Here is a 57,108-nt window from a genome sequence, read left to right on the forward strand (position 1 = left end):
AGCGCATCAAGGCCGAGGGCGAAAACGCCACCGCCGATTTGCTGCTGACCGTCGACGCCGGCAACCTCTGGCAAGCCGAGCAGATGGGCATCCTGCAACCGTTCACCTCGAAAACCATTGATGCCAACATTCCGTTGCAGTACCGCGCTTCTTCTCACGCCTGGACCGGTCTGAGCCTGCGGGCGCGGACCATCGCTTATTCCACTGCTCGGGTGAAGCCGGGCGAGCTGACCACTTATGAAGGGCTGGCCGACAAGAACTGGGAAGGCCGCTTGTGTCTGCGCACGGCGAAGAAGGTCTACAACCAGTCCCTGACGGCCACCATGATCGAAGTGCATGGCGCCGACAAAACCGAGCAAATTCTCAAGGGCTGGGTGAGTAACCTGTCCACCGACGTATTCTCCGATGACATCGCGGTACTGGAAGCGATCAACGCGGGTCAGTGCGACGTCGGCATCGTCAACACGTACTACTACGGCCGTCTACACAAGCAGAAACCTGATTTGGGCGTGAAGCTGTTCTGGCCGAACCAGGGCGACCGTGGCGTGCACGTCAATTTGTCGGGCATCGGCCTGACCAGGCACGCGCCGCACCCGGAAGCAGCCAAGGCACTGGTTGAGTGGATGACCACTCCTGAAGCGCAGAAGATATTCGCTGACGTGAACCAGGAGTTCCCCGCCAACCCTGCTGTTCAGCCCTCCGCTGAAGTGGCGAGTTGGGGCAAATTTGTGGCCGATACACTGCCAGTGGAAATTGCTGGCAAGCGTCAGGCTGAAGCGATTCGCATGATGGATCGGGCGGGCTGGAACTAAAGATCAAAAGATCGTCCGAACGCGGCACCGAACCTGCGGCAGCTCCTACATTGGGAGGGTGAACACCCTGTAGGAGCTGCCGCAGGCTGCGATCTTTTGCGTTTGACGTAGATTCCGCTGATGTTCCTTAGAGAGTTTTCCTTGGCCCACCCCGCCCAACGCCGCTGGTATCCCTTGGTCTTCGCCATCGCTGCGCTGGTCCTGCTGCCGCTTAGCGTCTTGCTGCTCTCCTGGCAAACCATCGACTATCAAATCTGGTCCCACCTCTGGGGCACCCAGATGCCACGCCTGCTGGGCAATACCCTGACGCTGGTGCTCGGCGTCGGCGTCGGCGTAACGCTCTTGGGCGTCAGCCTGGCCTGGCTCACCAGCCTCTGTGAATTCCCTGGTCGGCGCTGGCTGGACTGGGCGCTGATGCTGCCCTTCGCGATTCCAGCCTACGTGCTGGCCTTTGTCTTCGTCGGACTGCTGGATTTCGCAGGCCCCGTGCAAACCTTGATGCGCGAATGGTTTGGCACCGGCCTGCGGTTGCCGCGAGTGCGATCTACCGGTGGCGTTATTCTCGTTTTGGTGCTGGTCTTTTATCCCTACGTTTACCTGTTGGCGCGCACTGCGTTCCTCGCTCAGGGCAAAGGCCTGATGGAAGCGGCGCGCGTCTTGGGGCAATCCCCATGGCAGGCATTCTGGCGAGTTGCCTTGCCCATGGCGCGCCCGGCCATCGGCGCGGGCGTGGCGTTGGCGCTGATGGAAACCCTTGCGGATTTCGGTGCGGTGTCGGTGTTCAACTTCGACACGTTCACGACCGCTATCTACAAAACCTGGTACGGCTTTTTCAGCCTTTCAACCGCGGCGCAACTGGCCAGCCTGCTGCTGTTGGTGGTCATGGTTGTGCTGTACGGCGAGCGCCGCGCCCGGGGTGCCAGCCGTGTCAGCAACGAACGACCACGGATCAAGGCGCTGTATCACCTGCGGGGATTCAAAGCGCTGGCGGCCATGAGTTGGTGTGGTCTGGTGTTCGCCTGCGCCTTCGTCATTCCGATGCTGCAATTGGTGGTGTGGTTCTGGCAGCGGGGGCGCTTCGATCTGGATGAGCGTTACAGCGGACTGATCATCCACACCTTATACCTGGGCGGCATGGCGGCGCTGATCACCGTCAGTGTTGCCCTGGTGCTGGCGTTTGCCCGACGTCTGGCGCCGACCCGGGCGATCCGTTCCAGTGTCAGCCTGGCCAACCTCGGGTACGCCTTGCCAGGCTCGGTGCTGGCGGTGTCGATCATGCTGGCCTTCAGTTACCTGGACCGCGAACTGGTCATCCCAGTGTCGGGTTGGCTGGGTGGTGCTGGTAAACCGTTACTACTGGGCAGCCTCTCAGCGTTGTTGCTGGCTTACCTGGTGCGTTTTATCGCGGTTGCGTATGGGCCGCTGGAAAGCAGTCTGGCGCGAATACGGCCCTCTTTGCCCGAAGCAGCACGTAGTCTTGGCGTCAGTGGGCCACGACTGTTTTTCAAAGTGTATCTGCCGCTTTTGCTGCCGGGCACGTTGAGCGCTGCGTTGCTGGTGTTCGTCGACGTGCTCAAGGAAATGCCCGCCACCCTGCTGATGCGCCCGTTTGGCTGGGACACGCTGGCTGTGCGGATCTTTGAAATGACCAGCGAAGGCGAGTGGGCGCGGGCGTCGTTGCCGGCACTGACCCTGGTATTGGTGGGGCTTTTACCGGTCATCGGATTGATTCGACGTTCAGCGCATCAAAACGCCTAGGTGCCAGTCCTACACCTTGCGGCTACAATGCGCGGCATTCGGTGCGGTCCGTCTGACAGACCTGGTAGCTAAAATCGGCTGAAAGCCTTCAATTTCAAGGCGTTCACCCCGTGCAGCACCTGCCCGCACCTTCGCCACGCCCGGAAGGAGAAACCCATGGGACAGCGTACGCCTCTGTATGACCTTCATCTCGCCCTCGGCGCGAAGATGGTCGATTTTGGCGGTTGGGATATGCCTCTGCATTACGGCTCGCAGGTCGAGGAACACCATCAGGTGCGCCGTGATTGCGGGGTTTTCGATGTATCCCACATGACCGTGATCGATATCAGCGGCCCCCAGGCCAAGGCCTGGCTTCAGCATTTGCTGGCCAATGACGTCGAGCGCCTGCACAGCTCTGGCCGTGCCTTGTACAGCACCATGCTCAATGAGCGCGGCGGCATCGTCGACGACATGATTGTCTATCGTCTCGACGACGGCTATCGCCTGGTGGTCAACGCCTCAACCCGCAATCAGGATCTGGCGTGGATGCAGGCCCACCTCGATGGTTTCGATGTGCAGCTGCATGAACGCTCCGAATTGGCGATGTTGGCCATTCAAGGGCCTCTGGCCCGGCACAAAATCTGCGAACTCGTCACCCAATCCCGTGGCAACCTGATCCAGCTGCTCAAGCCTTTTGAAGGCCAGCCCGACGGTGACTGGTTCATCGCGCGTACCGGTTACACCGGCGAAGATGGTCTGGAAATCATTCTGCCGGCCAATCAGGCACCGGGATTTTTCAACGATCTGGTGGGGGCGGGCATCTCCCCAATCGGTCTTGGTGCTCGAGACACCCTGCGTGTCGAAGCCGGCATGAACCTTTACGGTCAGGACATTCATCAAGACGTTTCACCGCTGGCCTCCAACATGGCCTGGAGCATTGCCTGGGAACCGGCCACTCGTCAGTTCATTGGCCGCGACGCTCTTGAAGCCGAAAGGACTAACGGCATACAACACAAACTGGTGGGTCTGGTCCTTGAGGAGCGCGGGGTTTTACGCGCTCATCAAGTGGTCCGCATCGCCAATGTTGGCGAAGGGGAGATCACCAGTGGTAGTTTCTCTCCTACGCTTAGCAAGTCGATAGCACTGGCGCGCGTGCCGATGGCAACTGCCGACCGCGCTGAAGTGGAAATCCGTGGCAAGTGGTACCCGGTCCGAGTGGTCAAACCGACCTTCGTCCGCCATGGCAAAACCTTGATCTAACCTTTTTTGGCGGGCTACGACCGCTGACATTTTTCTTGAGGACACAGAACATGAGCGATATCCCTGCCGGCCTGCGTTTTGCCGAAAGTCACGAATGGGCTCGTCTGGAAGCCGATGGCACCGTCACGGTGGGCATCAGCGATCACGCTCAGGAAGCCTTGGGCGACGTGGTGTTCGTTGAACTGACCGAAGTCGGAAAAGTCTTCGCTGCCGGTGATCAATCCGGTGTGGTGGAGTCGGTTAAAGCCGCTTCGGATATCTATTCCCCGGTGGCCGGTGAAGTGATTGCGATCAACGAAGACCTGAGCGGTTCGCCAGAACTGCTCAACACCGACCCGTACGGCGCCTGGATCTTCAAGCTCAAGCCAAGCAACACGGCTGACCTGGACAAGCTGCTCGATGCGGCGGGTTACAAGGCCGCCATCGGCGAGTAATCCTCGCCCATGTAGGAGCTGCCGCAGGCTGCGATCTTTTGATCTTGGGAACGAAAATCAAAAGATCGCAGCCTTCGGCAGCTCCTACATATATGGGCGGTTTATGGCTTTAGAACGGCCTTCACCGCTGCCACCGAACGCTCGACGTCCGCTTTGCTCATGGCCGAAAACATCGGCAACGAAACAATCAGGCGACCCACCCGTTCCGCCACCGGGAACATGCCTTCCTTGAAACCGCGTTCACGGTAAAGGCTCAGCAGGTGAATCGGCGGGTAGTGATAACCGATGCCGATGCCCAATGCCTGCATCTGCTCCATGAACGTGGCCCGTGCCGGTTGGCCATCCTTACGTTCTGGCAGCACCAGCTGGAACAAATGCCAGTTGCTGTTCTGGAAGTCCGCCGGAGGCAGTTGAGCCCCGTACTGCGCTTCGAAGTCCTCGCCAAAGCAAGCAAAGTAGTGCCTGGCCAGCTCACGCCGATGAGCGGTGATCGATTCGATGTGTGCAAACTGCCCCAGACCAATGGCCGCTGCCACATCAGTCATGTTGAACTTGCCGCCCAGCACATCAACGTCCAGTCCATCGAAGCCGCTGCGGGTGACGCCCTGTAAACGGTACTTCTCCGCCAATCGCACTTCCTCGGCATTGTTCAATACCAGGCAACCGCCCTCTGACGAGGTGACGTTTTTGTTCGCCTGGAAACTGAAGGACACGAAGTCGCCGGTCGAGCCAATGCGCTGGCCGTTCCAGCTTGAGCCCAGCGCTTGGGCCGCATCTTCCACCACCCGCAGATCGTGCTTTTTCGCCAGTGCATACAGGTGCGTCATGTCTACTGGCAGCCCGGCGAGATACACCGGGATAATGGCTTTGGTGCGCGGGGTGATGGCGGCTTCGAGCTGTGCGAGGTCGATGTTGCGGGTCATCGGGTCGATGTCGGCAAACACTGGCGTGGCGCCGACCTCCAGAATGACGTTGGCGGTGGCGACCCAGGAAATCGGTGTGGTGATCACTTCATCGCCCGGCCCGATACCGGCAATGCGCAAGGCGATTTCCATGGTGCAGGTGCCGGAGTTGAAGGTGCGCACCGGGCGCCCGCCAAAATACTCCGAGAGTTGCGCTTCAAAGGCCTGGACCTTGGGGCCGCTGGTAATCCAGCCCGAGCGCAATACATCACCCACAGCGGCAATGGTGGCTTCGTCGATGGTTGGTTTGGAGAAAGGCAGGAAAGGCAGTTGGCTCATGAATTCAAAAACCCGATCAGCGGACATTAGGCAAGTGTCGAGCATGATGATCCGGATTGGTTCCCGGCGCCACGTCATCCGCTCGAGTATCGACTGCTATGCTGCTTTGACCGAGTTGCATCGACGCTGAGCGCCAGTCCAGAGAGAGCCCGTCATGTCCCAGTTGCCGTCCTTGAGCCAGTTACGCGACCCCAATGCCTTTCTTCGCCGCCACCTCGGCCCCGATGCCGCCGAGCAGCAGGCGATGCTCGACAGCCTCGGCCTCGGCAGCCGGGTAGAGCTGATCGAGCAGACGGTGCCGCCGGGAATCCGCCTGAACCGGGCGCTCGACCTGCCGCCCGCCCTCGACGAGGAAGCCGCGCTGGCCAAGCTTCGGGGTTACGCCGAGCAAAACCAGGTCTGGACCAGCCTGATTGGTATGGGTTATTACGGCACCCTGACGCCGGCGGTTATTCTGCGCAATGTGCTGGAAAATCCTGGTTGGTACACCGCCTACACACCTTATCAACCGGAAATCGCCCAAGGTCGGCTCGAAGCGCTGCTGAACTTCCAGCAGTTGACCATCGACCTCACAGGACTGGAACTGGCTAACGCATCGCTGCTGGATGAAGCCACTGCAGCGGCGGAAGCCATGGCGCTGGCCAAGCGAGTCGCCAAGTCCAAAAGCAATCTGTTCTTCGTCGACGAAAACTGTCATCCGCAAACCATTTCCGTGGTGCAGACCCGGGCTGAAGGGTTTGGGTTCGAGCTGATCGTCGACGCTGTGGATAACTTGAAACAGCACCAGGTGTTCGGCGCTCTGCTGCAATATCCCGACACCCACGGTGAGATCCGCGACCTTCGCCCATTGATCGATCACCTGCATGCCCAGCAAGCCCTGGCCTGTGTTGCGACTGACCTGCTGAGTCTGCTGTTGCTGACCCCGCCGGGGGAGTTGGGCGCCGATGTGGTATTTGGTTCGTCCCAGCGGTTTGGCGTACCCATGGGTTACGGTGGGCCGCATGCGGCGTTTTTCGCCAGCCGCGATGAGTACAAACGGGCGATTCCCGGGCGGATCATCGGTGTCTCGAAAGACGCTCGCGGCAACGTCGCCTTGCGCATGGCTCTGCAGACTCGCGAACAACATATCCGCCGGGAGAAGGCCAATTCGAACATCTGTACCGCTCAGGTGCTGCTGGCCAATATCGCCAGTTTCTACGCGGTCTACCACGGCCCCGAAGGGCTCAAGCGGATTGCCCAGCGTGTTCACCGGCTGACCTGCATCCTCGCCGAGGGCCTGGCGCGCCACGGCATCACCCGTCTCAATAAACACTTTTTCGACACGCTGACTCTGGAGGTCGGCGGTTCCCAGACGGCGATCATCGAAAGCGCCCAATCGGCTCAAATCAACTTGCGCATTCTCGGGCGCGGGCAACTGGGGCTGAGCCTCGACGAAACCTCTGACGAGGCCACCGTAGCGAAACTGTTCGATGTGTTCCTCGGTGCCGATCATGGACTGAACGTCGACGAACTGGACGCTGAAAGCCTGGTGTCCGGTATTCCTGGCGGGCTGCTGCGGACGACGCCGTATCTGCGTCACCCGGTGTTCAGCGCCCATCACAGCGAAACCGAGATGCTGCGCTACCTCAAGCAACTGGAGAACAAGGACCTGGCGCTCAACCAGTCGATGATCCCGCTGGGCTCCTGCACCATGAAACTCAACGCCACTAGCGAGATGATCCCGATCACCTGGCCGCAGTTCGCCAATCTGCACCCGTTTGTGCCGAAAGAGCAGGTGGTAGGTTATTCGCTGATGATCGACGAGTTGGAGCGCTGGCTCTGCGCGATCACCGGTTTCGATGCGATCTGCATGCAACCCAATTCCGGTGCCCAGGGTGAGTACGCCGGGTTGCTGGCGATCCGCAAATATCACGAGAGCCGCCATCAGGGCGCGCGGGATGTCTGCCTGATTCCGTCCTCGGCCCACGGCACCAACCCGGCTTCGGCGCAAATGGCGGGTATGCGGGTGGTGATCGTCGAGTGCGACGACGCGGGCAACGTCGATCTGGATGACCTGAAAGAAAAAGCCGCGCAGGCTGGGGAACAACTCGCCTGCCTGATGGCGACTTATCCTTCGACCCATGGCGTCTATGAGGAAGGTATCAGCGAAATCTGTGAAGTTATCCACAGCCATGGCGGCCAGGTGTACATGGATGGCGCCAACCTCAATGCCCAGGTCGGCCTGGCGCGGCCGGCGGACATTGGCGCCGACGTGTCCCACATGAACCTGCACAAGACGTTCTGCATTCCCCACGGCGGAGGCGGGCCGGGGATGGGGCCGATTGGCGTGAGGGCACATCTGGCACCCTTCGTCGCCAATCACCCGGTAGTACCGATTGAAGGACCGTTGGCGCAGAACGGCGCCGTCAGCGCAGCGCCTTGGGGCAGCGCCAGCATTCTACCGATCAGCTGGATGTACATCGCCATGATGGGGCCGCAACTGGCCGATGCCAGCGAAGTGGCGATCCTTGCCGCGAATTACCTGGCGCAGCACCTTTCCGGTGCGTTCCCGGTGCTCTACAGCGGGCGTAACGAGCGGGTGGCCCACGAATGCATTCTCGACCTGCGCCCACTCAAGGCGCTGACCGGGATCAGCGAAGAGGACGTTGCCAAGCGCCTGATGGACTACGGCTTCCATGCGCCGACCATGTCGTTTCCGGTGCCGGGCACTTTGATGGTCGAGCCGACCGAGAGTGAATCGAAGGCGGAACTGGACCGGTTTATCGGGGCGATGCTGAGCATCCGCGCGGAAATCACCGAGGTGCAAAACGGCAACTGGCCGGCCGAAGACAACCCGCTGAAGCGTTCGCCGCACACCCTTGCCGACATCACCGGCGTATGGGACCGGCCTTATAGCATTGAGCAGGCGGTTACGCCCGATGTACACACCAAGGCTCACAAGTATTGGCCGGTGGTGAATAGGGTGGACAATGTTTACGGTGACCGGAATCTGTTTTGTGCGTGTGTTCCGGTGGACGATTACCGCTGAAACAAACGTCCCCCTGTAGGAGCGAGCTTGCTCGCGATGGTATGTCAGCAACATTGACGTCGACTGACACACCATCGCGAGCAAGCTCGCTCCTACAAGGCGGCATTCTTCGCCAGGATTGCGTTCGCCAGTTCCATGTCCGTGGCCTGCAAGCCCGGGTTGTCGGCGCGGACTTTCTGCATCGCGGCTTCCAGGTAAGGACCGCGGATGCCGCCATCGGTGGCGACAAAGCTACTGGCATCGTCCTGGGCAGCGACCATCAGCTTATGATCCCTGGAGGTCAGGTAGGTCGAGCCGGTGGTGGCACCGGAGGATAAGACGTTACGCCAAAAGGTATCGGCCATCGCCGAACCGACTGGAAGGGACAACAGGGCGACGGTAGCGATAGCAAGTTTGAAACGCATGATTGGGTGACTCCACAGGGTTAACTACGGCCTTTGATTGCCAATCCCCCAGCCGAGTTCCATCACCGCTCACTGCGCCGGTTCGACCAGCAAAATGGCCCCTTGCTGCCCGATCACCCTGACGCGGCTACCGAGTGCTGCGTCTGGACCTCGGGCCATCCACACACCGTCGGCGACCTTGATCTTGCCGCGACCGTCGACAATCGCTTCATGCACCACGAAGGTTTTGCCGATCAATTCCTGGCCCCGCAGATTGAGATTGGGCTCGTCACTCTGGCGCACCGCGCTGCGCTGGCGTCTCCACCAGTACAAGGCAGTCGCGATCGAGAGCAGGCCGAACAGCAGAAACTGCAATTCCCAGGACATGTCCGGCACTGCAAAGGTCAGGACGCCAACGGCTGCGGCGGCCATGCCGATCCACAGCAGATAACCACCGGCACCGAACACTTCGAGAATCAGCAGCACGGTGCCCAGCGCCAGCCAGTCCCAGAATGATAAATGCTGCAGAAATGCCCACATAATGTGCCTCAGGCTTTCTTGTTATCGAACGTGGCCTTGACGATTTCGCCGATGCCGCCGACCGCGCCGATCATCGAGCTGGCCTCGAGCGGCATCAGAATCACTTTACTGTTGTTGGCCGAGGCCAGTTTGCCCAGCGCATCGATGTACTTCTGCGCGACGAAATAGTTGACCGCTTGCACGTTGCCGCCCGCGATGGCTTCGGACACCACTTTGGTCGCCTGGGCTTCAGCTTCGGCTTGCCGTTCACGGGCTTCCGCTTCGAGGAACGCCGCTTGACGACCCCCTTCGGCCTCCAGAATCTGCGCCTGCTTCTTGCCTTCGGCCGTCAGGATCGCGGCGGCTCGCAGGCCTTCGGCTTCAAGGATTTGTGCGCGCTTGATCCGCTCGGCTTTCATTTGCCCCGACATCGCGGCCATCAAGTCAGCCGGAGGGCTGATGTCCTTGATCTCGATCCGGGTGATCTTGATGCCCCACGGCGCCGTGGCTTCGTCGACGGTGCGCAGCAGTTTTTCGTTGATCCCGTCACGCTGGCTGAGCATCGCGTCCAGTTCCATCGAACCGAGCACGGTACGGATGTTGGTTTGCAGCAGGTTGCGGATGGCATGTTCGAGGTTGTTCACCTCGTAGGCGGCCTGTGCGGTGTTGACCACCTGGAAGAAGCACACGGCGTCGATCTGCACGGTGGCGTTGTCGGCGGTGATGACTTCCTGGGGCGGAATGTCCAGCACGCTTTCCATCACGTTGATCTTGCGACCGATGCGGTCCATGACCGGAATGATGATATTCAGGCCTGGCTTCAGGGTGTTGGTGTAACGGCCAAAACGCTCGACCGTCCACTGGTAACCCTGAGGCACAACCTTGAAGCCCATGAACAGAATGGCGACCACGAGGCCGACAAACAGTAAAAGCACGCTACCGATCTGCATAACGATTCCCTGTTGATCAATGAAGTTGCGATCGCAGGAGTGTAGCGGCGCGGGTGGGGGATAAGAACTGTTAGTCGGCCCTTGCATCATCAAGAGACACAAAAGGGTTCATTTCTGCTCGCTCTGCGGCGTCACCCGCAACACTTCCTCGAGAGTGGTCAACCCGGCCGCCACTTTCTGCGCACCGGATAACCGCAAACTGCGCATGCCTTCCTTGAAGGCCTGGCGTCGGATCGCCAGCAAATCGGTATCCGGGTTGATCAGCGCCTTGACGCCATCTGTCAGCTGCATGATTTCGTAAACCCCGGCGCGACCTCGGTAGCCGGTGTCGCGGCATTCCAGGCAACCGATGGCGCGTTGGGCATGGGTGGGTAGCGGCGCTTGCCAGGGTTTGGTCAGGGTTTGCCAGTCCTCTTCGCCCAGCGTCAGCGGCGCCTTGCAGTGCGGGCACAAGGTGCGGACCAGCCGTTGGGCCATTACCCCGAGCACCGTGGCTTTGATCAGGTAATGCGGGACGCCCAGTTCCAGCAGGCGGCTGATCGCGCTGGGCGCATCGTTGGTGTGGAGCGTCGACAGCACCAGGTGGCCGGTGAGCGCGGCCTGGATGGCCATTTCTGCGGTTTCGAGGTCGCGGATCTCGCCGATCATGATGATGTCCGGATCCTGTCGCATCAGCGCACGCACACCGGCGGCGAATGTCAGGTCGATGTTGTGCTGGACCTGCATCTGGTTGAACGCCGGCTCGACCATTTCGATCGGGTCTTCGATGGTGCAGAGGTTGACCTCCGAAGTCGCCAGTTTCTTCAGGGTGGTGTAGAGCGTGGTGGTTTTTCCGGAACCCGTAGGGCCGGTCACAAGGATAATGCCGTTGGGTTGGCTCGTCATGTCCTGCCAGCGGCGCAGGTCCTCGACCGAAAACCCAAGCTGGTCGAAATCCTTGAGTAGCACCTCCGGGTCGAAGATCCGCATGACCATTTTTTCGCCAAATGCAGTGGGCAATGTCGACAGGCGCAGTTCGACTTCGCCGCCGTCCGGGGTTTTGGTTTTCACCCGGCCGTCCTGGGGTTTGCGTTTTTCCGCGACGTTCATCCGCCCCAGGCTTTTCAGGCGACTGACAATCGCCATGGTGACCTGCGGCGGAAATTGATAGACGTTGTGCAGCACGCCGTCGATGCGAAAACGCACCGTGCCTTGCTCGCGGCGGGGTTCGATGTGGATATCGCTGGCGCGTTGCTGGAACGCGTACTGGAACAGCCAGTCGACGATGTTGACGATGTGCGCGTCGTTGGCGTCCGGTTCCTGGTCGCTGGCACCGAGGTTGAGCAACTGTTCAAAGTTGCCCAGCGTATTCATCTGTTGATCGTTGTTGTTCGCGCCGGTGACCGATTTGGCCAAGCGGAAGAACTCCACGCTGAAGCGCTGGATGTCCACGGGATTGGCCACCACACGCTTGATCGGCAGCTTTAGCACATGGGTCAGGTCGGCTTCCCAACCATTGACGTAAGGCTGGGCGCTGGCCACGGTGACCGCGTCACGGTCGATGGACACCGCGAGAATCTTGTGGCGCTGGGCGAAGGCGTAGGACATCAGCGGGGTGATGGCCGCGACGTTGATTTTCAGCGGGTCGATGCGCAAGTAAGGCTGGCCGGCCTGCTGCGACAGCCACAGCGTCAGGCTTTCCAGATCGACGTGTTTGCCGGGACGGCTGAGGTCTTCCAGGTGTTGGCTGGCGATAAATTCCAGCGGGTGCATCTGGCCATTGGCGGCGTGACGGCGTCGGGCATTGAGCGCGTGTTCGGCCGAATCCTGGCTGATAAAACCCTGGGCGACCAGCTCACGCAGCAAATCATTGAGATCCAGCCAGCGGTCCTGAATGGCAAGTTGAACGGACATGCGGGCTCCTCAAGAACAACAGTTCGCAAAGGATAGTCGCGGACCCGCCGACCGTTGGGCCACTACCCGACGAAGCCGTGTCGAGTTTTTTCAGCCTGCTGCCTGAGCCGGCTCATCCCACGCCGCATCGGCAGGTTGCACCGCCACTGAACAGACGCTGATCAGGTTGCGTAATTTGTCCGCGATCAGTTGGGCACGGTGCCAGCTCAGACCGTCCATAACGATGTCAATCGACATCAGGTCTTCCATCCGCTGGACGTTGACCTGCTGCGGCGTCAGGCATTGCAAGGCAAACAAGTTGAGCGCCCGGCACAACAAATCGGGCTCAGCCTCGGCGAGCACTTGGTAGTAAGCGCGGCAGTGAGCGTTGCTGACGTTCCAGACATCGGCGCGGGTGGGCGGGGTATTCACGGCTTCTAGATGCGGCATGGTTAGCCTCCAAAATCATTGGAGGAATTTTTACATTCGGTCGGGGGTATTTCTTATCTATGATGGGCCTTATTGGCGATTTATCGAATCGCACTATTCAATAAGTCATTATTTGAAGGTTTTTTTATGCACAGCGAGCTGGATGGCTACGACCGAAAGATTCTCGCATTGCTGCAAGAAGACGCTTCCCTCTCCAGCGCGCAGATCGCCGAACAGGTGGGGCTCTCGCAATCGCCCTGTTGGCGGCGGATTCAGCGGATGAAGGAGGAGGGGATCATTCGCGGTCAGGTGACGCTGCTTGACCGGAAGAAAATCGGCCTTAACACGCAGATCTTTGCGGAGATCAAACTCAACGCGCACGGGCGTTCGAACTTCACTGAGTTTACCGAGGCGATTCGCGGCTTTCCCGAAGTGCTGGAGTGTTATGTGTTGATGGGATCGGTGGATTTCTTGCTGCGGATTGTGACGGCGGACATTGAGGCGTATGAGCGGTTTTTTTTCGAAAAGCTGTCGATGGTGCCGGGTATACAGGAGGTGAACTCGATTGTGGCGTTGTCGGAAATCAAATCCACGACGAGTTTGCCGGTGTTGCGCTGATGTGTGTGACGGATGATTTTGTGGCGAGGGGATTTATCCCCGTTGGGCAGCGAAGCGGCCCCAAAAACGGGCCTGCTGCGCAGTCCAACGGGGATAAATCCCCTCGCCACAGGGCTTACATACGCAGCAGCATCTTCCAGGCACGATTCTGATACACCGCAATCGCCTGCTGCTTACGCGCATCCAGGGATTCATCGGTAATCGGCTCGTTAGCAAGCAGAGCAAGCTGTTTCAGCTCGCCGTACAGGCGATCCATTTCCGGGATGTCCAGCACGCTGCGGGCGTGGTGCAGCCAGGCCTGGATGCGTTCGATACGCGGCAATTGCTCGGCCAGGTCTTCCGGTTGTTGCTGGTAACGCTGCAATTGCAGCGAGGTGGCTTCCTCGCCCAGCAGGCGTGGCAACCAGCTGCCCAGTTGCGCCGCGCCCTGGCGATTGCCGCGCACGTTACGATCGGCAGCCCAGGTGCGGGCCAGCAACCAGCGCGAAGTGGTCAGGGAGAACAGGCCCCAGCGCGGGTCTTCGAGCTCTTCAAGGAACTGCTCAGGCGCGGCTTTACGCACGTCTTCATCGTCCAGACCGGCCTGAACCAGCGGGCGCCAGTCTTCCAGCAACGCATCCAGCGCGACGCGCAAGTCGTGAGTCGACTGGCGCGGTGCCGCCTGGCCGAGGCTGCTCAGCAGTGCGCGCAATTCAGCCAGGTTTTCGACCCAGTCCTGCAACAGGCGCCAGTGGCCATTGAAGCGATACTGCTCGGCCAGACGCTGGCTGCTGCCCAGCAAGTGCCAGCTCAGGGCGGCGAAGGCGTCGTCCAGCGGGGTTTCGGCGGTGATCTGGGGCGCCGGCAAACTCAGTGAATAGCTGTTGGCGTCGTACAGGCGATAACCGCGCTCGGCCTTGCTGATGTCACACGGCATCAGGGGCAGGGTCGCGGCCAGTTCGGCGGCCAGTTCCAAAAGCGCGGCCGGATCGCCTTCACGCAGTTCCAGTTCCAGCTCGCAGATTTCTTCCTTCTGTTTGCCGACCACCACGTGGCCCAGGTCCAGAGCGGCTTCGATGACCACTTTGGTCTTGCCACGGCCCCAGGCGAGCTCGGCGCGCTCGCGGACGAAATCGGTGGTGAAGATCGGCTTCAGGGTTTTCTTGTCCAGTTCGGCCAGCGCTTCGGGCCAGCATTCACCGTCGAGTTTCTTCACGTCGAGCTTGGCTTTGGGCAGGTTCCAATCGTATTCGTTACGTTCGGACAAACCGGCGACGCTCTGGCCGCGCGTCTTGAGGGTCTGAATCACTTCTTCGCCATCGCGGCGCAGGCGCAGGGCAACCTTGGCGCGGGCCAGGTCGCGCTCAGGCGTGTCGAAGTATTGATTCATCAACTCACGGCGTTCCCAGCCACTTTTGTTGCGTTTTTTCAGGAGCGGGTGCTCGCGCAGGGCGGCGAGGGTTTCGCGGCTGACGCGGAGTTTGATTTCGGTTTCTTTCTGCATGGCCGGAAAATCCAGGATCGGGAGCGCAGCCGGGGGAATGTGTGGCTGCCAAGGTCGTGCAGTGTACAGGACTCATTCGAGATAGGGTCTGTTGACGCTTGGTGACGAGCCGAGACGGTTTATTCCTGTCACTGGATGGTTCTATGATGGACTTCAACTAGGGAGTCGGGAGTCAGCGATGCCATTGCCGTCCATGAAAGATCAGTTCGCTGCGCTGATCGCTGCGCCGTCCGTCAGTTGTACCCAGCCCAGCCTCGATCAAACCAATCGTCCGGTGATTGATTTGCTCGCGACCTGGCTTGGTGACCTGGGCTTTGCCTGCGACATTCAGCAGGTCAGCCCCGGCAAGTTTAACCTGCTGGCCAGTTTCGGTTCCGGCCCCGGAGGCCTGGTGCTGGCGGGTCACAGTGACACCGTGCCGTTCGATGGCGCGCTGTGGCAGACCGACCCGCTGAAACTCACCGAAGTTGACGGCCGCTGGGTCGGTTTGGGCAGTTGTGACATGAAGGGCTTTTTCGCCCTGGCCATTGAAGCCGTCAAACCCTTGCTCGATCAACCGTTCAAGCAGCCGTTGCTGATTCTTGCCACCTGCGATGAAGAAAGCTCGATGTCCGGTGCCCGTGCATTGGCGCAAGCGGGGCGGCCGTTGGGCCGTGCGGCGGTGATTGGCGAGCCGACCGGGCTCAAGCCGATCCGCATGCATAAAGGCATCATGATGGAGCGCATCGACATCCTCGGTCAGAGCGGTCACTCCTCGGATCCACGCCTTGGCCACAGCGCCCTTGAAGCCATGCACGATGCCATCGGCGAGTTGCGCGGTTTGCGCCTGCTTTGGCAGCGTGAATTCCGCAACCCGCAGTTCAGCGTGCCCCATCCGACCATGAACTTTGGCTGCATTCATGGCGGCGACAACCCCAACCGCATTTGCGGCCAGTGTTCGCTGGAGTTCGATTTGCGGCCGTTGCCGGGCATGGACCCCAACGCCCTGCGTGCAGCGATTTTGGAGAAGCTCAATCCGATTGCCGAATGGCATCAGGTGAAAATCGATTACGCGCCGCTGTTCCCCGAAGTGCCGCCCTTCGAGCAGGCCGAGGACGCCGAATTGGTGCGGCTCGCGGAAAAGCTCACCGGCCATCGCGCCGAAGCAGTGGCGTTCGGCACGGAAGCGCCTTATCTTCAGCGCCTTGGCTGCGAAACACTGGTGCTTGGCCCTGGCGACATCGCTTGCGCCCATCAACCGGGGGAATTCCTCGAAATGTCACGTTTGCAGCCTACGGTGCATCTATTACGTCAGTTGATTGAACATTACTGCCTGACACCGGCCCAAAACCCGCACACCTTGTAGGAGCTGCCGAAGGTTGCGATCTTTTGATTTTTTAGAAGCAAGATCAAAAGATCGCAGCCTTCGGCAGCTCCTACAGGGGGTTCGCAGTAAATTGTCAGTGTCCCAACCCGTATTCATGAGGAGAGCGCGCGTGTCGCCAAGCCTGTTCCGACGATAACCACCAGCCCGCTGTGCGTTTTCAGTTTCGCCCTTTTTTTCGGCTGCTATTTATTACAGGCCCAGGTTCATGCCCGAATACGTCAATTGGCTTCGTCACGCTTCGCCTTACATCAACGCCCACCGCGATTGCACCTTTGTCGTCATGCTGCCCGGCGACGGCGTGGAGCACCCCAACTTCGGCAATATCGTCCACGACCTGGTGTTGCTGCACAGCCTTGGCGTGCGACTGGTGCTGGTTCACGGTTCCCGTCCGCAAATTGAAACCCGCCTGGCCGCGCGTGGCCTGACCCCGCATTACCACCACGGCATGCGCATCACCGATGCGGCGACGCTGGAGTGTGTGATCGATGCGGTCGGCCAGTTGCGCATTGCGATCGAAGCGCGCCTGTCGATGGACATGGCTTCGTCGCCAATGCAGGGCTCGCGTCTGCGGGTGGCCAGCGGCAACCTGGTGACCGCGCGGCCAATCGGCGTGCTCGAAGGCGTCGACTATCACCACACCGGCGAAGTACGCCGGGTCGATCGCAAGGGCATCAATCGCCTGCTGGACGAGCGCTCCATCGTGCTGCTGTCGCCGTTGGGTTACTCACCGACCGGCGAGATTTTCAATCTTGCTTGCGAAGACGTTGCCACGCGCGCCGCCATTGATCTGGGCGCGGACAAACTCCTGCTGTTCGGTGCCGACCTGGGCTTGATCGACGAAAACGGTCGTCTGGTTCGCGAACTGCGCCCGCAGCAAGTGCCCGCGCATCTGCAGCGCCTGGGCAGCAACTATCAGGCTGAACTGCTGGATGCCGCCGCTGAAGCCTGTCGTGGCGGCGTGGCTCGTAGCCATATCGTCAGCTATGTCGAAGACGGCGCGCTGCTGACCGAACTGTTCACCCGCGACGGCGGCGGTACGCTGGTGGCGCAGGAGCAATTCGAGGTCGTGCGCGAAGCGGCGATCGAAGACGTCGGCGGTTTGCTGGACTTGATCAGCCCGCTGGAAGAGCAGGGGATTCTGGTGCGTCGTTCCCGCGAGGTGCTGGAGCGTGAGATCGAACAGTTCAGCGTGGTCGAACGCGAAGGCATGATCATCGCTTGCGCGGCGCTGTATCAGATTGCCGATTCGGATGCCGGGGAGTTGGCGTGTCTGGCCGTGAACCCGGAATACCGTCATGGCGGTCGCGGGGATGAACTGCTGGAACGGATCGAAACCCGTGCCCGGGCCCAAGGGTTGAAAACCTTGTTCGTACTCACCACCCGGACCGCCCATTGGTTCCGTGAGCGTGGGTTTGTGCCGAGCAGCGTGGACCGGCTGCCGTCGGCGCGGGCGTCGCTGTACAACTATCAGCGCAATTCGAAGATCTTCGAAAAAACCCTCTGATCACGCGCCGACCCTGTAGGAGCGAGCTTGCTCGCGAAGAACGTGAACAATAACGCGTGCTGCTTGAATGAGCGCGTTGTCCCGTCGTTTTTCGCGAGCAAGCTTGCTCCTACAGGTCGGTGTTTCACTCGGTTACGTATTTCGCGCTGACATACGGCGAGTAATCCGGCAGCACCGTTTCAACCTTCCCTTGTTCCTTCAAGAACTTCGCCGTCTCGCCAATCGCCTTGGCCGTGCCGCCGTCCAGCAGCGCGGTGGTTTGTTGAGCCTTGGCATCCGGAAAGGCGGAGCCTGCCAGCAATTCCGGCACATCGGCAGCGTTCGCACCGGTCAGTTTGGCGATTTTTTGTACTGGCACCGAGTCAGCCGTCCAGCTGTCTTTATGCGCGGCATAGTCGGCGAACGAATCCAGGGTGACCTTGGCGAATTTGGCCACGACCTCCGGGTGTTTCTCGGCGTAATCCTTGCGCGCGACCCAGACTTCAAAGGTCGGTGCACCCCATTGGCCGACTTGAGCGGCATCGGTCAAGGTCTTGCCGGTCTTGCGGATTTCCCCCAGGGCTGGCGACCAGACAAACGCGCCATCAATGTCCCCACGCTTCCAGGCAGCGGCGATTTCCGCCGGTTGCAGGTTCACCACTTTGACTTTTGAGGCGTCCAGGCCCCAGTGCTTCAGCGCGCCGAGCAGGCTGTAGTGGGAGGTCGAAACGAACGGGGTGGCGATGGTTTTTCCGATCAGATCTTCCGGTTTATTGATGCCGCTGCCATTACGCACCACCAGGGCTTCGGCGGCATTGATCTGGGCGGAAACGATGAACGCGACAATCGGCAGATTGCGCGAGGCCGCTGCCGCCAGCGGGCTGGAGCCGAGGTTGCCGATCTGCACATCGCCGGACGCAATGGCGGTGACCACTTCCGGGCCGCTGTTGAAGCGCCGCCAGTCGATAGGCTGGCCGATGGTTTTCTCGTAAAGGCCATCCGCTTGCGGGACTTTGCTGGGGTCGATCCCGGTTTGATAACCCACAGTGAGGTTCGCTGCGTGGGCGGAAAAAGAAAATACGAGCGATACACAAGCTGTAACAAATGGACTGGATAGTGCGCGTTTGGTCGTCATGGCAACGCCTCTCGGTAAAGGAAATGTTTCCGAATTGCGTCAACGCTAATCGATCTAAAAACAAGCTAACAAATACCATTTAGGAATTAGCTTATGAGTCGGCCGCTCTATTTCGGGCCGATGGTTGGGGGTGAGATTTATTCCTAAAAGGTATGAAAGAAAGAATTGACCAATTCTTTTTGGGTTTATGACGAATTCATGACCCCGCAAGGACCAAAAAACGGGGATTAGACTATGGTCGTAGACACACATAGTTACGATTGACTTGTGGGTCACGGTCTGGCGCTAATCGCGCATCTTAGGATTCGAGGCATTTGACCCCGAACCAGGAACACAAGAATTAGAAACGAGAGGAGCGAAACAATGAACAAGTCGACCTTGGCTTTGGCCGTGGCTGTTGGGGTTTTGGCGCAGCAGGCAGGCGCCGCCGGTTTCCTGGAAGACAGCAAGGCTTCCGTTAGTTCCCGCACCATGTTTTACGACCAGGATAACCGTGAAGGCGGCGCGGATCAGAAAGAGACCGCAGAAGGCCTGAAGTTCGATTATCTGTCCGGTTTCACCCAGGGTACTGTTGGTTTCGGTATCGATGCCCAAGCAATGATGGGCATCCATCTGGACGGCGGCAAGGGTCACCACCCAGCCACCAACACATTCTTCCCAAGCGATACCGATGGCTCGGCCGTGGACGAGTGGAGCCGTGGGGCGGCTAACGTCAAGGCACGCTTCTCGAAGACCGAGGCTCACCTGGGTGGCGCTCTGGCACCCCAGTTGCCGATCCTGCTATCGAACGACAGCCGCCTGCTGCCACAGACCTTTGACGGCGGCACCATCACTTCGAAGGAAATCGACAACGTCACTATCAACGCAGGTCAACTGGAGCACTCGGCGGGTCGCGCCTCGTCCAACTCCACCGGCCTGGCAGTGAATGGCGGTACTCAGGACAGCAACCAGTTCCGCTACGCCGGTGCTGACTGGAAGGTCACCAAAGACCTGACCCTGCAGTACTACCATGCGAATCTGAAGGATTACTACAAACAGGACTTCCTTGGCTTGATCCACGTTTTCACGATCGACGCCAATCAGTCCTTCAAGACGGATCTCCGTTATTTTGACAGCGGCTCCGACGGCAAGAACGGCGATCCAGGCTATCAGTTCAATAACAACGGTGGTTTCGCCAAGAACCCGGGCGAAGTCGACAACAAGACCTGGAGCGCCATGTTCACCTACACCCTGGGTGGCAGCGCGTTCCTGCTGGGCCATCAGCGTGTGAACGATGACGGCGGCTTCGTCATGCTGAACCAGGGCAGCGTAGTTAATGACAATAACCGTTCGGAAGGGAACGGGGGCACCAGCTTCTATCTGTTCACCGACTCCATGATTAACAGCTTTATCCGTGCCGGTGAAAACACCACCTTCGGTCAGTACAGCTACGACTTCGCCAGCTTGGGTGTACCAGGTCTGAAAGCGTCGGTCGCCTACCTGCATGGCGACGATATCAAAGCCACGACCGGCAATGGCCCTGATGCATCCGAGTGGGAGCGCGACATGCGGATCGACTACACCATCCAGCAGGGTGCCCTTAAAGGTTTCGGCGTGACGTTGCGTAATGGCGTCTACCGTGGCAGTGAAGTCTCCGCCAGCCCAGATATTGACCAGACCCGTCTGATCTTCAACTACACCTACAGCTTCCTGTAATAGCTTCAAGACGAAGCCTCGCCAGCTGGCGAGGCTTTTTTTCGTCTTTTCTTTTATATTCCAAAAACAGCTAGGCTAGTTATTTTTTATTCTTTTTAGCTTTTTATCCGAAGGCCTACAGTAAGCCGGTCCGACATTCACGGTGAGTCTCGGATTTCGGCAATTTCGTCCCGCGACAATTGATCAGTTCAGGAATTGGCCTTTCGCCAGATACCTCGGATTTGCCATGTGTTGGCATATTCCATAATGATATTAAAAATTTATAAACGATTCTTTTTAGGCTTATGAATCTGTATCCTGCCGCGGCCAAACGACCGGACTAGACGGTCTGCCGCGAATTACGCGTTGAGGATCCCGGGCGATCGATCCAGGACCAGAAACACAGAATTAGAAACAATAGGAGCGAAACAAATGAACAAGTCCACCTTGACCCTGGCTGTGGCCGTAGGGGTTTTGGCGCAGCAGGCAAGCGCCGCAGGTTTCATCGAAGACAGCAAGGCAACGTTGGGGCTGCGTAACTTCTACATCAACACCGATTACCGTGACGGTACCGGCCCGAACAAAAACGAAGAGTGGGGCCAAGGCTTCGATCTGCGTTTCATCTCCGGTTACACCCAAGGCACCGTTGGCTTTGGTGTTGATGCGATCGGCTTGCTGGGCGTTAAGCTGGATTCGGGTGGCGGCACTAACGGCGCCACTGCGACTTCCTACGGCGGCACTGTTTTCCCAAGCAAGTCCAACGGCGAAGCGGTTGATGACTTCTCCAGCCTGGGCCTGACTGCCAAAGCCAAGGTCTCTCAGACCGAGCTGAAATTGGGCACCCTGCAGCCAAAACTGCCTGTCATCGTCACCAATGACGGTCGTCTGTTGCCACAAACCTGGCAGGGTGGCCAGATCAGCTCGAACGACATTAAGGATCTGACCCTGATCGGTGGTCAGATTGAGCAGGCCAAAGGTCGTAACTCAAGCAACAACCAACAGTTGTCGATTTCGGGCGCCAACGGCCGAAGCGCAACTGCTCGTGACAGCAACAAGTTCATCTATGCCGGCGGTGACTACAAAATCACCAAAGACCTGACGGCCCAGTACTACTACGGCAACCTGGAAGACTTCTACAAGCAACACTTCCTGGGTCTGGTTCACAACTGGGCCATCGGCCCGGGCGTGTTGAAGTCGGACTTTCGCTACTTCAACAGCTCTGACGACGGAGCCAACGGTCACAATCCGCTTTACTACAGCACCGGCAACTACAGCGGCGTGCCTAACGGAAAAGGCCAGGTCGACAACAACCTGTACAGCGGCCTGTTCCTGTACTCCGTTGCCGGTCACACCTTCGGTGGCGGTTACCAGGTCAGCAACGGCAGCAGCGACTTCCCGTGGCTGAACCAAGGCGACGGCTCGTCGAACTACACCATCACCGATTCGCAAATCCAGAAGTTCGGCCGTGCCGGCGAGCGCACCTGGCTAGCACGCTATTCGTATGACTTCGCCAAGGTCGGCGTGCCTGGCCTGACGGCGGGTATGGTTTATCTGCATGGCGACAATATCGACACCGTTAACGCTCGCGGTGCAGAGGCGGCTAACGGCGCTTCCGAGTGGGAACGCGACCTGACCGTTGGTTACGTTGTTCAGTCCGGCGCGTTGAAAAACCTCGGCGTGATGTGGAAAAACGCTACCTGGCGTACCGACCTGCCGAGCACGCGCTCCCAGGACGAAAACCGCCTGATCGTCAGCTACTCGATCCCGCTGCTGTAACAGCGCTCGCGTCACTGACGTAAAAAAGCCCCGCCCGGCATCACGCCGGGCGGGGCTTTTGCGTTTCAAGTCAGGCTCACCCCCGTAAACCCTCCTCGAAATTTCCCTCTTTTGCAGCAACTCAGACCTTCTCGAACCTTGTGGGCGATGTTCGTCGCGATGCTGGCAGAGGTCCAGTGAACAGATCTTTAATATTCATTTAAGATCTAAATAAATCGATATTTATTCTTTTTAATTCATAGGCAACACAGGCACAGTTGAGCTCAACCCGCACTCATCAGGAGCAGCACCATGAGCCTCAGACTGGGCGATATTGCCCCCGATTTCGAACAGGATTCCAGCGTCGGCACCCTCCGTTTCCACGAATGGCTGGGCGATAGCTGGGGCGTGCTGTTCTCCCACCCGGCGGACTTCACCCCGGTGTGCACCACCGAACTCGGCTTCACTGCCAGGCTCAAGGATGATTTTGCCAAGCGAGGCGTCAAGGCCATCGCCCTGTCCGTAGACCCGGTGGATTCGCACCACAAGTGGATCGAGGACATCAACGAAACCCAGAACACCCTCGTTACCTTCCCGATCCTCGCCGATGCCGACCGCAAGGTGTCGGACCTCTACGACCTGATCCACCCAAACGCCAACGACACCCTGACCGTGCGCTCGCTGTTTGTGATCGATCCGAATAAAAAGGTTCGGCTGACCATCACGTACCCGGCCAGCACCGGCCGCAACTTCCACGAGATTTTGCGAGTGATCGACTCGCTGCAACTCACCGACCACTACAAAGTGGCCACCCCGGCCAACTGGCAGGACGGTGATGAAGTGGTGATCGTGCCGTCGCTCAAGGACGAAGACGAAATCAAGCAACGCTTTCCCAAGGGTTATCGTGCGGTGAAACCGTACCTGCGCCTGACGCCGCAGCCTAATCGTTGAAGATCAAAAGATCGCAGCCTGCGGCAGCTCCTACAGGTGAACGCCGATCCATGTAGGAGCTGCCGCAGGCTGCGATCTTTTGAAGGTCTCCACAAAGCAGAGGGTTTCAGGCCGTTTTTACGGCCTGTTTTTTTTGTCTAAAGAAAGGTATTTCGCATAGATCTTAAGCGAATAACCAAATGAATAAATATGATTTATAGATATATAAATCACCTGTTAAGGTCACTCCATCGAAGCGAGATCGCAAACCGCGAATCGCCCGCACCGTTCAAGGAATCGTCTGAATGCTGGTCGTCTCACTCGGTGGCAGTCCCAGTCCGCGCTCCCGTTCCGGAGTCTTGCTGGAACGCTCCCAACGCTGGTTACAGCAGCAAGGTGTGGAAGTGGTGAGTTACCAGGTAAGGGACTTCCCGGCCGAAGACTTGCTGCATGCACGCTTTGACAGTCCGAAGGTGATCGACTTGCTGCAACAGATCGAAAACGCGGATGGGCTGTTGATCGCTACACCGGTCTACAAGGCATCGTTCTCCGGTGCACTGAAAACCGTGTTGGACTTGCTGCCCGAACGGGCGCTGGCCCACAAAGTGGTTCTGCCCATGGCAACCGGTGGCAGCATCGCCCACATGCTGGCGGTGGACTACGCGCTCAAACCGGTGCTGTCGGCGTTGAAAGCCCAGGAAATGCTCCACGGGATTTTCGCGGTAGACAGCCAGATCGCTTACGGCGAAGGCAGCGCCCAGGCGCAATTGGCGCCGGAGCTGGAACAACGATTGAACGAATCGCTGGAGTTGTTTTTCAGCGCCATGGCCCGACGGCCCAAGCCGCTCGATCCGAACCTGTTGAATGAACGTTTGTTGAGTGCTCGCTGGAGCATTTAAGCCTGCACTTAAGCCACACCTGAATTTGAAGTACTCACCTTACTCAGCCGCCAACGGCCAAGCAGGTGCAGCCAAAACCTAACTGCAAAAAGGAGAGCGCTATGCGCACTGTCATTTTGCGTCGTGGTCTGGTCGCCCTGTTTGTTGCGGCTGTGTCCTTCGGCGTTATTTCTCAAGCTCAGGCCGAGACGTTACGAATCGGTTATCAAAAGTACGGCACGTTGGTGCTGCTCAAAGCCAAGGGCACGCTGGAAAAACGCCTCGCCGCCCAAGGCGTGGAGGTGCAATGGACTGAATTTCCCGGTGGCCCGCAGTTGCTTGAAGGCCTGAACGTCGGCTCCATCGACTTCGGCGTCACCGGTGAAACACCTCCCGTCTTCGCCCAAGCGGCGGGCGCTGATTTGCTCTACGTCGCCTACGAACCGCCAGCCCCCCACAGCGAAGCGATCCTGGTGCCGAAGGACTCGGCGATCAAATCGGTGCAGGACCTCAAGGGCAAGAAAGTCGTCCTGAATAAAGGCTCCAACGTCCACTACCTGCTGGTTCGCGCCCTGGAAGACGCCGGCCTCAAATACACCGATATCCAGACCGTATTCCTGCCGCCCGCCGATGCCCGCGCCGCGTTCGAGCGTGGCAGTGTCGATGCCTGGGTGATCTGGGACCCCTACCAGGCTGCCGCCGAACAGCAACTGCAAGCACGCACCTTGCGTGATGGCCAAGGCATCGTCGACAACCATCAGTTCTACCTGGCGACCAAGCCTTACGCGCAAAAAAATCCTGAGGTGATCAAGGCCCTGGTGGAAGAAGTTCGCGCGGTCGGCGAGTGGTCCAAGGCCAACCCCGTCGAGGTGACCCAACAGGTTTCGCCACTGATCGGCCTGCCAGCGGACATCACCCTGACCTCGATGAAACGCCAGGGTTACGGTGCGCTGTTCCTCACGCCTGAAGTGATCGCCGCCCAACAGAAAATCGCCGACACCTTCTACCAGCTCAAGCTGATTCCGAAGCCATTGAGCATCAAAGACGTGATCTGGACGCCACCGGCGGCCGTTGCCAACGCACAGTAATTCGACTTTTTAAGGAGACCACTCCATGAGCCTCAATATCTTCTGGTTCCTGCCTACCCACGGTGACGGCCATTACCTTGGCACCGCCGAAGGCGCTCGCGCCGTCGACCACGGTTACCTGCAACAAGTCGCGCAAGCGGCGGATCGCCTGGGCTTCGGCGGGGTGCTGATTCCCACCGGTCGCTCCTGCGAAGACTCGTGGCTGGTGGCGGCGTCGCTGATCCCGGTGACCCAGCGTTTGAAATTCCTCGTCGCCCTGCGCCCCGGGATCATTTCCCCGACGGTAGCGGCGCGTCAGGCCGCCACGCTGGATCGCTTGTCCGGAGGGCGTGCGCTGTTCAACCTGGTGACCGGGGGTGATCCGGAGGAGTTGGCCGGCGACGGTTTGTTCCTCAGCCACGAAGAGCGCTATCAAGCCTCGGTGGAATTCACCCGCATCTGGCGTCGCGTGCTGGAAGGCGAAACCGTTGATTACGACGGTCAGCACATCAGCGTGAAGGGCGCGAAGTTGCTCTATCCACCGATCCAGCAACCGCGTCCGCCCCTGTACTTCGGCGGCTCGTCGGAAGCGGCGCAGGACCTGGCGGCTGAACAGGTGGAAATGGTCCTGACCTGGGGCGAACCACCGGCCGCTGTTGCGGAAAAGATCGAACAAGTGCGCGCCAAAGCGGCGAAGCTCGGACGCACCGTGCGCTTCGGCATTCGCTTGCACGTGATCGTTCGCGAAACCAATGCCGAAGCCTGGCAAGCGGCGGATCGACTGATCTCGCACCTGGACGACGACACCATTGCGCGCGCCCAGGCCTCCCTGGCGCGCTTCGATTCCGTTGGCCAGCAACGCATGGCCGCGCTGCATGGCGGTAGCCGCGACAACCTGGAAGTCAGTCCCAACCTTTGGGCCGGCGTCGGCTTGGTGCGTGGCGGTGCCGGGACAGCGCTGGTGGGCGACGGTCCGACCGTGGCCGCACGTGTGAAGGAGTACGCGGACCTGGGCATCGACACGTTCATCTTCTCCGGTTATCCACACCTGGAAGAATCCTATCGCGTCGCCGAATTGCTGTTCCCGCATCTGGATATCGAGCGTCCCGAACTGCCGAAAAGCAGCGGTTACGTCAGCCCGTTCGGCGAGATGGTGGCCAACGACATCCTTCCCAAAGCTGCGTCCCAGAGCTGAGACGCCGCCATGAAGAAACTCATCCACACCCTGGCCCCTTGGGCGTTGCCGATCGTGTTGCTGGCAGTGTGGCAGTTGTCAGTGTCGGCGGGCTGGTTGTCGACGCGGATTCTGCCGGCGCCCATCGCCGTCATCGAGGCCGGCGTGAGCCTGGTGCGCAGCGGCGAAATCTGGACTCACCTGGCAATCAGCGGCTGGCGTGCGGCACTGGGCTTCACCATTGGCGGCAGTATCGGTCTGGCGTTGGGCTTCATTACCGGCCTGTCGACATGGGGCGAACGCCTGCTCGACAGTTCGGTGCAGATGATCCGCAACGTGCCGCACCTGGCGCTGATTCCACTGGTGATCCTGTGGTTCGGCATCGACGAGTCGGCGAAGATTTTCCTGGTGGCGCTGGGCACCTTGTTCCCGATCTACCTCAACACCTACCACGGCATCCGCAACGTTGATCCGGCGTTGGTGGAAATGTCCCGCAGTTATGGTTTGTCCGGTTTCAGCCTGTTCCGCCAGGTGATCTTGCCCGGCGCGTTGCCTTCGATTCTGGTGGGCGTGCGTTTCGCCCTCGGCTTCATGTGGCTGACGCTGATCGTGGCGGAAACCATCTCCGCCAGCTCGGGCATCGGCTACCTGGCGATGAATGCCCGGGAGTTCTTGCAGACCGACGTGGTGGTGCTGGCGATTCTGTTGTACGCGGTGCTCGGAAAATTGGCCGACCTGGCGGCCCGTGGTCTTGAGCGTGTGTGGTTGCGCTGGCATCCGGCTTATCAAGTGACCAAAGGAGGTGCCGCATGACGGCTCAACAACCTCCACGCCTGCTGCGCGGTATTCCGCTGGCAGTGCGCAAGCTGCAAAAAACCTTTGGCTCGCGACAGGTATTACGCGAGATCGACCTGCACATTCCTGCCGGTCAGTTCGTCGCCGTGGTTGGCCGCAGTGGTTGCGGCAAAAGTACCCTGCTGCGCTTGCTCGCCGGTCTCGACAAACCCACGGGCGGTCAGTTGCTGGCCGGCTCGGCACCGCTGAGCGATGCGCGGGAAGACACGCGATTGATGTTTCAGGAAGCGCGATTGCTGCCGTGGAAAAAAGTCATCGACAACGTCGGCCTCGGACTCAAGGGCAACTGGCGTCCACAGGCGCTGGAAGCACTGGAGTCGGTCGGCCTGGCGGATCGTGCCCACGAATGGCCGGCGGCTCTGTCCGGTGGGCAGAAGCAACGTGTTGCGTTGGCCCGTGCGCTGATTCATCAACCGCGTTTGCTATTGCTCGACGAGCCGCTGGGGGCGCTGGATGCCCTGACCCGCATTGAAATGCAGCAACTGATCGAGCGGCTCTGGCAGAAGCACGGCTTCACCGTGTTGCTGGTGACCCACGACGTCAGTGAAGCGGTGGCGATTGCCGATCGGGTGATCCTGATCGAAGCGGGCGAAGTCGGCCTCGACCTGCACGTGGAACTGCCGCGCCCACGGGTTCGGGGTTCCCATCGGCTGGCGGCGCTGGAAACCGAAGTCCTCAACCGCGTACTTGCACTGCCCGGCGAGCCGCCGCAACCGGAACCTGTTTCACCCTTGCCTACGCAATTGCGTTGGGCTCAATAACTCAAGCCTCATCTCAACGACAGGAATTAACATCATGACGATCAAAGCCATCAACGTTCGCAACCAATTCAAGGGCGCCATCAAGGAAATCGTACTCGGCGACGTCCTTTCAGAAATCGATGTGCAGACCGCGTCCGGCATCGTGACGTCGGTGATCACCACCCGCTCGGTGAAAGAGCTGGAACTGGTGGTCGGCAGCGAAGTGATCGCGTTTGTGAAATCCACCGAGGTGTCGATCGCCAAGTTGTAAGGCGTGTGCGCTGCGAACAACCCCGAATGGTGTGAGCCCTTCGGGGTTTTTTATGTGCATGAATCAGTGAGTTCGGTGGTGCAGCCTTCGCGAGCAAGCCCGCTCTCACATTGGATCTGCGTCATACACAATTTCTCTGCTCACCGAGGATCAAATGTGGGAGCGGGCTTGCTCGCGAAGAGGCCATTGAAGGCAGCAAAGAAATCAGGCTAGAACAATTCGCTTCGGCAGATACGGCGGCAAGTACAGCCCCAGGTACGCATCAAACACCCGCATCCCTTCCTCGGCCATGCGCGGGGTAATCTGCCCATGCTGTTGCACCGAGCGCGCATAGACCCGGTCTCCCAGCTCCATGGCCAGGGCAAACACATCCACGTCTGTCGGCAGCTTCGGCAGTTCGAAATGATGATCGAACAGCTTGTGCATCAGGTCGCCCAGCTCGATGTCGTGCTGGCGGTCAGCCTGGGTGACTTCAGTCAGGCCATGCTGGGCGAGGATCAACTGGCGCGCCGCGGCGTCTTCGTCGTAGATATCGAGCATGCGCTGTTCAACCAGTCGCGAGAGGTCACGCCAGTCGCGCAGGGCGCCGTGGTCGATGGGCGCTTGCAGGCATGCGCGGAACGCGGCGTGGACGTCGGCGGTCAGGGCTTCGAGCAGGGCCGGGACGCTGGCGAAAAAGTGGTAGACCGAGGAGGGCGGAATCTCCGCGCGCTCGGCGACGCTGTAGATCGACAGACTGGCCACGCCCTCGGCGGCCAGCAGCGTGCGGGCGGCATCGAGTATCGAATCGATCCGGGCCTGGCTGCGGGCGCGGGGTTTGCGTGGGGTGGCGAGTCGGGTCATTGGAGTCTCCAGCGGGGCAGCGGGCATTGTACGCAAATCCTCAGAGCGACGATTACCCCTGTGGCGAGGGGATTTATCCCCGTCGGGTCGCGAAGCGTCCCCAAAATCTGCAGCTGTGGTATGTCAGGAAGATCGCGTACAGAGGATTTGCGACTGCTTCGCAGTCGAACGGGGATAAATCCCCTCGCCACAAAGTTAGTATTCGGCCATAAAAAAACGCCACAAGCTGTGAGGCCGGCGGCGTTTCGTTTACTGCAACCGCTTACACGGTATGCAGGTACCAGTTGTATTCAAGGTCAGAAATGGAGTGTTCAAACTCCTCCAGCTCACTTTCCTTACAGGCCACGAAGATATCGATGTATTTCGGATCGATGTACTTGGCCATGACTTCGCTGTCGTCCAGCTCACGCAGTGCATCGCGCAGGTTGTTCGGCAAGCTTTGCTCGTTCTGCTCGTAGGAGTTGCCTTCCACGGGTGCGCCCGGCTCGATTTCGTTGGTCAGGCCGTGGTGAATACCGGCCAGAACCGAAGCCATCAACAGATACGGGTTGGCGTCGGCGCCGGCTACACGGTGCTCGATGCGCACGGCATCGGAGGAACCGGTCGGTACGCGGATCGCTACGGTGCGGTTGTCCAGGCCCCAGCACGGCGAGTTCGGCACGTAGAACTGTGCGCCGAAACGACGGTAGGAGTTGACGTTCGGGCAGAGGAAAGCCATCTGCGCCGGTAGGGTCTCGAGCACACCGCCGATCGCGTGACGCAGTGCGGCGTTCTGCTCGGGATCCTCACTGGCAAAAATGTTTTTGCCTTCTTTGTCGAGAATCGAGATGTGGACGTGCAAACCGTTGCCCGCCTGGCCTGGATAAGGCTTGGCCATGAAGGTGGTGTCCATTTCATGGTCGTAGGCGATGTTTTTGATCAGACGCTTGAGCAGGACCGCATAGTCGCAGGCCTTGATCGGGTCGGCCACGTGGTGCAGGTTCACTTCGAACTGCGCCGGGGCACTTTCCTTGACGATTGCATCGGCAGGGATGCCTTGCTCTTTCGCACCTTCCAGAATGTCCTGGAGGCAGTCGACGTATTCGTCGAGGTCGTCGATCAGGTAAACCTGAGTCGAATGCGGGCGTTTGCCGGAGATCGGCGAGCGCGGAGGTTGTGGGCGACCGTTCACGTTCTCCTGGTCGATCAGGTAGAACTCCAGTTCGAACGCGGCGCAGATGGTCAAACCCATCTCGTCGAACTTGGCGACAACCTGACGCAGGACTTCGCGAGGATCGGCGAAGAAGGGGTCACCTTCGAGTTCGTGCATGGTCATCAACAGTTGCGCGGTAGGGCGCTTCTGCCAAGGCTCGTTGCACAGGGTGTCAGGGATTGGATAACAGATTCGGTCAGCATCGCCGATGTCCAGACCCAGGCCGGTGCTTTCCACCGTCGAGCCATTGATATCCAGAGCAAATAGAGAGGCCGGCAGGTTGATGCCTTTCTCGTAAACCTTGTGGAGGCTGGTGCGTTCAATGCGCTTGCCGCGCACCACACCATTCATATCCGCAATCAGAAGGTCAACGTACAGAACCTCAGGATGTTCCTTAAGGAACGCGTTCGCTTCGTTAAGCTGAACGGCACGCGGGGGTACCGACATGATGCAACACCTTTGTTGTTAAAAATATCAATCATTGATCTCTTCGGATTCCAGTCAACCCGAACGGCATGCCGAAGTCAAGTGAGGCCTTTTTTGCCCTAAAAAAGCACCTGTGGGGCTTTTTTGAGGCACTTTGGGGCGTTTTTATGCCTTTGGATGCTTTGGCGCCCGCGGGTTTGAGCGGGCCGTGTTGTATTTTTTACGGGGGTGTTGTGTAAAAAAATGAACAAGGCTAAGCTCGATTCAAACCCATAACAGCAATAATACCGGGGTGCTTCATGTCTCGCCTGCCGTTAATCGGCGTCGCCGTCTGCTCCAGGCAGATCGGTCAGCATGCTAATCACATCAGTGGCGACATTTCTGTCCGCGCCGTGGCCTCAGCGGTTTCGGGCCTGTCAGTCATCCTCCCGTCCCTGGCGGATCGACCGTCACCGTCCGATATTCTGGACGGTCGCGAAGGCACCCCCATTAGGGTTACTCCATTCAATATAGAACCGATTCACTATAGCGGCTCAGCTATCGCGCCGGGCTTCGCTCGCGATTCTGCACACCTTGCAGTTGCCGCACGGTCCGAAAAAAACACAATAGCCTGTCGCAGACCCGCATTTCAACGCGACGCCGATGCGTCAACTATTGCCTGACGCTTGCAAGCGTCAGGAAACTCAAAGCCTAGAGGCATTTATGAGTAACAACCTCGACCAGCTCACCGATTGGTTGAAAGACCACAAGATCACAGAAGTCGAATGCATGATCGCCGACTTGACCGGGATCACCCGGGGCAAGATTTCGCCGACCAACAAGTTCATCGCCGAAAAAGGCATGCGCCTGCCAGAGAGCGTTCTGTTGCAGACCGTGACCGGCGACTATGTCGAAGACGACATCTATTACGAATTGCTCGACCCGGCGGACATCGACATGATCTGCCGTCCCGACCACAACGCTGTGTTCCTGGTGCCGTGGGCCATTGAGCCGACCGCCCAGGTGATTCACGACACCTACGACAAGCAAGGCAACCCGATCGAGCTGTCGCCGCGCAACGTGCTCAAAAGAGTGCTGAAACTCTATTCCGACAAGGGCTGGCAACCCATCGTGGCGCCGGAAATGGAGTTTTACCTGACCAAGCGCAGTGACGATCCGGACTACCCGCTGCAACCGCCGATCGGCCGCTCCGGTCGCCCGGAAATTGGCCGTCAATCGTTCTCCATTGAAGCGGCGAACGAATTCGATCCGCTGTTCGAAGACGTCTACGACTGGTGCGAATTGCAGGAGCTGGACCTCGATACGCTGATCCACGAAGACGGCACGGCGCAGATGGAAATCAACTTCCGTCACGGCGATGCCCTGTCTCTTGCTGACCAGATTCTGGTGTTCAAACGCACCATGCGCGAGGCCGCGCTCAAGCACAACGTGGCGGCCACTTTCATGGCCAAGCCCATGACCGGCGAGCCGGGAAGCGCGATGCACTTGCACCAGAGCGTCATCGACATCGAAACCGGCAAGAACGTCTTCTCCAATGAAGACGGGACCATGAGCCAACTGTTTCTGAACCACATTGGTGGCCTGCAGAAATTCATTCCGGAGTTGCTGCCGCTGTTCGCCCCTAACGTCAACTCGTTCCGTCGCTTCCTGCCGGACACCTCGGCACCGGTTAACGTGGAATGGGGCGAAGAGAACCGCACCGTGGGCCTGCGGGTTCCGGACGCCGGGCCGCAAAACCGTCGGGTGGAAAACCGCCTGCCGGGTGCTGATGCCAACCCTTACCTGGCGATTGCCGCGAGCTTGCTCTGCGGTTACATCGGCATGGTTGAAGGGATTAACCCGAGTGCGCCGGTGGTGGGCCGTGGCTATGAACGCCGCAACCTGCGCCTGCCACTGACCATCGAAGACGCGCTGGAACGTATGGAACACAGCGCGACTATCGAGAAATACCTGGGCAAGAAATTCATCACTGGCTACGTCGCGGTCAAGCGGGCCGAGCATGAAAACTTCAAGCGCGTGATCAGTTCATGGGAGCGGGAATTCCTGCTCTTTGCCGTCTGATGCGCCGGGCGCGGATGGAAAATTCCGCGCCTTTCACTGCAACCTTAGGAGAATTCGCATGACCAGCAACAATCCGCAAACCCGTGAATGGCAGGCCCTGAGCAGCGATCACCACCTGGCCCCGTTCAGTGACTTCAAGCAGCTGAAAGAGAAAGGCCCGCGCATCATCACCAGCGCCAAGGGCGTTTACCTCTGGGACAGTGAAGGCAACAAGATCCTCGACGGCATGGCCGGCCTCTGGTGCGTAGCGATCGGTTACGGTCGCGATGAGCTTGCGGATGCCGCCAGCAAACAAATGCGCGAACTGCCTTACTACAATCTGTTCTTCCAGACCGCTCACCCACCGGTGCTGGAACTGGCCAAGGCCATCTCCGACATCGCGCCAGAGGGCATGAACCACGTGTTCTTCACCGGTTCCGGCTCGGAAGGTAACGACACCATGCTGCGTATGGTTCGTCACTACTGGGCAATCAAGGGCCAGCCGAAGAAGAAGGTCATCATCAGCCGCAAAAACGGTTATCACGGTTCCACCGTGGCCGGTGCGAGCCTGGGTGGCATGACGTACATGCATGAACAAGGCGACTTGCCGATTCCGGGCATCGTCCACATCGCCCAGCCGTACTGGTTCGCTGAAGGCGGCGACATGACACCGGAAGAGTTCGGTGTATGGGCGGCCAATCAGCTGGAAGAGAAAATTCTGGAAGTCGGCGTGGACAACGTGGGTGCCTTTATTGCCGAGCCGATCCAGGGCGCCGGTGGCGTGATCATTCCGCCAGACACCTACTGGCCGCGCATCAAGGAAATCCTCGCCAAGTACGACATCCTGTTCGTGGCGGACGAAGTGATTTGTGGTTTCGGCCGCACCGGTGAGTGGTTCGGCTCCGATCACTACGACCTCAAGCCCGACATGATGACCATCGCTAAAGGCCTGACCTCCGGCTACATCCCGATGGGTGGCCTGATCGTTCGTGACAGCGTGGTCGAGGTGCTCAACGAAGGTGGCGATTTCAACCACGGTTTCACCTATTCCGGGCACCCGGTGGCCGCTGCGGTGGCACTGGAAAACATCCGCATCCTGCGCGAAGAGAAAATTATCGAGCGCGTTCATGCAGAAACGGCACCCTATTTGCAAAAGCGTCTACGGGAACTGAACGATCACCCGTTGGTGGGGGAAGTGCGCGGGGTGGGTCTGTTGGGGGCCATCGAACTGGTTCAGGACAAGGTCACTCGCAAGCGTTACGAAGGCAAGGGCGTCGGCATGATCTGCCGCCAGTTCTGCTTCGACAACGGCCTGATCATGCGCGCCGTCGGCGACACCATGATCATCGCTCCGCCGCTGGTGATCACCAAGGCTGAAATCGATGAGCTGGTGACCAAGGCGCGCAAGTGTCTGGACCTGACCCTGAGTGCGTTGCAAGGCTAAGTGCTAGGCTCTGAGCGGGGTGCGAGGTATGCATTTCGCTCGGAGTGAATAAAGGATGGGTCTTTCCTTGAAAGCCTGCCTTGGAACTTGCCAGACTACCGGTTGTTCGGATGCCCAGTAAAAGGCCGCTGAGCACGTGGTTAAAAAGAAAAATTGGAACATTACCCATGAAGGCATTAGGTATGAAAATAGCTGGTAAGACCCTCCTCGCCATGTCCCTGCTGGGCGTGATGGCGGGTGCAGTTCAGGCAGACGACAAGGTGTTGCACGTCTATAACTGGTCCGATTACATCGCTCCGGACACCATCGCGAACTTTGAGAAAGAGTCCGGGATCAAGGTGGTGTACGACGTTTTTGACAGCAACGAAACCCTGGAAGCCAAGTTGCTGGCTGGCAAGTCCGGCTACGACATCGTCGTACCGTCGAACAACTTCCTGGCCAAGCAAATCAAGGCGGGCGTTTACCAGAAGCTGGACAAGTCCAAGCTGCCTAACTGGAAGAACCTGAACCCCGAACTGCTCAAAGCAGTTTCGGTGAGCGACCCGGGCAACGAACATGCCTTCCCTTACATGTGGGGTTCGATCGGTATCGGCTTCAATGCCGAGAAGGTCAAGGCTGCACTGGGTGCCGACGCACCGACCAACTCCTGGGACCTGATCTTCAAGCCTGAAAACGCCGCCAAGTTGAAGTCGTGCGGGATCAGCCTGCTCGATTCGCCAACCGAAATGATTCCGGCGGCATTGCACTACCTGGGCCTGCCAACCGACAGCCAGAAGAAAGAAGACATCGACAAAGCTGAAGCACTGCTGCTCAAAGTCCGTCCTTCGATCGCCTACTTCCACTCGTCCAAGTACATCTCCGACCTGGCCAACGGCAACATCTGCGTAGCCGTCGGTTATTCGGGTGACGTCTATCAGGCCAAGTCCCGCGCGACCGAAGCCGGCGATAAAGTCAAAGTCAGCTACAACATTCCGAAAGAAGGTGCTGGCAGCTTCTACGACATGGTCGCCATCCCTAAAGATGCCGAAAACGTCGAAGGCGCCTACAAGTTCATGACCTACCTGCAGAAGCCGGAAGTCATGGCTGCAATCACCAACGCCGTGCGCTTCCCGAACGGTAACGCGGCGGCCACGCCGTTGGTTGATAAAGACATCACCAGCGACCCGGGCATCTACCCGCCGGCCGATGTGCAGGCCAAGCTGTACGCGATTGCCGACTTGCCGGCCGCGACCCAGCGGATCCTGACGCGCAGCTGGACCAAGATCAAATCGGGTAAATAAGTAAAACCCTGTAGGAGCGAGCTTGCTCGCGAAAAAAACCGTAACGCCGCGGGGTGTCAGGCACAACGCGTTATCGTTGACGACCATCGCGAGCAAGCTCGCTCCTACAAGGGTCGTATCTGCATAAAAGTTTTGCTGGAATGGTTTTTCGAGGGTAAGTTGCGCGCCGGTTTTGTTGCTGGGGCAACTTGGGCCCAACTAATTTTAGAGGACCTCCACTTGCCTATTTTTTCTTTGTTGCGCAATGCGCTGCTGGTCGGTGCCGGGCTGACGCTTGCCGTCAGTGTCCAGGCCGCCGGTACGGTGCATATTTATAATTGGTCGGACTACATCGGTCAGACCACCTTGGCAGATTTCCAGAAAGAGGCCGGCATCAAGCCGGTGTATGACGTTTTCGATTCCAACGAAACCCTGGAAGGCAAGTTGCTGGCCGGGCGTACCGGCTATGACGTCGTGGTGCCGTCCAACCATTTCCTGGGCAAGCAAATCAAGGCAGGCGCTTTCCAGAAACTCGACAAATCGAAACTGCCGAATTATTCGAACCTCGACCCGGTGCTGCTCAAGCGCCTGGAGCAGAACGATCCGGGTAACCAATATGCCGTGCCCTATCTGTGGGGCACCAACGGCATTGGTTACAACGTCGACAAGGTCAAGGCTGTGCTCGGCCTCGACAAGATCGATTCCTGGGATGTGGTGTTCGAGCCGCAGAACATCAAGAAACTGCACAGTTGTGGCGTAGCGTTCCTCGATTCCGCCGACGAGATGATGCCGACGGTCCTCAATTACATGGGCCTGAACGCCAACAGCACCAACCCCGAAGACTACAAAAAGGCGGAAGCGAAGTTGCTGGCGGTGCGGCCGTACGTGACGTACTTCCATTCGTCCAAGTACATCGCAGACCTGGCCAACGGCGACATCTGCGTGGCGATCGGTTTCTCCGGTGACATCTTCCAGGCCAAGGCCCGAGCCGCTGAAGCCGGTAAAGGCATGAACATCGCCTACTCGATTCCGAAAGAGGGCGGCGCGCTCTGGTTCGACATGCTGGCTATCCCCAAGGATGCCGCCAACGTCAAGGAAGCCCACGCCTTCATCAACTATTTGCTGAAACCTGAGGTGATAGCCCAGGTCAGTGATTACGTCGGCTACGCCAACCCTAATCCGGGGTCGGACACACTGATGGAACAGTCCATTCGCACCGACGAAGCGGTTTATCCACCGCAAGCAGTCCTCGACAAGACGTACGTGTCCATCGAGTTACCGCCGAATATTCAACGTTTGATGACCCGCAGCTGGACCAAGGTCAAGTCGGGTAAATAGCTTCAAGGCTCAAACTATCCAAGGTTCGCCCGCCTCGGGCGAACTGAAAATTTTGTTGGGAGTTTCGTAAATGGCAGTTGCCTCCGGCGCCTATAAGAAAGCCCTCGAGGGCGACCAATTACCTAAACAGGTATTGGTCAAAATCGACCGGGTCACGAAGAAGTTCGACGAGACGATTGCCGTGGACGATGTGTCCCTGGAAATCAAGAAAGGCGAAATTTTCGCCCTCCTCGGCGGTTCAGGATCGGGCAAATCCACCTTGCTGCGCATGCTCGCAGGTTTCGAACGGCCCACGGAGGGGCGCATTTTCCTCGATGGCGTAGACATCACTGACATGCCGCCGTACGAACGGCCGATCAACATGATGTTCCAATCCTATGCCTTGTTCCCGCACATGACCGTGGCGCAGAACATTGCCTTCGGCCTCAAGCAGGACAAGCTGTCCTCCGCTGAAGTCGATGCGCGTGTGGCCGACATGCTCAAGCTGGTGCAGATGAGCCAATACGCCAAGCGCAAGCCGCATCAGTTGTCCGGTGGCCAGCGTCAGCGTGTGGCCCTGGCGCGTTCGTTGGCCAAGCGACCGAAGCTGTTGCTGCTCGACGAACCGATGGGTGCCTTGGATAAAAAGCTGCGTTCGCAAATGCAGCTTGAGCTGGTCGAGATCATCGAGCGCGTTGGCGTAACCTGCGTCATGGTGACCCACGATCAGGAAGAGGCCATGACCATGGCCGAGCGTATTGCGATCATGCACCTGGGCTGGATCGCCCAGATCGGCAGCCCGATCGACATTTACGAAACCCCGACCAGCCGTCTGGTCTGCGAGTTCATCGGCAACGTCAACATCTTCGACGGTGAAGTGATCGACGATGCCGAAGGCCACGCGACCATCACCTGCAAGGACCTGGATCGCCAGATCTACGTGGGCCACGGCATCAGCACGTCGGTGCAGGACAAGTCCGTCACCTACGCGATCCGTCCGGAAAAACTGCTGGTGACGCCGACCATGCCGACCTGCGAATACAACTGGTCCAGCGGCAAGGTCCATGACATCGCCTACCTCGGTGGTCACTCGGTGTTCTACGTTGAACTGCCGAGCGGCAAGATCGTCCAGTCTTTCGTCGCCAACGCCGAGCGCCGTGGCCAGCGCCCAACCTGGGGTGATCAGGTTTACGTGTACTGGGAAGACGACAGCGGCGTGGTACTTCGCTCATGAACATGCGCAAACTCAAACGCAGCTTCAATCGAATAATTCCCGGTGGCCGTCAGCTGGTCATCGGGGTTCCATTCATTTGGCTGTTCATGTTCTTCATGCTGCCGTTCTTCATCGTATTGAAGATCAGCTTCGCCGAAGCCGACGTGGCCATCCCGCCGTACACCGAAATCTACAGCTTCATCGACCAGAAACTGCAGGTGCTGCTCAACCTCGGTAACTACGCGATGCTTGGCGACGACGAGTTGTACATCGCCGCCTACCTCGGCTCGTTGAAGATGGCGCTGTTCAGCACCATTCTCTGCCTGCTGATCGGTTACCCGATGGCCTACGGCATCGCCAGCGCCCGCAAGGAAGTGCAAACGGTGCTGGTGCTGTTGATCATGATGCCGACCTGGACCGCGATCCTGATCCGCGTTTACGCGTGGATGGGCATCCTGAGCAACAACGGCCTGCTCAACGGTTTCCTGATGAGCATGGGCTGGATCAACGAACCGCTGCAGATCCTCAACACCAACCTGGCGGTGTATATCGGCGTGGTCTATTCGTACCTGCCGTTCATGATCCTGCCGCTCTACGCCAACCTGGTAAAACACGACCACAGCCTGCTGGAAGCGGCCTCCGACCTGGGGTCGAGCACGTTCAACAGCTTCTGGAAGATCACCATTCCGCTGTCGAAGAACGGCATCATCGCCGGTTGCATGCTGGTGTTCATTCCGGTGGTGGGTGAGTTCGTGATTCCGGAGCTGCTTGGCGGTCCGGAAACCCTGATGATCGGTAAGGTGCTGTGGCAAGAGTTCTTCAACAACCGTGACTGGCCAGTGGCATCAGCGCTTGCAGTCGTCATGCTGGCGATCCTGATTGTGCCGATCATCTTGTTCAACCGTAGCCAGGCCAAAGAAATGGAGGGCAAAGAATGAAGCGCTTCCGTTTTTCAAGTTTCATGCTGGTAGCGGGTCTGCTGTTCATCTACGCACCGATGCTGATCCTGGTGATCTATTCGTTCAACGCCTCCAAACTGGTGACGGTATGGGGTGGCTGGTCGATCAAGTGGTACGTCGGGTTGATGGACAACACCCAACTGATGGGCTCGGTGGTGCGCTCGCTGGAAATCGCCTGCTACACGGCGGTGGCAGCAGTGGCGCTGGGTACATTGGCCGCGTTCGTCCTGACCCGTATTACCCACTTCAAAGGCCGCACGCTGTTTGGTGGCCTGGTCACCGCGCCATTGGTCATGCCGGAAGTGATCACCGGTCTGTCGCTGTTGCTGCTGTTCGTGGCGATGGCGCAGATGATCGGTTGGCCACAGGAGCGGGGCATCGTCACCATCTGGATCGCCCACACCACGTTCTGTGCGGCGTATGTGGCGGTGGTGGTGTCGGCGCGCTTGCGTGAGCTGGACCTCTCCATCGAAGAAGCGGCCATGGACCTCGGTGCACGGCCGTGGAAGGTGTTCTTCCTGATCACCATCCCGATGATCGCGCCGTCGTTGGCCGCGGGGGGCATGATGTCCTTCGCCTTGTCGCTGGATGACCTGGTGTTGGCGAGCTTCGTCTCCGGGCCGGGTTCGACGACCTTGCCGATGGAAGTGTTCTCGGCCGTGCGTCTGGGTGTGAAACCGGAAATCAACGCCGTGGCCAGCCTGATTCTGCTGGCGGTGTCGATCGTGACGTTTATGGTCTGGTTCTTCAGCCGCCGTGCCGAAGAAAGCCGCAAACGTGCGATTCAGCAAGCCATCGAAGAAGGCGCCGCCGATTCGTGGAAGCAACCGGACGTGCGTCGCGCACAGGCACCGGAAGCGGCTTAAAACGCTGTAGATCAAAAGATCGCAGCCTGCGGCAGCTCCTACATGGGGATACGTTCCTCCTGTAGGAGCTGCCGCAGGCTGCGATCTTTTGATTTTAGGGGTCAAGAAACCCAAGGTGATTTGCGGATGATCTCGACGAAGTTCATCGGCTTGAAGCCTGGCTCGCTGTCCACCAGCACGTCCGCGTTCACCGTGCCAAACGTGGTATCCGGCTTGTGTTTGAAGCCGTTGGCGAACGCACACAGGATGCACTCCTTGAACCCTTCACCCCGTGGATGCGCATGCACCACTGCTTCCCGTTGCTCGGTCGGAAACGCGGCGTAATCGATCCCCAGCACATCCATCTCAACCCCGGCGGTGACCAGCGCCACGTTAGGACGCAGGTGTTGCGGCACGCCCGGTGTGGTGTGCAGGGCAATCGACAACCACACTTGCTCGAGATCGTCGTCGCTCAGCCCGTAAGGCTGGAGGAACGCTTTGGCGGCATTGGCACTGTCGACCTCGAAGCGCTCGTCGTCGGTGCGATGACCCTCCACCAGGCCCAGATCATGGAACATGGCGCCGACGTAAAGAAGCTCGGGGTTGTAGGCCAGTTGCTTGCGTTCACCGCTCAACGCACCGAATAGAAAGACCCGGCGCGAGTGGTGGTAAAGCAGGTCGGATTCGACGTCGCGGATGTATTCGGTGGTGGCCCTGGCCAACGCGCTATCGGGGATTTTAATACCGGCGATGGTGCTGCTCATGGTGCTTTCCTTGTGGGGAACGCCGTGACGGCGCTGATGGATCAAGTCTGTTCCCGCACCCAAAACCGGACAATCGATGCATGGCTGCGATCCTTGCCAATGAGCATGCATATCGCGCCAACCTCGCTTGTTGCTCGCAGATTGGCTAGGGTTCCACACAGACCCTGTAGGAGCGAGCTTGCTCGCGATGGACGTCAACGATGACGGGACTTGCCTGTATGAACACGGCGTCCTCACGTCCATCGCGAGCAAGCTCGCTCCTACAGGGGTTAGGTGCAACCAGAGCCATTGAGGGCGAATCCTGTCATGAGTAAAACCGTTGCCATCGTAGTGTTCGCAGGCGTTCAGTCGCTGGACGTCACCGGTCCCATGGATGTGTTTTCCGAAGCCAATCGTTTCCTGGAACCGGAAGATCACTATCGGCTGGAGGTCATTGGCGTGGGGCGCGGGGCGATGCCGTGTTCCAACGGTTTGTCACTCAACGCTCATAAGCATTTCAGTGAAGCGCTGGAGGCGTATGACTTGCTGCTGGTGGCCGGAGGGCCGCAGTTGCCGTTCATGGATTTCGGCGCAGCATTCGATGCCTGGCTGCGCGATGCCTGCGCGCGGGCGCAACGGTTTGGCTCGATCTGCAATGGCGCCTTCATGCTGGCGCGGGCCGGGTTGCTCGACGGGAGAACGGTGACGACCCACTGGGGTGACGCGGCAGCGCTGGCTCGGTTGTGCCCGTCGACTCAGGTTGAGGCCGATCGCTTGTACGTGCAGGACGGCGAGCTCTACACCTCGGCCGGGGTCACGGCGGGGATTGATTTGTCGCTGTACCTGCTCGCGCGGGATTACGGCCCGGAAGTGGCGCTCAGCGTGGCGAAGCGGCTGGTGGTGTTCACTCAGCGATCGGGTGGGCAATCACAGTTCAGTCCATTCCTCACACCACACGCTGAGCCCGCTTCTGCCGTGGCGTTGGCCCAGCTCTACGTGCTGGCTAATCTCACCGGCGATCTGACAATCGCTGACCTGGCCAACGCCGCCAACATGAGTGCCCGCAACTTCTCCCGGGTGTTCGCCAAAGAAGCGAAAATCACCCCGGCGGAATTCGTCGAGCGGGCGCGGGTGGACGCGGCAAGGGTACTGCTGGAAAGCACCAGCGCGCCGCTCAAGACGGTGGCGTACCAGTGCGGATTTCGGGATGCGCAGCACATGCGTAGCGTGTTCAACCGCCGGCTCGGTGTGACGCCGCAGCAGTTCAGGCTGAATTTTGCGGCGATGGTTTGAGCGTTGATTGGTTTTGAAGATCAAAAGATCGCAGCCTGCGGCAGCTCCTACAGGGAATCGCGTTCAAATGTAGGAGCTGCCGCAGGCTGCAATCTTTTGATGTTTAAGGCGCAGCCCGCGCCGGCAACAGCTTCAACGTACTGCGCGTATTGGCCGTCACTTCTTCATCATTGAGATGCGCCTGGAAATAGACCCCTTCGAGGTACGCCTCGGCCTGGTCGTCATAGTGGCTGTCGAACGGCACACCGCTCTGGCCGACCGGGTTGACGGTCAGGCTGTGAGCCGGGTCGGCGAAATCGATCAGGCGCCGGGTCGACGGGCCGTAAGTCACCGGCCATGGCGCCGGGCCAATCCTGGCCGAGAGGTTGTTCGGCACTTCATGGCTGCCGGGCGCCGCGAACGGACCCACATTGAAGATCTGGTCCAGCGGCTTCTGCTGCCCCAGGGGATGGCCATGGGTCAACGTGTGCGCCTTGCCCCACTGCCATTGCGCGAAATCTGCACCCAGCGTGGTCTTGAGGTGAGCGATGCTCGCCTGCCACGCCACCTTCACCGTATCGGCGCGGGTTTCCTTGCCGGGCGTATTGCGGTTGTCCCACCACGGCGAATCGGGGCTCGCAGCCAGGCGTGGCAGCGCTGCGTCGATGACACGGGTCGAGAGCAACGTGTCGAAGAAGTCATTCCCCAATTCGTCGTGCATTGCCGCGTCGGCCAGGTTGAACAGGAACTGGTTGAACACCGTGGCGCTGGTGGAATCCAGCGGGTAATCGCCTTTCCACTGCGCCAGTTGCTCCACAAGTTTGCGTTCGGCAGGATCACTCACCACTTCACGCAGGACCGGCAACAACGGCGCCAGCAGTCGCGGGCCATAGGCGGTGGTTGTGCCCAATTGCAGTTGCTGGCTGGCTTCCAGGTCCCACTTGATGTTTTTGTCGCTCAGTTGGCGGTCGAGTTGCTGACCCCGATCAGCCAGGTTGTAGTAGCCGGGGATCTCCATGCCGGTCGGCGAAACCGGCTGGAAGTTGGCGGAGACGATGTAACCCCGCGCCGGGTTCTCTTCCTGCGGGTTGGCGCTGAACGGGTAAAAACCATCCTTGTCCGCCTCGGCCGTGCTGCCATCGAGGATGAACCACGGACGTACGCCCGCCGGACGTTTTGGCAGTTGCGCCGCGGCCCACCAGCCGATGTCGCCCTTGGCATTGGCCCAGACGATGTTCAGGCCTGGCGCCTGGATTTTGGCCGCCGCGTTGCGGGCCTTGGCCAGGGTGTCGGCGCGGTTGAGCTGGTAGAAGCCTTCAAGGATCGGGTTCTGGCTTTCGAGGAAGCCCCACCACATGGCGATCGGCGTTTTGCCGGCGCTGTTGCCCAGCGCGTCGTTGACGATCGGGCCGTGGGGTGACTGGCGCAGCACCAGGGTGACCGGCGCCTGGCCCTTGACCGCAATGTGCTGTTCGCTGGTCACCATGTCTACCCACTTGCCTCGGTACCAGACCTGATTGGGATTGTCCGGGTTGACCTTCTCGGCGATCAGGTCGAGGTCATCGTTCTGGAACATGGTGATGCTCCAGCCGAAATCGCGGTTCATGCCCAATGAAGCGAACGGCATCAACGCTTGATAGTGGCCGTAGAGCTCAAAGCCCGGCGCCGAGAGCTGCGCCTCGTACCACACCGACGGCGCCGAAAAGCGGATATGCGGATCTCCGGCCAACAGCGGCTTGCCACTTTTGGTGTGACTGCCGGAGACCACCCAGGCGTTGCTGCCTTCGAACTGCGGCAGGCCATTGTCGGCCAGTGCCTGTTCGCTCAGGCGGGCGAGGGCGTTGAGGTCTTTCCAGTCGGCGCTGGCGAGGGGCGGCGTGGCGCTGCGGCGATTTTTCGCCAGCATGCCTTTGGGTTGCCAGTCGAGATCGAAGACATTCAGATACTCGGCGCCCAACTGATCGCGCACGAAGGTCAGCAACGGCTCAGTCCGAAACGCCGCCGCAAAACTGTAGGCCATGTAACCCGCAATGCTGATGGTGTCCTGAGCGGTGAAAGGGCGTTTTGGAATACCCAGTACATCAAACTCGGCAGGTTTTGGATGGTTGTCCTGATACTGATTGATGCCGTCCAGATAGGCTTGCATCGCAGTCCAGGTCGGTGACTGTTTGTCCAGGTTTGCGAGGTAGGTTTCGGCGCGTTCGCGAATGCGCAGGCTGCGCATCAGTTTGTCGGTGTCGAGCAGTTTCGGGCCCAGCACCTCGGCCAGCTCGCCACGGGCGAGACGGCGCAGCACTTCCATCTGAAACAGCCGATCCTGGGCATGAACGTACCCGAGGGCGCGGTACAGGTCGGTTTCGTTCTCGGCGCGGATATGCGGAATGCCGCGCTCGTCGTAGCGCACGGTAACCGACCCTTGCAAGTGCTGCAGCTCAACCATGCCCTGGCGTGTCGGCTGCTTGCTATAGACGTACCAGCCGGCGCCTGCGGCGAGCGCGAGAATCAGCAGGACGAGAACGGTCAGGCTACGTTTCATGGAGATTCCTTATTGTTATGAATGGCAACGGTCCCTGGCGCCATTGTTTAACACGGCGTGCCGAATTGGCCCATCGCACTTAGGAGGGATTCGCGTTTCCTGTCCGCCTTACTTCTTTACGTCGATGGGCCACGGGCAGTAACACCCGACCGCCAGTGTGTGCGTGGCACTCACCGCACGGCCCTCGTTCAGCGCTTGCAAGATCGGTTCGATAAAGCTGTTGCTCGAATTGCAGGTCAGGCCTTCGCTGTACGGGCCGAAATATGCCAGCTTGCCGCTGCGATCCCAGATCGCCACGGCAGGGCTGGCGGGGATCTGCTCCGACCCTGGCAGCACGCTGATGGTTTTAAGGCTGCTCAAGGTGCTCGGCAATTGGCCGTGACTGCCGGGCTTCTGTACGGCATAAAACTCCACGCCCTGCGGTACATAGCGCTCAACCAGTTCGGTCAGGTGTTGTTGATTGCCGACGTTGCACGGGCACGCCGGGTCCCAGAAATGCACCAAACGGATGGCGCCGGGTCCGGCGAGGTCATCGGGCAGGCGCAACGGGTCACCGGAGAAAACGGCGGTGTGTGAGCTGAACGCCCGCAGGTAGCGACCCTGGAACCAATCGTAAGCCGTCCACAGCGCGCCGGCACACACGAGGGCGAGCAGGCTGGCAAGCAGTGTGGCGCGGTAGGACGGACGCATGGGTTTCAATCCTCGAAGGTCGCCCAGCTTGCCATGCTTGCCGCGACAGATGAATATCGCAGGCCTATAAAGTCCGTTTCGCGTTCTGGAATTGCTCATGTCTGCCACTTTTGACCCCGATCATCTGCGTGCGAGCCTGCGGCCACTGGCTGATGGGCAACCACTGTCGGTCGAGGCGCTGGCTTATCAGCGGTTCTACGGGTTGGATTTTCCGGGGCGTCACTTTCGCAGCGGTCTGGGGCGGTTTGAGGTCGATGGTTATGACGTGGTCAGTCAGGTCTGGTGGCCCGAGAAGGCGAAGGCGACGTTGTTGTTGTTTCACGGCTTTTACGATCACACCGGACTCTATCGGCATGTGATTGAGTGGGCGCTGGACCAAGGTTTTGCGGTGATTGCCTGCGATTTGCCGGGGCATGGATTGTCCAGCGGCGAGCGCGCCAGCATCAAGGATTTCGCTGAGTATCAGGACACGCTGCAAGGCTTGTTCGCCGAGGCTTCGTCCCTGGGCCTGCCACAGCCGTGGCACCTGTGCGGGCAAAGCACCGGCGGCGCGATTGTGATCGATCATGTGCTCAATGCGGGCACCAGCAGTCCAGCCCAGGGCCAGGTGATTCTGCTGTCGCCGCTGGTCAGACCGCGGGCCTGGGGCTGGTCGCAGCTGAGCTATTACCTGCTCAAGCCTTTCGTCAACGCCATTGCCAGGCGCTTCAGCGAGAACTCCAACGACCCCGATTTTTTGCCGTTCCTGCAAGCCGATCCGTTGCAGCCGCTACGGTTGCCGACAGCCTGGGTCGGTGCACTGGCGCGCTGGATCAAACGCATCGAAGCCGCACCGTTCAGCACCCGGCGACCCTTGATTGTGCAGGGGCAGGCGGACATGACGGTGGATTGGGAGCACAACCTTGATGTGTTGAAGGCCAAGTTCGATCGGCCGCAGGTATTGATGTTGCCAGAGGCGCGGCATCATCTGGCGAATGAGACGGCGGCGTTGCGAGGGGAGTATTTCGGGTTTTTGACTAAGCGGATCAAGGGGCGGAATCTTTAGCGGTCACTAGGGCCTCATCGCGAGCAGGCTCGCTCCCACAGAGGACCGAGTTTTCCAGACAGGCACAGTTCAATGTGGGAGCGAGCCTGCTCGCGAAGGGGCCCTTGCAGGCACCGAAGATTACTGGGTCAGGTTCGAAGTGCTTTGCCCCACCGCCAACCCCGCCCGAATCGCCGCCAGCGCAGCCTGATAGTAAGCCTGGCCCTCAGCCGATTCGGCAAACGTGGCAAATTCTTCCAGTTCGTTGTCCGACAGGTCGCGGTAGACATACAGCAGCGTGTTGTTCAGGTCACTGCCGATCTGGTCCATCAAGCGCTGACGCTGACCGTTCAACATCCCTTGCGCCTGACCACCACCGAGCAGACCGGGGATCATCGAGCTCAGGCTGTCGGCCGCGACGCCGGCAATCGCCAGGCTGACTTCAGCGCCGGCCTCGCGAGCGGGCAGCGCCTGGGCCAAGTGGCCGATGATCAGCAAGCGGCTGTCGCTGGCCTGCATCTTGGGCAAGCCCTTGGCGTTTTTCATCAGTTGGTCGCGACGGGTTGCCAGCAGTTCGGCGGCAACGACTTTTTTGCCCAGGGGGGACTGAAAAAACGCCAGGGCAGGTTTTGGATCGACGAGGTTCTTGCGCAGCTGCGCTTCGGCGCGCTGGTCTACAGCCTGAGGGGCAAAACGCTGATTGCTGTTGTCGACCAAGGCCTGGAACACCGCCGGTGGCAGGCTGTTCTGGTAACGCTGCTGAGCGGCCGAAAGGGCATCGTTGAAATGCGCGCGTTGATCTGGCCAACCGGCGACCTTGTACAACTGGTCGTGGCTGTCTGCCCAAGCGGGCAAAGCACAGAGCATCAACAGTGAAAAAAGCAAACGGCGCATAGGGACTCCTGTCGGCAGCCGACTATTCTCCGTGCGGCATACGGACTTGTCGAGAATTCGTATCAAGCCGCCGCGTGGCTCTGTCGGATTTTCAGGCACAGGAATACTATGCGCCCCATGCAAATATCCTCTGATCACCCGCTGCTGTTACGTATCGTCGACGACCTCGCTGCACACGGCTGGTCACAGCAGAATATTTTCCTGCCCCTGGCTCTGACCCAGGAACTGGCTGCCGAGTGCCGTAAACGTGCCGCCGAGGGCGAGTTGGCCCCGGCCGCCGTGGGGCGCGGGCCGTCATCGGAGATTCGCGAGGGGATTCGTGGCGACCACATCCAGTGGATCGAGCCCGGTCAGGCACTGGCTTGCGACAACTATCTGCAGCTGATGGACAGCCTGCGCGAAGCAATGAATCGCGGTTTGTACCTGGGCCTGGAAGACTTCGAAAGCCATTTCGCGATGTACCCGCCCGGCGCTTTTTACCTCAAGCATCTCGACCGGTTCCGCGATGATGACCGGCGCACAGTGTCGACGGTGGTCTACCTCAATGACGGCTGGCTGCCTGAGCACGGAGGCCAATTGCGCATGTACCTGAAAGAGGGCGTCGAACACGAAGTGGTGCCTACCGGCGGATGCCTGGTGGTGTTCCTGTCGGGCGAAGTTCCCCACGAAGTCCTGCCCGCGACCCGAGATCGCCTGTCGTTGACCGGTTGGTTCCGGCGTCGCGGCAACGAGCCGTTCTGAACATGCCAAAAATACTGGTAAGTCGCTGCCTGCTGGGCCATCGCGTTCGTTACGACGGCGGCGCCAGCGGGCCGTTCGATCAGCTTCAACAGTGGATCGAAGAAGGTCGGGTCGTGCCGCTGTGTCCAGAGGTTGCTGGCGGGTTGCCGACGCCAAGGGCCGCAGCGGAAATCCCGGGCGGGCAGGGTGGTGACGTGCTGGATGGCCATGCTTCGGTGATCACCACCGAGGGTGAGGATGTCAGTGCGCAGTTTTTGTTGGGGGCTTATCAGGCGCTGGAGTTGGTGCAGCAGCATGGAATCCGGGTGGCGGTGCTGAAGGCTAACAGCCCGTCCTGTGGGAATTTGCTGACGTATGACGGGACGTTCAGCGGTGTGAAGATCAGCGGCGAAGGTGTCACCGCTGCGTTGCTCAAACGCCATGGCGTGCAAGTCTTCAGTGAGCTGGAGCTGCCGCAAGCGGCGGCAGCGCTGGGCTCTCTCGACTAACACCGAACACCTGTAGGAGCGAGCTTGCTCGCGATGGTGTGTCAGTCGACACCCATGTAGCTGACACACCATCGCGAGCAAGCTCGCTCCTACAGGGGTGGCTTATTTCGGCGCCACACTCGTCTCCGCACCCAACCACTTCTGCGACAACGCCTCCAGCCGGCCATCCGCCTTGATCCGCTGCAGCGCGTTTTCCAGGCTGGCGTGAAACGCCGGGTTCCCCTTCTGGAACGGAATCGCCAGGTTCACCGTCGGGCTCGCCTTCGTCTTCTCTTGCGTCAGCGACTGCACCAGCAGCATCGAGTGCGGCTCTTCTTTCTGCGCGATCAGTTGCGCATCGGTGTGAAGGTACGGTTCGCTGAAGTCGAAACGATCCTTGAGCGCCGAGGTCATTGTTATGTGGTTGATCGCGATGTCGTACTTGCCGGTTTCAACGCCGGGCAACAAATCGCTGGCGTCGGTGACGACGAAGTCAGCCCGCACATCCAGTTCGTCGGCCAGCAGTTGGCCCAGTTCGACTTCGAATCCGGTGAGTTTGCCGTCGTCCTTGAAATTGAAGGGCGGTGTATTAGCCTCAAGTGCAATGCGCAATTCGCCACGGTCGTTTACGTCGTCAATCAGTTCGGCATGAGCCAAGGGGCTCAAAAGGGGTAGCAGGCAGATCAGGCCAGGCAAAAAACGCATGGTCACTCCTTTGAATTCATTATCGCGACGCTCTGGTTCAGGCTCGCTTTGCTATGGTTATTGAGTGCCTTCGACACCGAATGGCCGTGAAGTTGTCATGACTGCGCGGATTTTACGAAAAAACTGGAGAAGAGAATGAAAACGTTTATGTCACGAGCAGCATTCGCTGGCCTGTTACTGGGTGCTTCGATGCTGGCAACGGCTGCGACTCCGGCTCCCAAGGGGGCAGAAGTGTTCATCGTATCTCCCGAAGATGGCGCCACGGTCTCGGAAACGTTCACCGTCAAATTCGGCGTCAAGGATATCGCTCTGGCACCGGCCGGCGATATGACGAAAAATACCGGCCATCACCATCTGCTGATCGATGTCGACAAGCTACCTGCCGAAGGCGCGCCGATTCCGAATGATGCCAACCACATGCACTTCGGCAAGGCGCAAACCCAGGCCGAGATCAAACTGGCACCGGGCAAGCACACCCTGCAGTTGGAGCTGGGCGACAGCGGCCACATGCCGTTCGATCCGCCACTCGTTTCGAAAAAAATCACCGTGACGGTGAAGTAATTTTTCCCCAGGTATGAAAAAGGGAGCTCCGAGGAGCTCCCTTTTTTGTCACTCAAGTCGCTATCAGAACAACACGCGGCAACGAATGGTGCCGTTGATGTGCTGCAGCTTCTCTTGCGCCAGGTCCGAGTACTCGGCGTCGACGTCGATGACCACGTAGCCGACTTTCTCGTTGGTCTGCAGGAACTGACCGGAGATGTTGATCCCGTTTTCGGCGAAGACCTTGTTGATCTCGCTCATCACACCCGGAATGTTCTCGTGGATGTGCAGCAAACGGTGCTTGCCAGGGTGAGCCGGCAGGGCCACTTCCGGGAAGTTGACCGAGGACACCGACGTACCGTTGTCGCTGTACTTGACCAGTTTCTCGGCCACTTCCAGACCGATGTTGGCTTGCGCTTCAGCGGTGGAACCACCGATGTGCGGGGTCAGGATCACGTTGTCCAGGCCACGCAGCGGGCTTGCGAACTCTTCGTCGTTGGAGCGAGGCTCCACCGGGAATACGTCGATGGCCGCGCCGATCAGGTGCTTGTCCTTGATCGCGTCCGCCAGGGCGTCCAGCTCAACCACGGTACCGCGCGCCGCGTTGATCAGGATGCCGCCCTTCTTGATAGCGCGGATTTCCTTCTCGCCGATCATCCACTGGGTCGCAGCGGTTTCCGGAACGTGCAGGGTGACGATGTCGGACATGCCCAGCAGTTCGTGCAGGTTGCCGACCTGAGTAGCGTTACCCAGTGGCAGCTTGGTCACGGTGTCGTAGAAGTACACTTGCATGCCCAGGCCTTCAGCCAGGACCGACAATTGAGTACCGATCGAACCGTAACCGACGATGCCCAGCTTCTTGCCGCGGATCTCGAAGGAGTTGGCCGCGCTCTTGATCCAGCCGCCACGGTGGCAGGAAGCGTTCTTCTCAGGGATGCCGCGCAGCAACAGGATCGCTTCGGCCAGCACCAGCTCTGCAACGGAGCGCGTGTTGGAGTACGGCGCGTTGAACACCGCGATACCGCGTTCGCGGGCAGCGTTCAGGTCAACCTGGTTGGTGCCGATGCAGAAACAGCCGACAGCGACCAGTTTCTTCGCGTGATCGAAGATCTCTTCGGTCAGTTGAGTGCGGGAGCGAATGCCGATGAAGTGAGCATCAGCGATCTTTTCCTTCAGCTGGGCTTCCGGCAGAGAACCGGTGAGGTACTCGATGCTGGTGTAGCCCGCCGACTTGAGGACGTCGACAGCCGATTGGTGGACGCCTTCGAGAAGAAGGAACTTGATCTTGCTCTTATCGAGAGAAGTCTTGCTCATCTGCGTAAACCTGTATCCCGGAGAAAAATGGCAGGAAATAGCCAGCAGACGCTGACCCGGACGGCAGGAAAGCCGTCGCCGCAGAATAGCCTTTCGGCACTATGCTGCGGGGGCGGTATGCTAGCATATGCACCCCGCTAAACACTCATTCCTGCGACGTGAAGCGTTCTCAGGATGACCATGAATTGTTCGAGAGTTCTGTCGATGACCAATCCTGCCTTGATTGAAGAGCTGAAGACCCTGGTTGAGCCTGGCAAGGTGCTGACCGATGCCGACTCCCTGAATGCTTACGGTAAGGATTGGACCAAGCATTTCGCTCCGGCCCCGACCGCCATCGTATTCCCCAAGACCACCGAGCAGGTCCAGGCCATTGTTCGCTGGGCCAATGAGCACAAGGTTGCGCTGGTGCCGTCCGGTGGTCGTACCGGGCTTTCCGCTGCGGCAGTGGCGGCGAATGGCGAAGTGGTCGTGTCCTTCGACTATATGAACCAGATCCTCGACGTGAACATGACCGACCGCACCGCTGTGTGTCAGCCGGGCGTGGTCACCGAGCACTTGCAAAACGTGGCCGAAGAAAAGGGCCTGTACTACCCGGTGGACTTCGCTTCGGCAGGTTCCAGTCAGATTGGCGGCAATATCGGCACCAATGCCGGCGGGATCAAGGTGATTCGCTACGGCATGACCCGCAACTGGGTCGCCGGTATGAAAGTCGTCACCGGCAAGGGTGATCTGCTGGAGCTGAACCGCGACCTGATCAAGAACGCTACGGGCTACGACCTGCGTCAGCTGTTCATCGGCGCGGAAGGTACCCTCGGTTTTGTGGTTGAAGCGACCATGCGTCTGGATCGTGCGCCGAAAAACCTCACCGCGATGGTCCTCGGCACTGCTGATTTCGACTCGATCATGCCGGTATTGCACGCGTTCCAGAGCAAACTCGACCTTACCGCGTTCGAATTCTTCTCCGACAAAGCCTTGGCCAAAGTCATGGCGCGCGGCGACGTGCCGGCGCCGTTCGACACCGATTGCCCGTTCTACGCCCTGCTGGAATTCGAAGCGACCACTGAAGAAGTGGCCAACCACGCCCTGGAAACCTTCGAGCACTGCGTCGAGCAGGGCTGGGTGCTGGACGGCGTGATGAGCCAGAGCGAAACCCAGCTGCAGAATCTCTGGAAGCTGCGCGAATACATCTCCGAAACCATCTCCCACTGGACGCCGTACAAAAACGATATTTCGGTCACTGTGTCGAAAGTCCCGGCGTTCCTGAAGGAAATTGACGCGATCGTCGGCGAACACTATCCGGATTTCGAAATTGTCTGGTTCGGTCACATCGGCGACGGCAACCTGCACTTGAACATCCTCAAGCCGGAAAACCTGAGCAAAGACGAGTTCTTCGCCAAGTGCGCGACCGTGAACAAGTGGGTGTTTGAAACCGTCGAGAAGTACAACGGTTCGATTTCCGCCGAACACGGCGTGGGCATGACCAAGCGTGATTACTTGACCTACAGCCGCTCGCCAGTTGAGATCGAGTACATGAAAGCCGTCAAAGCGGTGTTCGACCCGAACGGCATCATGAACCCGGGCAAGATTTTCGCTGTTTGACTTTTGAATTTAAGAGCTACGAACCAGGAGTCGGTCCATGAGCTATCAGCACCAGTATGTCGACGGTACGCGTATTCACTTCCCGCTGGGGAAAGTGGTGTGCATCGGCCGCAACTACGCCGAACACGCCAAGGAACTGGACAACCCGGTGCCTACCGAGCCCTTGCTGTTCATCAAGCCGGGCAGTTGCGTGGTGCCGCTGGAAGGTGGTTTCAGTATCCCGACCGAGCGTGGCTCGGTGCATTACGAGGCGGAAATCGCGGTGCTGATCGGCAAGCCTTTGTCGACCAAACCCAGCCGTGAAGAAGTGCTGGATGCCATCTCCGGTTTTGCCCCGGCGCTGGACTTGACCTTGCGCGACAAGCAGGCCGAGCTGAAGTCCAAAGGCCTGCCGTGGGAAGTCGCCAAGTCCTTCGACGGTGCGGCGGTCATTGCCCCGTTTGTGTCCGGCAGCACCTTTGCCGACCTGACCGACATCGGCATCCGCCTGACCATCAACGGCGACGTTCGTCAGGATGGCAACAGCAAGGACATGCTCAACCCGATCGTGCCGATGATCCAGTACATGGCCGGCTGCTTTTCTCTGCAGGCCGGTGACGTGATCCTCACAGGCACGCCGGTCGGCGTGGGCCCGCTGAATGTCGGTGATGAACTGGTGCTGGAACTGCCAGGTGCCAGCAGCTTCACCAGCAGCGTCCGCTAGTCGAAACACCGCTGAACCCTTGTAGGAGCGAGCTTGCTCGCGAAGAACCTGAGATCCCCACGCGGTGTCAGGCTTGCAGCGTTATCGTTAGCGACCATCGCGAGCGAGCTCGCTCCTACAGGTGTCCCCCTCTGAATTTCTGGAAGCTTTCCCTGATGGCCATCCAACCGCTGCCCACGCTTAACACCACCCGCCGCCCGCGCTTCTTCATGCGTTGGTATTTCTGGCTTTTGCTGGTGGCTGCCGCCGCGTATGGCCTCGCGTTTGCGATGCATTGGGATGCTCGTGGCGTGCTGTGGTTGCGCGAGCGTTTCGTCAGCCCGAGCGAACGTCAGGCAAGCGTCTGGCTGCCGGACTATCGGGCGGTGATCGATGCCAAGCTGCTGCCGGGCATGGAGAGCGACGAAGCGTCGGACCTGGCCTACGATCCGCAAACAAAAACCCTGTTTTCGGTGATGGGCAAAAACCCGTTCCTGGTCGAGCTGAACTTGCAGGGCGACGTGCTGCGCAAGATGCCGCTGGTGGGGTGGAGCAACCCGGAGGGCGTGACGGTCATGGGCAATGGCCTGCTGGCCATCGTCGATGAACGCCAGCATCTGCTCACCATCGTCAAGGTCGATGCCAATACCCGCGAGCTGAACATCGCCAACTTCCCGAAATACGACCTCGGCCCTTCAAAAAACCAGAACAAGGCGTTCGAAGGTGTGGTCTGGGATTCGCGCAATCAGCAAATGCTGCTGGGTGAAGAGCGTCCACCGGCGCTGTTCACCTGGAAAAGCAGCGATGGCCAGACGCTCACCGGCGACAAGCAAAAACTCGCCAGCAACCAACTGGACATGCGCAACCTGTCAGCCCTGGCCATCGACCCGCGCACCCAGCACACACTGGTGTTGTCTGCCGACTCTCACTTGTTGCTGGAGTTGGACGAGAAGGGCAAACAGGTCAGTTTCATAGCCTTGCTGGGCGGCTTCAATGGCCTGAACAAGACCATCCCCCGCGCCGAAGGCGTGGCCCTGGATGAGGCTGGCACGCTGTACATGGTGAGCGAGCCGAACCTGTTCTACCGCTTTGAAAAGCAGCACTAACCCTGTAGGAGCGAGCTTGCTCGCGAAAAACGTTAACGATGACGCGTTATACACAGTAGACCCGGGCGCCTGATGGTTTTTCGCGAGCAAGCTCGCTCCTACAAGGGTTGAATCCGGGCATTGTGGTCGCAGGCAGCCGGCCATTAAGCTTCAATTCAGACAGCCGTGATATTTCATCCGCTTGCCTTGAATCCGAGCCCGCCCAAATGCGTCGACTTGCCCGTCCCAAACTCCTGATGTTGATCCTATTGGCGATTGCGCTGATCGTGCTGGTTGCCGTCGGCCAATACCAGCGGCTGTTCGAGCGGGCCTGGTTCAATCTGCACACGCTATGGCTACCGGAGAACGCTGAATCCATTGGCCTGGATCGCTATCAGGTCATCGTCGAGGCGAAAGTCATTGACGGTCTGGACAAGGACGTGTCGGCGCTGACCTTCGATCCTGTGCGCAAAAGCCTGTTCACCGTCACCAATAAAAACCCCGAGTTGTTCGAGTTGTCGCTGGATGGCCGGATTATTCGACGCATTGCGTTGATCGGCTTCGGTGATGCGGAGGCGGTGGAGTTCATCAGTGCCGACACTTACGTGATCGCTGACGAAAGCCAGCAACGTCTGATCAAGGTTCATCTGGAGAAGGACACCACCTTCCTTGACGCGGCGGACGCCGAACAGATGACCCTCGGCGTGCACACGAGCGGCAACAAGGGCTTCGAAGGCCTGGCCTACGACTCAGTGGGCAAGCGTCTGTTTGTCGCCAAGGAGCGCGATCCGATGCTGATCTACGAAGTGCAGGGCTTTCCGCATTACAACCCGGAAAAATCCTACGCAGTACACGTGGTTAACAACCCCAAGCGTGATGCCGGGATGTTCGTGCGGGACCTGTCGAGCCTGCAATACGATGAACGCAGCGGTCATTTGCTGGCGCTGTCCGACGAGTCGCGGCTGATTCTGGAGCTGGATGTGGACGGGCGACCGCTGAGCACCTTGTCGCTGAGCAAGGGCCGTCAGGGGTTGCAGAAGACTGTCCCTCAACCGGAAGGCATCGCGATGGATGACAGCGGCACGATGTACCTGGTGAGCGAGCCGAACCTTTTCTACATATTCAAAAAGCCGGCACAGCCCTGACAACACCACCCATTAAATGTGGGAGCGGGCTTGCTCGCGAAAGCGGTGTGTCCGTCTAAAGATATGCTGACTGACACACCGCTTTCGCGAGCAAGCCCGCTCCCACAAGGAGTTTTTGTGTGGCTTATTGGGCGCGGAGGGTCTTCACCCCTTCGCTCGTACCCAGCAACAGCAAATCCGCTGGACGTGCCGCGAACAAACCGTTGGTCACCACGCCGACGATGGCGTTGATCTGCGTCTCCAGCTCCACCGGGTTGGTGATCTGCATGTTGAACACGTCGAGGATGATGTTGCCGTTGTCGGTCAGCACGCCTTCACGGTAGACCGGGTCGCCGCCCAGTTTCACCAGCTCGCGGGCCACATGGCTGCGGGCCATCGGGATCACTTCCACCGGCAACGGGAACGCGCCGAGGACCGGCACCAGTTTGCTGGCGTCGGCGATGCAGATGAAGGTCTTGGCCACAGCGGCGACGATCTTCTCGCGGGTCAAGGCTGCGCCGCCGCCCTTGATCAGGTTCAGGTGCTCGTCGCTCTCATCGGCGCCATCGACGTAGAACTCCAGGTCGCTGACGGTGTTTAGCTCATACACCGGAATGCCATGGCCCTTGAGGCGCGCGGCGGTGGCTTCGGAACTGGCGACCGCGCCATCGAACGCGCCTTTGTGCTTGGCCAATGCGTCGATAAAGCAGTTGGCGGTGGAGCCGGTGCCGACCCCGACGATGCTCTTGTCGTCGAGTTTCGGGAGGATGAAGTCGACGGCGGCCTGAGCCACTGCCTGTTTGAGTTGATCCTGGGTCATGCGGGCTCCGAGGTGCCGAAGAGGGGACGAAAGGCCGGCATTATAGGCTTCGGGACGGGGAAGGTCATTGTCCGATTGGCGGGTCAAATGCGCACACCTTCATCCCGGATTACTGTAGGAGCGAGCTTGCTCGCGATGATCGTGAACGATAACGCGTAAAACCAGATGCCCAGCGGCGCCCTTGGGTTTTTCGCGAGCAAGCTCGCTCCTACAACAGGTAATGATCTCTTCCGGCGGGTTAAAACCACCGGTTTAGTGTGGTCGCTTGGGCGAAAGGCGGGTTAGACTCGTTGGCCCTGCCCAACCCGCTCAGTGATGCTTTCCGATGCTCGAACAGTACGTGAAAAAGATCCTCACCTCGCGCGTTTATGACGTTGCCGTAGAAACCCCATTGCAGACTGCTCGCCAGCTCTCCGAGCGGCTGGGTAACGCTATTTTGCTCAAGCGCGAAGACTTGCAGCCGGTGTTCTCGTTCAAGATTCGGGGCGCCTACAACAAGCTGACTCAGCTCAGCGACGAAGAGCGCGCACGTGGCGTGGTCACAGCTTCCGCGGGCAACCACGCGCAAGGCCTGGCCCTGGCGGCGAAAGTGCTGGGCGTGAAGGCGACCATCGTGATGCCCAAGACCACCCCGGAAATCAAGGTCGAAGGCGTGCGCTCCCGTGGTGGCAAAGTGGTGCTGCACGGGGATTCGTTCCCGGAAGCCCTGGCCTACTCGCTGAAACTGGTCGACGAAAAGGGCTACGTCTACATCCACCCGTACGACGATCCCCACACCATTGCCGGGCAGGGCACGGTGGCCATGGAGATTCTGCGCCAGCACCCTGGTCGTCTGGATGCGATCTTCGTTCCGGTCGGCGGCGGCGGCCTGATCGCCGGCATCGCGGCTTACGTGAAGTACCTGCGTCCTGAAATCAAAATCATCGGCGTCGAACCGGACGATTCCAACTGCCTGCAAGCCGCCATGGCGGCCGGCGAGCGCGTGATACTGCCGACGGTGGGCCTCTTCGCCGATGGCGTCGCGGTGGCCCAGATCGGCCAGCACACCTTCGACATCTGCAAAGACTACGTCGATGAAGTCATCACCGTCAGCACCGACGAGATCTGCGCGGCGATCAAGGACATCTACGACGATACCCGCTCGATCACTGAACCGGCTGGCGCCCTGGGCGTGGCGGGGATCAAGAAATACGTCGAGCAGCGCGGCGTCACCGGGCACACCTTCGTGGCCATCGATTCC

General features: G+C 59.2%; 50 protein-coding genes and 2 pseudogenes (2 of these 52 running past the window's edge). 35 read left to right on the top strand and 17 right to left on the bottom strand.

The annotated features are described in order from the left end of the window. The 4 genes from JFU37_RS13580 to gcvH all read left to right on the top strand — a co-directional run. On the top strand, positions 1–812 hold the 3' portion of the coding sequence (locus JFU37_RS13580; protein ID WP_201115757.1) for an extracellular solute-binding protein. Its footprint begins 193 nt before the window's first position; 812 of the gene's 1,005 nt are visible here — the last part of the coding sequence; the start codon falls outside the window, past its left edge; it ends in the stop codon at positions 810–812. A gap of 141 nt (positions 813–953) precedes the next feature. Next, a complete protein-coding gene (locus JFU37_RS13585; protein ID WP_201115758.1) occupies positions 954–2,570 on the top strand; it encodes an ABC transporter permease in 1,617 nt (538 codons plus the stop codon). Positions 2,571–2,726: 156 nt separating this feature from the next. After that, positions 2,727–3,809 carry a glycine cleavage system aminomethyltransferase GcvT gene (gene gcvT / locus JFU37_RS13590; RefSeq protein WP_201115759.1) on the top strand — a complete coding sequence of 361 codons (1,083 nt, stop codon included), beginning with the start codon at positions 2,727–2,729 and terminating at the stop codon, positions 3,807–3,809. 50 nt (positions 3,810–3,859) lie between these two features. Then, positions 3,860–4,243, top strand: coding sequence for a glycine cleavage system protein GcvH (gene gcvH, locus JFU37_RS13595; RefSeq protein WP_201115760.1), 384 nt, complete (start codon positions 3,860–3,862; stop codon positions 4,241–4,243). Between the two features lie 101 nt (positions 4,244–4,344). Here the strand turns inward: gcvH and JFU37_RS13600 are convergent, their stop codons facing one another. Beyond that, positions 4,345–5,484, bottom strand: a complete 1,140-nt coding sequence (locus JFU37_RS13600) for a DegT/DnrJ/EryC1/StrS family aminotransferase (protein ID WP_201115761.1) — start codon at positions 5,482–5,484, stop codon at positions 4,345–4,347. 154 nt (positions 5,485–5,638) lie between these two features. Between JFU37_RS13600 and gcvP the strand changes: the two genes are divergently transcribed. Beyond that, positions 5,639–8,512: an aminomethyl-transferring glycine dehydrogenase gene (gcvP, locus tag JFU37_RS13605; RefSeq protein WP_201115762.1), complete on the top strand. Its 2,874-nt coding sequence runs from the start codon at positions 5,639–5,641 to the stop codon at positions 8,510–8,512. Positions 8,513–8,604: 92 nt separating this feature from the next. On the opposite strand, the gene JFU37_RS13610 is transcribed toward gcvP, so the two are convergent. The 5 genes from JFU37_RS13610 to JFU37_RS13630 form a co-directional block, all read right to left on the bottom strand. Then, positions 8,605–8,916, bottom strand: a complete 312-nt coding sequence (locus JFU37_RS13610; RefSeq protein WP_201115763.1) for a DUF2388 domain-containing protein — start codon at positions 8,914–8,916, stop codon at positions 8,605–8,607. 69 nt (positions 8,917–8,985) lie between these two features. Continuing rightward, positions 8,986–9,435 (bottom strand): NfeD family protein, encoded by a 450-nt coding sequence (locus JFU37_RS13615; RefSeq protein ID WP_201115764.1) that lies wholly within the window; start codon positions 9,433–9,435, stop codon positions 8,986–8,988. 8 nt (positions 9,436–9,443) lie between these two features. Next, complete coding sequence (locus tag JFU37_RS13620) at positions 9,444–10,364, bottom strand: SPFH domain-containing protein (RefSeq protein WP_008150402.1); 921 nt, start codon at positions 10,362–10,364, stop codon at positions 9,444–9,446. A gap of 108 nt (positions 10,365–10,472) precedes the next feature. Then, positions 10,473–12,257: a GspE/PulE family protein gene (locus JFU37_RS13625; protein WP_201115765.1), complete on the bottom strand. Its 1,785-nt coding sequence runs from the start codon at positions 12,255–12,257 to the stop codon at positions 10,473–10,475. 90 nt (positions 12,258–12,347) lie between these two features. Beyond that, positions 12,348–12,686: a hypothetical protein gene (locus JFU37_RS13630; RefSeq protein WP_201115766.1), complete on the bottom strand. Its 339-nt coding sequence runs from the start codon at positions 12,684–12,686 to the stop codon at positions 12,348–12,350. 126 nt (positions 12,687–12,812) lie between these two features. Here JFU37_RS13630 and JFU37_RS13635 point away from each other — a divergent pair, with 126 nt between their 5' ends. Next, complete coding sequence (locus JFU37_RS13635; protein WP_018927598.1) at positions 12,813–13,283, top strand: Lrp/AsnC family transcriptional regulator; 471 nt, start codon at positions 12,813–12,815, stop codon at positions 13,281–13,283. Positions 13,284–13,398: 115 nt separating this feature from the next. On the opposite strand, the gene JFU37_RS13640 is transcribed toward JFU37_RS13635, so the two are convergent. After that, on the bottom strand, positions 13,399–14,766 hold the full coding sequence (locus tag JFU37_RS13640) for a CYTH domain-containing protein (RefSeq protein WP_201115767.1): 1,368 nt from the start codon (positions 14,764–14,766) through the stop codon (positions 13,399–13,401). Positions 14,767–14,944: 178 nt separating this feature from the next. Between JFU37_RS13640 and argE the strand changes: the two genes are divergently transcribed. Together argE and argA are read left to right on the top strand one after the other, a co-directional pair. Beyond that, positions 14,945–16,111, top strand: coding sequence for an acetylornithine deacetylase (argE, locus tag JFU37_RS13645; protein ID WP_201115768.1), 1,167 nt, complete (start codon positions 14,945–14,947; stop codon positions 16,109–16,111). A gap of 226 nt (positions 16,112–16,337) precedes the next feature. Next, positions 16,338–17,636 (top strand): amino-acid N-acetyltransferase, encoded by a 1,299-nt coding sequence (argA, locus tag JFU37_RS13650; protein ID WP_201115769.1) that lies wholly within the window; start codon positions 16,338–16,340, stop codon positions 17,634–17,636. Positions 17,637–17,760: 124 nt separating this feature from the next. On the opposite strand, the gene tauA is transcribed toward argA, so the two are convergent. Then, positions 17,761–18,750: a taurine ABC transporter substrate-binding protein gene (tauA, locus tag JFU37_RS13655; RefSeq protein ID WP_201115770.1), complete on the bottom strand. Its 990-nt coding sequence runs from the start codon at positions 18,748–18,750 to the stop codon at positions 17,761–17,763. Between the two features lie 363 nt (positions 18,751–19,113). On the opposite strand from tauA, the gene JFU37_RS13660 reads away from it, so the two are divergent. From JFU37_RS13660 to JFU37_RS13700, 9 genes are all read left to right on the top strand, one after another. Continuing rightward, positions 19,114–20,445: an OprD family porin gene (locus tag JFU37_RS13660; protein WP_201115771.1), complete on the top strand. Its 1,332-nt coding sequence runs from the start codon at positions 19,114–19,116 to the stop codon at positions 20,443–20,445. Positions 20,446–20,856: 411 nt separating this feature from the next. Further along, positions 20,857–22,200: an OprD family porin gene (locus JFU37_RS13665; RefSeq protein ID WP_201115772.1), complete on the top strand. Its 1,344-nt coding sequence runs from the start codon at positions 20,857–20,859 to the stop codon at positions 22,198–22,200. A gap of 291 nt (positions 22,201–22,491) precedes the next feature. Further along, positions 22,492–23,130 carry a peroxiredoxin gene (locus JFU37_RS13670; RefSeq protein ID WP_201115773.1) on the top strand — a complete coding sequence of 213 codons (639 nt, stop codon included), beginning with the start codon at positions 22,492–22,494 and terminating at the stop codon, positions 23,128–23,130. 284 nt (positions 23,131–23,414) lie between these two features. Beyond that, positions 23,415–24,008 (top strand): NADPH-dependent FMN reductase, encoded by a 594-nt coding sequence (gene ssuE / locus JFU37_RS13675; protein WP_201115774.1) that lies wholly within the window; start codon positions 23,415–23,417, stop codon positions 24,006–24,008. Between the two features lie 101 nt (positions 24,009–24,109). Beyond that, the gene (locus JFU37_RS13680) at positions 24,110–25,075 is read left to right on the top strand and encodes a sulfonate ABC transporter substrate-binding protein (RefSeq protein ID WP_201115775.1); all 966 of its coding nucleotides are present in this window, start codon (positions 24,110–24,112) and stop codon (positions 25,073–25,075) included. A gap of 25 nt (positions 25,076–25,100) precedes the next feature. Beyond that, positions 25,101–26,249, top strand: a complete 1,149-nt coding sequence (gene ssuD / locus JFU37_RS13685) for an FMNH2-dependent alkanesulfonate monooxygenase (protein WP_201115776.1) — start codon at positions 25,101–25,103, stop codon at positions 26,247–26,249. Positions 26,250–26,258: 9 nt separating this feature from the next. After that, complete coding sequence (ssuC, locus tag JFU37_RS13690; RefSeq protein WP_201115777.1) at positions 26,259–27,041, top strand: aliphatic sulfonate ABC transporter permease SsuC; 783 nt, start codon at positions 26,259–26,261, stop codon at positions 27,039–27,041. Beyond that, the gene (gene ssuB, locus JFU37_RS13695) at positions 27,038–27,844 is read left to right on the top strand and encodes an aliphatic sulfonates ABC transporter ATP-binding protein (protein WP_201115778.1); all 807 of its coding nucleotides are present in this window, start codon (positions 27,038–27,040) and stop codon (positions 27,842–27,844) included. The genes ssuC and ssuB overlap by 4 nt, the downstream gene beginning before the upstream one ends. Before the next feature lie 34 nt (positions 27,845–27,878). After that, on the top strand, positions 27,879–28,094 hold the full coding sequence (locus tag JFU37_RS13700) for a TOBE domain-containing protein (protein ID WP_007942473.1): 216 nt from the start codon (positions 27,879–27,881) through the stop codon (positions 28,092–28,094). A gap of 204 nt (positions 28,095–28,298) precedes the next feature. Here JFU37_RS13700 and JFU37_RS13705 read toward each other — a convergent pair whose 3' ends face one another. Together JFU37_RS13705 and JFU37_RS13710 are read right to left on the bottom strand one after the other, a co-directional pair. Continuing rightward, the gene (locus JFU37_RS13705; RefSeq protein WP_201115779.1) at positions 28,299–28,937 is read right to left on the bottom strand and encodes a TetR/AcrR family transcriptional regulator; all 639 of its coding nucleotides are present in this window, start codon (positions 28,935–28,937) and stop codon (positions 28,299–28,301) included. A gap of 262 nt (positions 28,938–29,199) precedes the next feature. Next, positions 29,200–30,576, bottom strand: a complete 1,377-nt coding sequence (locus JFU37_RS13710; protein WP_201115780.1) for a glutamine synthetase family protein — start codon at positions 30,574–30,576, stop codon at positions 29,200–29,202. A gap of 278 nt (positions 30,577–30,854) precedes the next feature. Between JFU37_RS13710 and JFU37_RS30650 the strand changes: the two are divergent. The 8 genes and pseudogenes from JFU37_RS30650 to JFU37_RS13745 all read left to right on the top strand — a co-directional run. After that, positions 30,855–31,124 (top strand): annotated as a pseudogene (locus JFU37_RS30650) (gamma-glutamyl-gamma-aminobutyrate hydrolase family protein); the annotation flags it as partial. Between the two features lie 133 nt (positions 31,125–31,257). Then, entirely contained in the window at positions 31,258–32,616 is a 1,359-nt protein-coding gene (locus JFU37_RS13715; protein ID WP_201115781.1) for a glutamine synthetase family protein, read from the top strand. Between the two features lie 58 nt (positions 32,617–32,674). Further along, positions 32,675–34,039, top strand: coding sequence for an aspartate aminotransferase family protein (locus JFU37_RS13720; protein ID WP_201115782.1), 1,365 nt, complete (start codon positions 32,675–32,677; stop codon positions 34,037–34,039). Between the two features lie 182 nt (positions 34,040–34,221). After that, complete coding sequence (locus tag JFU37_RS13725) at positions 34,222–35,319, top strand: polyamine ABC transporter substrate-binding protein (RefSeq protein WP_201115783.1); 1,098 nt, start codon at positions 34,222–34,224, stop codon at positions 35,317–35,319. 219 nt (positions 35,320–35,538) lie between these two features. After that, positions 35,539–36,636: a polyamine ABC transporter substrate-binding protein gene (locus JFU37_RS13730; protein ID WP_201115784.1), complete on the top strand. Its 1,098-nt coding sequence runs from the start codon at positions 35,539–35,541 to the stop codon at positions 36,634–36,636. Between the two features lie 70 nt (positions 36,637–36,706). Continuing rightward, entirely contained in the window at positions 36,707–37,849 is a 1,143-nt protein-coding gene (locus JFU37_RS13735; protein WP_201115785.1) for an ABC transporter ATP-binding protein, read from the top strand. Between the two features lie 35 nt (positions 37,850–37,884). After that, positions 37,885–38,766, top strand: a complete 882-nt coding sequence (locus JFU37_RS13740; protein ID WP_342214945.1) for an ABC transporter permease subunit — start codon at positions 37,885–37,887, stop codon at positions 38,764–38,766. Continuing rightward, positions 38,763–39,653: an ABC transporter permease subunit gene (locus JFU37_RS13745; protein WP_201115787.1), complete on the top strand. Its 891-nt coding sequence runs from the start codon at positions 38,763–38,765 to the stop codon at positions 39,651–39,653. The genes JFU37_RS13740 and JFU37_RS13745 overlap by 4 nt, the downstream gene beginning before the upstream one ends. 101 nt (positions 39,654–39,754) lie before the next feature. On the opposite strand, the gene JFU37_RS13750 is transcribed toward JFU37_RS13745, so the two are convergent. Beyond that, the gene (locus JFU37_RS13750) at positions 39,755–40,396 is read right to left on the bottom strand and encodes an HD domain-containing protein (protein ID WP_201115788.1); all 642 of its coding nucleotides are present in this window, start codon (positions 40,394–40,396) and stop codon (positions 39,755–39,757) included. Positions 40,397–40,702: 306 nt separating this feature from the next. On the opposite strand from JFU37_RS13750, the gene JFU37_RS13755 reads away from it, so the two are divergent. Continuing rightward, a complete protein-coding gene (locus JFU37_RS13755) occupies positions 40,703–41,668 on the top strand; it encodes a GlxA family transcriptional regulator (protein ID WP_201115789.1) in 966 nt (321 codons plus the stop codon). Positions 41,669–41,771: 103 nt separating this feature from the next. Here the strand turns inward: JFU37_RS13755 and JFU37_RS13760 are convergent, their stop codons facing one another. Together JFU37_RS13760 and JFU37_RS13765 are read right to left on the bottom strand one after the other, a co-directional pair. Further along, a complete protein-coding gene (locus tag JFU37_RS13760) occupies positions 41,772–44,183 on the bottom strand; it encodes a penicillin acylase family protein (RefSeq protein WP_201115790.1) in 2,412 nt (803 codons plus the stop codon). A 114-nt stretch (positions 44,184–44,297) separates the two neighbouring features. Then, positions 44,298–44,873: pseudogene (locus JFU37_RS13765) on the bottom strand (DUF6436 domain-containing protein); the annotation flags it as partial. Positions 44,874–44,970: 97 nt separating this feature from the next. Here JFU37_RS13765 and JFU37_RS13770 point away from each other — a divergent pair. Beyond that, positions 44,971–45,918: an alpha/beta hydrolase gene (locus tag JFU37_RS13770; RefSeq protein WP_201115792.1), complete on the top strand. Its 948-nt coding sequence runs from the start codon at positions 44,971–44,973 to the stop codon at positions 45,916–45,918. A gap of 120 nt (positions 45,919–46,038) precedes the next feature. Here JFU37_RS13770 and JFU37_RS13775 read toward each other — a convergent pair whose 3' ends face one another. Continuing rightward, the gene (locus JFU37_RS13775) at positions 46,039–46,791 is read right to left on the bottom strand and encodes a DUF2059 domain-containing protein (protein ID WP_201115793.1); all 753 of its coding nucleotides are present in this window, start codon (positions 46,789–46,791) and stop codon (positions 46,039–46,041) included. 108 nt (positions 46,792–46,899) lie between these two features. Between JFU37_RS13775 and JFU37_RS13780 the strand changes: the two genes are divergently transcribed. Further along, positions 46,900–47,532 (top strand): 2OG-Fe(II) oxygenase, encoded by a 633-nt coding sequence (locus tag JFU37_RS13780; protein ID WP_201115794.1) that lies wholly within the window; start codon positions 46,900–46,902, stop codon positions 47,530–47,532. A 2-nt stretch (positions 47,533–47,534) separates the two neighbouring features. After that, complete coding sequence (locus JFU37_RS13785; protein ID WP_201115795.1) at positions 47,535–48,020, top strand: DUF523 domain-containing protein; 486 nt, start codon at positions 47,535–47,537, stop codon at positions 48,018–48,020. A 102-nt stretch (positions 48,021–48,122) separates the two neighbouring features. On the opposite strand, the gene JFU37_RS13790 is transcribed toward JFU37_RS13785, so the two are convergent. Further along, positions 48,123–48,704, bottom strand: coding sequence for a transporter substrate-binding domain-containing protein (locus JFU37_RS13790; RefSeq protein ID WP_201115796.1), 582 nt, complete (start codon positions 48,702–48,704; stop codon positions 48,123–48,125). A gap of 135 nt (positions 48,705–48,839) precedes the next feature. Between JFU37_RS13790 and JFU37_RS13795 the strand changes: the two genes are divergently transcribed. Further along, positions 48,840–49,265 (top strand): DUF4399 domain-containing protein, encoded by a 426-nt coding sequence (locus tag JFU37_RS13795; protein ID WP_201115797.1) that lies wholly within the window; start codon positions 48,840–48,842, stop codon positions 49,263–49,265. 63 nt (positions 49,266–49,328) lie between these two features. On the opposite strand, the gene serA is transcribed toward JFU37_RS13795, so the two are convergent. After that, entirely contained in the window at positions 49,329–50,558 is a 1,230-nt protein-coding gene (gene serA, locus JFU37_RS13800) for a phosphoglycerate dehydrogenase (protein ID WP_201115798.1), read from the bottom strand. 204 nt (positions 50,559–50,762) lie between these two features. On the opposite strand from serA, the gene JFU37_RS13805 reads away from it, so the two are divergent. The 4 genes from JFU37_RS13805 (at position 50,763) to JFU37_RS13820 (ending at position 55,069) form a co-directional block, all read left to right on the top strand. After that, a complete protein-coding gene (locus JFU37_RS13805; RefSeq protein WP_201115799.1) occupies positions 50,763–52,157 on the top strand; it encodes an FAD-binding oxidoreductase in 1,395 nt (464 codons plus the stop codon). A 37-nt stretch (positions 52,158–52,194) separates the two neighbouring features. Next, the gene (locus JFU37_RS13810) at positions 52,195–52,860 is read left to right on the top strand and encodes a fumarylacetoacetate hydrolase family protein (protein WP_201115800.1); all 666 of its coding nucleotides are present in this window, start codon (positions 52,195–52,197) and stop codon (positions 52,858–52,860) included. Positions 52,861–53,015: 155 nt separating this feature from the next. Next, on the top strand, positions 53,016–53,945 hold the full coding sequence (locus JFU37_RS13815; RefSeq protein WP_201115801.1) for an SdiA-regulated domain-containing protein: 930 nt from the start codon (positions 53,016–53,018) through the stop codon (positions 53,943–53,945). A 206-nt stretch (positions 53,946–54,151) separates the two neighbouring features. Continuing rightward, positions 54,152–55,069 carry an SdiA-regulated domain-containing protein gene (locus JFU37_RS13820; RefSeq protein ID WP_201115802.1) on the top strand — a complete coding sequence of 306 codons (918 nt, stop codon included), beginning with the start codon at positions 54,152–54,154 and terminating at the stop codon, positions 55,067–55,069. A 124-nt stretch (positions 55,070–55,193) separates the two neighbouring features. On the opposite strand, the gene rpiA is transcribed toward JFU37_RS13820, so the two are convergent. Then, complete coding sequence (gene rpiA, locus JFU37_RS13825) at positions 55,194–55,868, bottom strand: ribose-5-phosphate isomerase RpiA (RefSeq protein ID WP_111448403.1); 675 nt, start codon at positions 55,866–55,868, stop codon at positions 55,194–55,196. A gap of 325 nt (positions 55,869–56,193) precedes the next feature. Here rpiA and ilvA point away from each other — a divergent pair, with 325 nt between their 5' ends. Beyond that, on the top strand, positions 56,194–57,108 hold the 5' portion of the coding sequence (gene ilvA, locus JFU37_RS13830) for a threonine ammonia-lyase, biosynthetic (RefSeq protein WP_201115803.1). The gene runs 600 nt beyond the window's last position; the window shows 915 of its 1,515 coding nt (coding positions 1–915); it begins with the start codon at positions 56,194–56,196; its stop codon lies beyond the right edge, outside the window.

Source organism: Pseudomonas sp. TH41 (genome assembly GCF_016650695.1).
Classification (GTDB): Bacteria; Pseudomonadota; Gammaproteobacteria; order Pseudomonadales; family Pseudomonadaceae; genus Aquipseudomonas.

What these genes read in the sequence shown, in the direction of transcription:
- gcvT (WP_201115759.1), top strand. Translation starts at nt 2,727, where the DNA reads ATGGGACAGCGTACGCCTCTGTATGACCTTCATCTCGCCCTCGGCGCG.
- gcvH (WP_201115760.1), top strand. Translation starts at nt 3,860, where the DNA reads ATGAGCGATATCCCTGCCGGCCTGCGTTTTGCCGAAAGTCACGAATGG.
- JFU37_RS13600 (WP_201115761.1), bottom strand. Translation starts at nt 5,484, where the DNA reads ATGAGCCAACTGCCTTTCCTGCCTTTCTCCAAACCAACCATCGACGAA.
- gcvP (WP_201115762.1), top strand. Translation starts at nt 5,639, where the DNA reads ATGTCCCAGTTGCCGTCCTTGAGCCAGTTACGCGACCCCAATGCCTTT.
- JFU37_RS13610 (WP_201115763.1), bottom strand. Translation starts at nt 8,916, where the DNA reads ATGCGTTTCAAACTTGCTATCGCTACCGTCGCCCTGTTGTCCCTTCCA.
- JFU37_RS13615 (WP_201115764.1), bottom strand. Translation starts at nt 9,435, where the DNA reads ATGTGGGCATTTCTGCAGCATTTATCATTCTGGGACTGGCTGGCGCTG.
- JFU37_RS13620 (WP_008150402.1), bottom strand. Translation starts at nt 10,364, where the DNA reads ATGCAGATCGGTAGCGTGCTTTTACTGTTTGTCGGCCTCGTGGTCGCC.
- JFU37_RS13625 (WP_201115765.1), bottom strand. Translation starts at nt 12,257, where the DNA reads ATGTCCGTTCAACTTGCCATTCAGGACCGCTGGCTGGATCTCAATGAT.
- JFU37_RS13630 (WP_201115766.1), bottom strand. Translation starts at nt 12,686, where the DNA reads ATGCCGCATCTAGAAGCCGTGAATACCCCGCCCACCCGCGCCGATGTC.
- JFU37_RS13635 (WP_018927598.1), top strand. Translation starts at nt 12,813, where the DNA reads ATGCACAGCGAGCTGGATGGCTACGACCGAAAGATTCTCGCATTGCTG.
- JFU37_RS13640 (WP_201115767.1), bottom strand. Translation starts at nt 14,766, where the DNA reads ATGCAGAAAGAAACCGAAATCAAACTCCGCGTCAGCCGCGAAACCCTC.
- argE (WP_201115768.1), top strand. Translation starts at nt 14,945, where the DNA reads ATGCCATTGCCGTCCATGAAAGATCAGTTCGCTGCGCTGATCGCTGCG.
- argA (WP_201115769.1), top strand. Translation starts at nt 16,338, where the DNA reads ATGCCCGAATACGTCAATTGGCTTCGTCACGCTTCGCCTTACATCAAC.
- tauA (WP_201115770.1), bottom strand. Translation starts at nt 18,750, where the DNA reads ATGACGACCAAACGCGCACTATCCAGTCCATTTGTTACAGCTTGTGTA.
- JFU37_RS13660 (WP_201115771.1), top strand. Translation starts at nt 19,114, where the DNA reads ATGAACAAGTCGACCTTGGCTTTGGCCGTGGCTGTTGGGGTTTTGGCG.
- JFU37_RS13665 (WP_201115772.1), top strand. Translation starts at nt 20,857, where the DNA reads ATGAACAAGTCCACCTTGACCCTGGCTGTGGCCGTAGGGGTTTTGGCG.
- JFU37_RS13670 (WP_201115773.1), top strand. Translation starts at nt 22,492, where the DNA reads ATGAGCCTCAGACTGGGCGATATTGCCCCCGATTTCGAACAGGATTCC.
- ssuE (WP_201115774.1), top strand. Translation starts at nt 23,415, where the DNA reads ATGCTGGTCGTCTCACTCGGTGGCAGTCCCAGTCCGCGCTCCCGTTCC.
- JFU37_RS13680 (WP_201115775.1), top strand. Translation starts at nt 24,110, where the DNA reads ATGCGCACTGTCATTTTGCGTCGTGGTCTGGTCGCCCTGTTTGTTGCG.
- ssuD (WP_201115776.1), top strand. Translation starts at nt 25,101, where the DNA reads ATGAGCCTCAATATCTTCTGGTTCCTGCCTACCCACGGTGACGGCCAT.
- ssuC (WP_201115777.1), top strand. Translation starts at nt 26,259, where the DNA reads ATGAAGAAACTCATCCACACCCTGGCCCCTTGGGCGTTGCCGATCGTG.
- ssuB (WP_201115778.1), top strand. Translation starts at nt 27,038, where the DNA reads ATGACGGCTCAACAACCTCCACGCCTGCTGCGCGGTATTCCGCTGGCA.
- JFU37_RS13700 (WP_007942473.1), top strand. Translation starts at nt 27,879, where the DNA reads ATGACGATCAAAGCCATCAACGTTCGCAACCAATTCAAGGGCGCCATC.
- JFU37_RS13705 (WP_201115779.1), bottom strand. Translation starts at nt 28,937, where the DNA reads ATGACCCGACTCGCCACCCCACGCAAACCCCGCGCCCGCAGCCAGGCC.
- JFU37_RS13710 (WP_201115780.1), bottom strand. Translation starts at nt 30,576, where the DNA reads ATGTCGGTACCCCCGCGTGCCGTTCAGCTTAACGAAGCGAACGCGTTC.
- JFU37_RS13715 (WP_201115781.1), top strand. Translation starts at nt 31,258, where the DNA reads ATGAGTAACAACCTCGACCAGCTCACCGATTGGTTGAAAGACCACAAG.
- JFU37_RS13720 (WP_201115782.1), top strand. Translation starts at nt 32,675, where the DNA reads ATGACCAGCAACAATCCGCAAACCCGTGAATGGCAGGCCCTGAGCAGC.
- JFU37_RS13725 (WP_201115783.1), top strand. Translation starts at nt 34,222, where the DNA reads ATGAAAATAGCTGGTAAGACCCTCCTCGCCATGTCCCTGCTGGGCGTG.
- JFU37_RS13735 (WP_201115785.1), top strand. Translation starts at nt 36,707, where the DNA reads ATGGCAGTTGCCTCCGGCGCCTATAAGAAAGCCCTCGAGGGCGACCAA.
- JFU37_RS13745 (WP_201115787.1), top strand. Translation starts at nt 38,763, where the DNA reads ATGAAGCGCTTCCGTTTTTCAAGTTTCATGCTGGTAGCGGGTCTGCTG.
- JFU37_RS13750 (WP_201115788.1), bottom strand. Translation starts at nt 40,396, where the DNA reads ATGAGCAGCACCATCGCCGGTATTAAAATCCCCGATAGCGCGTTGGCC.
- JFU37_RS13755 (WP_201115789.1), top strand. Translation starts at nt 40,703, where the DNA reads ATGAGTAAAACCGTTGCCATCGTAGTGTTCGCAGGCGTTCAGTCGCTG.
- JFU37_RS13760 (WP_201115790.1), bottom strand. Translation starts at nt 44,183, where the DNA reads ATGAAACGTAGCCTGACCGTTCTCGTCCTGCTGATTCTCGCGCTCGCC.
- JFU37_RS13770 (WP_201115792.1), top strand. Translation starts at nt 44,971, where the DNA reads ATGTCTGCCACTTTTGACCCCGATCATCTGCGTGCGAGCCTGCGGCCA.
- JFU37_RS13775 (WP_201115793.1), bottom strand. Translation starts at nt 46,791, where the DNA reads ATGCGCCGTTTGCTTTTTTCACTGTTGATGCTCTGTGCTTTGCCCGCT.
- JFU37_RS13780 (WP_201115794.1), top strand. Translation starts at nt 46,900, where the DNA reads ATGCGCCCCATGCAAATATCCTCTGATCACCCGCTGCTGTTACGTATC.
- JFU37_RS13785 (WP_201115795.1), top strand. Translation starts at nt 47,535, where the DNA reads ATGCCAAAAATACTGGTAAGTCGCTGCCTGCTGGGCCATCGCGTTCGT.
- JFU37_RS13790 (WP_201115796.1), bottom strand. Translation starts at nt 48,704, where the DNA reads ATGCGTTTTTTGCCTGGCCTGATCTGCCTGCTACCCCTTTTGAGCCCC.
- JFU37_RS13795 (WP_201115797.1), top strand. Translation starts at nt 48,840, where the DNA reads ATGAAAACGTTTATGTCACGAGCAGCATTCGCTGGCCTGTTACTGGGT.
- serA (WP_201115798.1), bottom strand. Translation starts at nt 50,558, where the DNA reads ATGAGCAAGACTTCTCTCGATAAGAGCAAGATCAAGTTCCTTCTTCTC.
- JFU37_RS13805 (WP_201115799.1), top strand. Translation starts at nt 50,763, where the DNA reads ATGACCAATCCTGCCTTGATTGAAGAGCTGAAGACCCTGGTTGAGCCT.
- JFU37_RS13810 (WP_201115800.1), top strand. Translation starts at nt 52,195, where the DNA reads ATGAGCTATCAGCACCAGTATGTCGACGGTACGCGTATTCACTTCCCG.
- JFU37_RS13815 (WP_201115801.1), top strand. Translation starts at nt 53,016, where the DNA reads ATGGCCATCCAACCGCTGCCCACGCTTAACACCACCCGCCGCCCGCGC.
- JFU37_RS13820 (WP_201115802.1), top strand. Translation starts at nt 54,152, where the DNA reads ATGCGTCGACTTGCCCGTCCCAAACTCCTGATGTTGATCCTATTGGCG.
- rpiA (WP_111448403.1), bottom strand. Translation starts at nt 55,868, where the DNA reads ATGACCCAGGATCAACTCAAACAGGCAGTGGCTCAGGCCGCCGTCGAC.